The organism is Streptomyces sp. NPDC043861, from assembly GCF_056435905.1.
This window is the reverse complement of sequence record NZ_JBWKDP010000021.1, coordinates 1-56,751: the sequence shown is the minus strand read 5'-3', so window position 1 is coordinate 56,751 and position 56,751 is coordinate 1. Positions and strand designations below refer to the sequence as shown.

General features: G+C 70.5%; 52 protein-coding genes. 30 read left to right on the top strand and 22 right to left on the bottom strand.

The features are described from left to right. The first annotated feature begins 30 nt into the window (after window positions 1–30). Entirely contained in the window at window positions 31–1,134 is a 1,104-nt protein-coding gene (locus AC068D_RS34185) for a hypothetical protein (RefSeq protein ID WP_478827027.1), read from the top strand. Window positions 1,135–1,382: 248 nt separating this feature from the next. Here the strand turns inward: AC068D_RS34185 and AC068D_RS34180 are convergent, their stop codons facing one another. Further along, window positions 1,383–2,588, bottom strand: coding sequence for an FG-GAP-like repeat-containing protein (locus AC068D_RS34180; RefSeq protein WP_478827026.1), 1,206 nt, complete (start codon window positions 2,586–2,588; stop codon window positions 1,383–1,385). A 150-nt stretch (window positions 2,589–2,738) separates the two neighbouring features. Here AC068D_RS34180 and AC068D_RS34175 point away from each other — a divergent pair, with 150 nt between their 5' ends. The 6 genes from AC068D_RS34175 (at window position 2,739) to AC068D_RS34150 (ending at window position 7,774) form a co-directional block, all read left to right on the top strand. Beyond that, a complete protein-coding gene (locus AC068D_RS34175; RefSeq protein ID WP_478827025.1) occupies window positions 2,739–3,017 on the top strand; it encodes a hypothetical protein in 279 nt (92 codons plus the stop codon). Window positions 3,018–3,215: 198 nt separating this feature from the next. Then, on the top strand, window positions 3,216–4,298 hold the full coding sequence (locus AC068D_RS34170; protein WP_478827024.1) for a hypothetical protein: 1,083 nt from the start codon (window positions 3,216–3,218) through the stop codon (window positions 4,296–4,298). Between the two features lie 131 nt (window positions 4,299–4,429). Then, window positions 4,430–5,143 carry a peptide-methionine (S)-S-oxide reductase MsrA gene (gene msrA / locus AC068D_RS34165; protein WP_478827023.1) on the top strand — a complete coding sequence of 238 codons (714 nt, stop codon included), beginning with the start codon at window positions 4,430–4,432 and terminating at the stop codon, window positions 5,141–5,143. A 63-nt stretch (window positions 5,144–5,206) separates the two neighbouring features. Next, entirely contained in the window at window positions 5,207–6,310 is a 1,104-nt protein-coding gene (locus tag AC068D_RS34160) for a serine hydrolase domain-containing protein (protein ID WP_478827022.1), read from the top strand. A gap of 76 nt (window positions 6,311–6,386) precedes the next feature. Next, complete coding sequence (locus AC068D_RS34155; RefSeq protein ID WP_478827021.1) at window positions 6,387–6,983, top strand: DUF3885 domain-containing protein; 597 nt, start codon at window positions 6,387–6,389, stop codon at window positions 6,981–6,983. 197 nt (window positions 6,984–7,180) lie between these two features. After that, window positions 7,181–7,774: a DUF4291 domain-containing protein gene (locus AC068D_RS34150; protein ID WP_478827020.1), complete on the top strand. Its 594-nt coding sequence runs from the start codon at window positions 7,181–7,183 to the stop codon at window positions 7,772–7,774. A gap of 195 nt (window positions 7,775–7,969) precedes the next feature. Here the strand turns inward: AC068D_RS34150 and AC068D_RS34145 are convergent, their stop codons facing one another. Then, complete coding sequence (locus AC068D_RS34145; protein WP_478827019.1) at window positions 7,970–8,722, bottom strand: GbsR/MarR family transcriptional regulator; 753 nt, start codon at window positions 8,720–8,722, stop codon at window positions 7,970–7,972. Window positions 8,723–8,943: 221 nt separating this feature from the next. Between AC068D_RS34145 and AC068D_RS34140 the strand changes: the two genes are divergently transcribed. Genes AC068D_RS34140 through AC068D_RS34130 form a run of 3 tightly spaced genes read left to right on the top strand, consistent with a single transcriptional unit; the run spans window position 8,944 to window position 11,375 of the window. Next, window positions 8,944–9,615, top strand: coding sequence for a DUF4097 family beta strand repeat-containing protein (locus AC068D_RS34140; RefSeq protein ID WP_478827018.1), 672 nt, complete (start codon window positions 8,944–8,946; stop codon window positions 9,613–9,615). A gap of 12 nt (window positions 9,616–9,627) precedes the next feature. After that, entirely contained in the window at window positions 9,628–10,590 is a 963-nt protein-coding gene (locus tag AC068D_RS34135; protein WP_478827017.1) for an ATP-binding cassette domain-containing protein, read from the top strand. Then, on the top strand, window positions 10,587–11,375 hold the full coding sequence (locus AC068D_RS34130) for an ABC transporter permease (RefSeq protein WP_478827016.1): 789 nt from the start codon (window positions 10,587–10,589) through the stop codon (window positions 11,373–11,375). The genes AC068D_RS34135 and AC068D_RS34130 overlap by 4 nt, the downstream gene beginning before the upstream one ends. A gap of 366 nt (window positions 11,376–11,741) precedes the next feature. On the opposite strand, the gene AC068D_RS34125 is transcribed toward AC068D_RS34130, so the two are convergent. The 3 genes from AC068D_RS34125 to AC068D_RS34115 form a co-directional block, all read right to left on the bottom strand. Then, window positions 11,742–13,802, bottom strand: coding sequence for a restriction endonuclease (locus AC068D_RS34125; RefSeq protein WP_478827015.1), 2,061 nt, complete (start codon window positions 13,800–13,802; stop codon window positions 11,742–11,744). Between the two features lie 269 nt (window positions 13,803–14,071). Beyond that, window positions 14,072–15,574, bottom strand: coding sequence for a hypothetical protein (locus tag AC068D_RS34120; protein WP_478827014.1), 1,503 nt, complete (start codon window positions 15,572–15,574; stop codon window positions 14,072–14,074). A 408-nt stretch (window positions 15,575–15,982) separates the two neighbouring features. Next, a complete protein-coding gene (locus AC068D_RS34115) occupies window positions 15,983–16,816 on the bottom strand; it encodes a hypothetical protein (protein WP_478827013.1) in 834 nt (277 codons plus the stop codon). Between the two features lie 346 nt (window positions 16,817–17,162). Here AC068D_RS34115 and AC068D_RS34110 point away from each other — a divergent pair, with 346 nt between their 5' ends. Together AC068D_RS34110 and AC068D_RS34105 are read left to right on the top strand one after the other, a co-directional pair. Next, window positions 17,163–17,594, top strand: coding sequence for a DUF5959 family protein (locus AC068D_RS34110; protein ID WP_478827012.1), 432 nt, complete (start codon window positions 17,163–17,165; stop codon window positions 17,592–17,594). A 224-nt stretch (window positions 17,595–17,818) separates the two neighbouring features. Then, window positions 17,819–19,285: a membrane-associated oxidoreductase gene (locus tag AC068D_RS34105; RefSeq protein WP_478827011.1), complete on the top strand. Its 1,467-nt coding sequence runs from the start codon at window positions 17,819–17,821 to the stop codon at window positions 19,283–19,285. A gap of 130 nt (window positions 19,286–19,415) precedes the next feature. Here the strand turns inward: AC068D_RS34105 and AC068D_RS34100 are convergent, their stop codons facing one another. Both AC068D_RS34100 and AC068D_RS34095 read right to left on the bottom strand, forming a co-directional pair. Then, the gene (locus AC068D_RS34100) at window positions 19,416–19,739 is read right to left on the bottom strand and encodes a hypothetical protein (RefSeq protein WP_478827010.1); all 324 of its coding nucleotides are present in this window, start codon (window positions 19,737–19,739) and stop codon (window positions 19,416–19,418) included. Then, window positions 19,736–19,876, bottom strand: a complete 141-nt coding sequence (locus tag AC068D_RS34095; RefSeq protein WP_478827009.1) for a hypothetical protein — start codon at window positions 19,874–19,876, stop codon at window positions 19,736–19,738. The genes AC068D_RS34100 and AC068D_RS34095 overlap by 4 nt, the downstream gene beginning before the upstream one ends. Before the next feature lie 272 nt (window positions 19,877–20,148). Here AC068D_RS34095 and AC068D_RS34090 point away from each other — a divergent pair, with 272 nt between their 5' ends. After that, window positions 20,149–21,003 carry an MBL fold metallo-hydrolase gene (locus AC068D_RS34090; protein ID WP_478827008.1) on the top strand — a complete coding sequence of 285 codons (855 nt, stop codon included), beginning with the start codon at window positions 20,149–20,151 and terminating at the stop codon, window positions 21,001–21,003. A 139-nt stretch (window positions 21,004–21,142) separates the two neighbouring features. On the opposite strand, the gene AC068D_RS34085 is transcribed toward AC068D_RS34090, so the two are convergent. After that, the gene (locus AC068D_RS34085) at window positions 21,143–21,499 is read right to left on the bottom strand and encodes a DUF1330 domain-containing protein (RefSeq protein WP_478827007.1); all 357 of its coding nucleotides are present in this window, start codon (window positions 21,497–21,499) and stop codon (window positions 21,143–21,145) included. A gap of 44 nt (window positions 21,500–21,543) precedes the next feature. On the opposite strand from AC068D_RS34085, the gene AC068D_RS34080 reads away from it, so the two are divergent. Further along, window positions 21,544–21,759 (top strand): hypothetical protein, encoded by a 216-nt coding sequence (locus AC068D_RS34080; RefSeq protein ID WP_478827006.1) that lies wholly within the window; start codon window positions 21,544–21,546, stop codon window positions 21,757–21,759. Here AC068D_RS34080 and AC068D_RS34075 read toward each other — a convergent pair. Further along, on the bottom strand, window positions 21,726–22,778 hold the full coding sequence (locus tag AC068D_RS34075; protein ID WP_478827005.1) for an NAD(P)-dependent alcohol dehydrogenase: 1,053 nt from the start codon (window positions 22,776–22,778) through the stop codon (window positions 21,726–21,728). The two genes, AC068D_RS34080 and AC068D_RS34075, sit on opposite strands and share 34 nt — an antisense overlap. Before the next feature lie 127 nt (window positions 22,779–22,905). Here AC068D_RS34075 and AC068D_RS34070 point away from each other — a divergent pair, with 127 nt between their 5' ends. Continuing rightward, a complete protein-coding gene (locus AC068D_RS34070) occupies window positions 22,906–23,766 on the top strand; it encodes a helix-turn-helix domain-containing protein (RefSeq protein ID WP_478827004.1) in 861 nt (286 codons plus the stop codon). Window positions 23,767–23,965: 199 nt separating this feature from the next. On the opposite strand, the gene AC068D_RS34065 is transcribed toward AC068D_RS34070, so the two are convergent. Further along, the gene (locus AC068D_RS34065) at window positions 23,966–25,228 is read right to left on the bottom strand and encodes a L,D-transpeptidase (RefSeq protein ID WP_478827003.1); all 1,263 of its coding nucleotides are present in this window, start codon (window positions 25,226–25,228) and stop codon (window positions 23,966–23,968) included. Between the two features lie 301 nt (window positions 25,229–25,529). Next, window positions 25,530–25,883: a hypothetical protein gene (locus AC068D_RS34060; protein ID WP_478827002.1), complete on the bottom strand. Its 354-nt coding sequence runs from the start codon at window positions 25,881–25,883 to the stop codon at window positions 25,530–25,532. Window positions 25,884–26,002: 119 nt separating this feature from the next. On the opposite strand from AC068D_RS34060, the gene AC068D_RS34055 reads away from it, so the two are divergent. Then, entirely contained in the window at window positions 26,003–26,377 is a 375-nt protein-coding gene (locus tag AC068D_RS34055; RefSeq protein ID WP_478827001.1) for a hypothetical protein, read from the top strand. Between the two features lie 22 nt (window positions 26,378–26,399). Here AC068D_RS34055 and hutH read toward each other — a convergent pair whose 3' ends face one another. The 7 genes from hutH to AC068D_RS34020 all read right to left on the bottom strand — a co-directional run bounded on the left by hutH (window position 26,400) and on the right by AC068D_RS34020 (window position 37,245). After that, a complete protein-coding gene (gene hutH, locus AC068D_RS34050) occupies window positions 26,400–27,941 on the bottom strand; it encodes a histidine ammonia-lyase (protein ID WP_478827098.1) in 1,542 nt (513 codons plus the stop codon). A gap of 82 nt (window positions 27,942–28,023) precedes the next feature. Then, the gene (locus AC068D_RS34045; RefSeq protein WP_478827000.1) at window positions 28,024–29,436 is read right to left on the bottom strand and encodes an FAD-binding oxidoreductase; all 1,413 of its coding nucleotides are present in this window, start codon (window positions 29,434–29,436) and stop codon (window positions 28,024–28,026) included. Window positions 29,437–29,504: 68 nt separating this feature from the next. Beyond that, window positions 29,505–32,729 (bottom strand): ATP-binding protein, encoded by a 3,225-nt coding sequence (locus tag AC068D_RS34040; protein ID WP_478826999.1) that lies wholly within the window; start codon window positions 32,727–32,729, stop codon window positions 29,505–29,507. A 215-nt stretch (window positions 32,730–32,944) separates the two neighbouring features. Next, window positions 32,945–34,081 carry a GGDEF domain-containing protein gene (locus AC068D_RS34035; RefSeq protein ID WP_478826998.1) on the bottom strand — a complete coding sequence of 379 codons (1,137 nt, stop codon included), beginning with the start codon at window positions 34,079–34,081 and terminating at the stop codon, window positions 32,945–32,947. A gap of 27 nt (window positions 34,082–34,108) precedes the next feature. Then, window positions 34,109–34,939 (bottom strand): enoyl-CoA hydratase/isomerase family protein, encoded by an 831-nt coding sequence (locus AC068D_RS34030; protein ID WP_478826997.1) that lies wholly within the window; start codon window positions 34,937–34,939, stop codon window positions 34,109–34,111. Between the two features lie 42 nt (window positions 34,940–34,981). After that, window positions 34,982–36,253, bottom strand: a complete 1,272-nt coding sequence (locus tag AC068D_RS34025; protein ID WP_478826996.1) for an adenylate/guanylate cyclase domain-containing protein — start codon at window positions 36,251–36,253, stop codon at window positions 34,982–34,984. 140 nt (window positions 36,254–36,393) lie between these two features. Continuing rightward, a complete protein-coding gene (locus tag AC068D_RS34020) occupies window positions 36,394–37,245 on the bottom strand; it encodes a biotin--[acetyl-CoA-carboxylase] ligase (RefSeq protein ID WP_478826995.1) in 852 nt (283 codons plus the stop codon). A 306-nt stretch (window positions 37,246–37,551) separates the two neighbouring features. Here AC068D_RS34020 and AC068D_RS34015 point away from each other — a divergent pair, with 306 nt between their 5' ends. The 4 genes from AC068D_RS34015 (at window position 37,552) to AC068D_RS34000 (ending at window position 40,766) form a co-directional block, all read left to right on the top strand. Next, a complete protein-coding gene (locus tag AC068D_RS34015; RefSeq protein WP_478826994.1) occupies window positions 37,552–39,153 on the top strand; it encodes an acyl-CoA carboxylase subunit beta in 1,602 nt (533 codons plus the stop codon). 22 nt (window positions 39,154–39,175) lie between these two features. After that, window positions 39,176–39,382 carry an acyl-CoA carboxylase epsilon subunit gene (locus AC068D_RS34010; protein ID WP_384238309.1) on the top strand — a complete coding sequence of 69 codons (207 nt, stop codon included), beginning with the start codon at window positions 39,176–39,178 and terminating at the stop codon, window positions 39,380–39,382. A 567-nt stretch (window positions 39,383–39,949) separates the two neighbouring features. Next, window positions 39,950–40,078 (top strand): morphogenic membrane protein MmpB, encoded by a 129-nt coding sequence (mmpB, locus tag AC068D_RS34005; RefSeq protein WP_478826993.1) that lies wholly within the window; start codon window positions 39,950–39,952, stop codon window positions 40,076–40,078. A gap of 70 nt (window positions 40,079–40,148) precedes the next feature. Next, window positions 40,149–40,766: a Maf family protein gene (locus AC068D_RS34000; protein WP_478826992.1), complete on the top strand. Its 618-nt coding sequence runs from the start codon at window positions 40,149–40,151 to the stop codon at window positions 40,764–40,766. A gap of 150 nt (window positions 40,767–40,916) precedes the next feature. Here AC068D_RS34000 and AC068D_RS33995 read toward each other — a convergent pair whose 3' ends face one another. Further along, window positions 40,917–41,375, bottom strand: coding sequence for a hypothetical protein (locus AC068D_RS33995; RefSeq protein ID WP_478826991.1), 459 nt, complete (start codon window positions 41,373–41,375; stop codon window positions 40,917–40,919). 475 nt (window positions 41,376–41,850) lie between these two features. Here AC068D_RS33995 and AC068D_RS33990 point away from each other — a divergent pair, with 475 nt between their 5' ends. After that, window positions 41,851–43,611, top strand: a complete 1,761-nt coding sequence (locus AC068D_RS33990; protein WP_478826990.1) for an acetyl/propionyl/methylcrotonyl-CoA carboxylase subunit alpha — start codon at window positions 41,851–41,853, stop codon at window positions 43,609–43,611. Between the two features lie 123 nt (window positions 43,612–43,734). Next, window positions 43,735–44,262 (top strand): TetR/AcrR family transcriptional regulator, encoded by a 528-nt coding sequence (locus AC068D_RS33985; RefSeq protein WP_478827097.1) that lies wholly within the window; start codon window positions 43,735–43,737, stop codon window positions 44,260–44,262. Window positions 44,263–44,370: 108 nt separating this feature from the next. Here the strand turns inward: AC068D_RS33985 and AC068D_RS33980 are convergent, their stop codons facing one another. Further along, window positions 44,371–45,261, bottom strand: a complete 891-nt coding sequence (locus tag AC068D_RS33980; protein WP_478827096.1) for a DeoR/GlpR family DNA-binding transcription regulator — start codon at window positions 45,259–45,261, stop codon at window positions 44,371–44,373. A gap of 170 nt (window positions 45,262–45,431) precedes the next feature. Then, window positions 45,432–46,871 (bottom strand): NAD(P)H-quinone dehydrogenase, encoded by a 1,440-nt coding sequence (locus AC068D_RS33975; protein WP_478826989.1) that lies wholly within the window; start codon window positions 46,869–46,871, stop codon window positions 45,432–45,434. Between the two features lie 184 nt (window positions 46,872–47,055). Here AC068D_RS33975 and AC068D_RS33970 point away from each other — a divergent pair, with 184 nt between their 5' ends. The 4 genes from AC068D_RS33970 (at window position 47,056) to AC068D_RS33955 (ending at window position 51,965) form a co-directional block, all read left to right on the top strand. Further along, window positions 47,056–47,493: a gamma-glutamylcyclotransferase family protein gene (locus tag AC068D_RS33970; RefSeq protein ID WP_478826988.1), complete on the top strand. Its 438-nt coding sequence runs from the start codon at window positions 47,056–47,058 to the stop codon at window positions 47,491–47,493. Window positions 47,494–47,595: 102 nt separating this feature from the next. After that, the gene (locus AC068D_RS33965; RefSeq protein WP_478826987.1) at window positions 47,596–48,405 is read left to right on the top strand and encodes a purine-nucleoside phosphorylase; all 810 of its coding nucleotides are present in this window, start codon (window positions 47,596–47,598) and stop codon (window positions 48,403–48,405) included. A gap of 483 nt (window positions 48,406–48,888) precedes the next feature. Further along, window positions 48,889–50,553, top strand: a complete 1,665-nt coding sequence (locus AC068D_RS33960) for a phospho-sugar mutase (protein ID WP_478826986.1) — start codon at window positions 48,889–48,891, stop codon at window positions 50,551–50,553. 215 nt (window positions 50,554–50,768) lie between these two features. Continuing rightward, complete coding sequence (locus tag AC068D_RS33955) at window positions 50,769–51,965, top strand: mannosyltransferase family protein (RefSeq protein ID WP_478826985.1); 1,197 nt, start codon at window positions 50,769–50,771, stop codon at window positions 51,963–51,965. A gap of 18 nt (window positions 51,966–51,983) precedes the next feature. Here AC068D_RS33955 and AC068D_RS33950 read toward each other — a convergent pair whose 3' ends face one another. Further along, window positions 51,984–52,640, bottom strand: a complete 657-nt coding sequence (locus AC068D_RS33950) for a PH domain-containing protein (protein ID WP_478826984.1) — start codon at window positions 52,638–52,640, stop codon at window positions 51,984–51,986. 97 nt (window positions 52,641–52,737) lie between these two features. Between AC068D_RS33950 and AC068D_RS33945 the strand changes: the two genes are divergently transcribed. The 4 genes from AC068D_RS33945 (at window position 52,738) to AC068D_RS33930 (ending at window position 56,611) form a co-directional block, all read left to right on the top strand. Further along, a complete protein-coding gene (locus AC068D_RS33945) occupies window positions 52,738–52,944 on the top strand; it encodes a hypothetical protein (protein ID WP_478826983.1) in 207 nt (68 codons plus the stop codon). A 360-nt stretch (window positions 52,945–53,304) separates the two neighbouring features. Then, on the top strand, window positions 53,305–54,252 hold the full coding sequence (gene deoC / locus AC068D_RS33940) for a deoxyribose-phosphate aldolase (protein WP_478826982.1): 948 nt from the start codon (window positions 53,305–53,307) through the stop codon (window positions 54,250–54,252). Window positions 54,253–54,264: 12 nt separating this feature from the next. Beyond that, window positions 54,265–55,704, top strand: coding sequence for an aldehyde dehydrogenase family protein (locus AC068D_RS33935; RefSeq protein WP_478827095.1), 1,440 nt, complete (start codon window positions 54,265–54,267; stop codon window positions 55,702–55,704). After that, window positions 55,697–56,611, top strand: a complete 915-nt coding sequence (locus tag AC068D_RS33930; RefSeq protein ID WP_478826981.1) for an aldehyde dehydrogenase family protein — start codon at window positions 55,697–55,699, stop codon at window positions 56,609–56,611. Before AC068D_RS33935 ends, AC068D_RS33930 begins: the two co-directional genes overlap by 8 nt. Window positions 56,612–56,751: the final 140 nt, after the last annotated feature.

Genomic DNA, 56,751 nt, shown 5'->3' with positions numbered 1-56,751 from the left:
CTTCCCCACGCCGTCCGGGACAATGGCCGTATGGAGATTCTCTGGTTCCTGATCGCGATGACCATGCTGGTCGCGGTCTTCGCCCCGTACGTCATGCGCCGCCGGGGCGCCATCCGGCAGGTGGCCCCGGGATCGCCGGACGCCGCGGACCCCGCCGCGTACGGCTTTGTCCGCCAGGAGCTGCTCGATCTGCGGCTGCCGGGCCCCGACCAGGACCTCCTGGACGTGCTCGATGTCGTCCAGCGCACCCAGGACTGGCGTGCCGCCTCCCAGCTGCTCGCCGGCACGCCGAAGGAGGACGAGCAGCGCTGGCAGCGCGTCCAGGCGTTCGCGGGCGCGGCGTCCCTGGAGCTCCAGCAGCAGCCGGGCACGGGCGGCTCCTGGCTGCGCACCTGGCGTGCGGAGTCCCCGAAGGACGCGGGCGGTGCGGCCGTGCACGCCGAGTTCCTGGTGCAGCAGGCCTGGCGGTCGTCCTCGGCGGGTGCCGACGACTTCCGCATCATCCTGGAGGAGGCCCGAACGATCTGCGCCGAGGCAGCACTGCTGGCCCCCGGCGACCCCGTTCCGTACATCGTGGAACTGGCCGTGGCCCGTGGACTCGGCTACTCCCACGAGCAGTTCGACCAGGTGTGGGCGAAGGTCATCGACCGCGCCCCCGCGCACATGGGCGCTCATCTCGCCGCCCTGCACTACTGGTGCGAGAAGTGGCACGGCTCCCGCGAGGAGGCCGACCACTTCGCGACGACCGCCGCCGCCCGGGCGCCCGAGGGGTCACTGCTCGCCGCGCTGCCGCTGTTCGCGGTCTACGAGCATGTGCCCGAGGTCAATCTGGTGAGCGGCTTCTACGAGAGCGCCGTGGTCACCAAGGCCGTCGGGGGTGCGCTGCACGCGGCGCACACGGCACCTGCGGACGACCCGGTGCTTCCGCACGTACGGCATCTGCTCGTGCTGTTCCTCGTACGCATGGAGCGCTGGACCGAGGCGATGCACCAGCTGGTCCGTGTGGACGGCCATGTCGGGGCACTGCCCTGGACGCACGGGGGCGATGCGGCGGCGGAGTACACCGTCTACCGGGCCCTGGCGGTCGCGGGGTACGAGGCGAACGGCGGAAGCCCGGCGACGCTGCTGCACTGACGGCACCGGCTGCAAGGAACCGGCGGCCGTCACGGCCGGTGCAGGAACCGGCGGCCCGCACCGGCACGGTGCGGGCCGCCCCTCTGTCCTGACGCCCCTCAGACCCGCCCCTCTGTCCTGACGCCCGTCTGACCCGCCCGTCTGACCCGCCCGTCTGACCTGCCGGACGACGGGCCGGACGACGGGCCGACGGGTTGGTGGGCCGATGCGAGGACCGGTGCCGTGCCGAGGACTGCCGTGGGCAAGCGTCAGAACGCGGTCTCGCGGGCGTCCCAGTCGTAGTCCTCGGAGTAATTGCTGAGCTTGCCCGTGCCGTTGTTCGTGTAGAGCGTCAGCAGCGGCGCCCGCAGCGCGAACAGGTCGTTCGGTCCGTCGCTGTTCACGTCCCCGACGCCGATGATGCGGCTGAAGCCCTTCCAGCCCGTACCGATCAGTTTGCGGGTCCCGAGGGCCCCCGTGCCCCGGCCCGGGTAGAGCCACAGCTGCCCGGCGGAGTCCCTGGCGACGAGATCCGCCTTGCCGTCGCCGTTCATGTCCCCGGAGCCGACGAGCGCGGTCATCGTGTTCCAGCCCGATGTGCCGATCTGCTTGCGCGCGGACAGGGCGCCGTCCGCCTTGCCCGGATACAGCCAGAGCTTCCCGATGGTGTCGGCGGCGACCAGGTCGCCCTGGCGGCGGTCGCCGTTGAGGTCGCCCACTGCCGTGATGTTCCTGAGCGACTGCCAGCCGGTGCCGATCCGCTTGCGCGGACCCACGCCGCCGGCGCCGTTGCCCGGGTACATGTACAGCGCGCCGGCGGTGTCACGGGCGACGATGTCCTCCGTGCCGTTGCCGTCACGGTCGCCGTGGCGCTGCAACGCGGTCATGGCCCCCCAGCCGCTGCCGATCTTCCGGCCGCTGCCGTCGCCGGGAAGGAACCACAGGTTCCCGGCGGCCGAACGGAAGAGGAGATCGCTCTGTCCGTCCCGGTCGAGGTCACCGAACAGCCGCGGGGCCGTCGGATTGTCGAAGGGCCGGGCCCACGTCATGTACTCCACACCGCTGGTGCACTCGTGCGAGGTGCGGGCCAGCCGGAAGGAACTGACGTTGTTGGCGAGACGACTGTTCTCGTCCTCGTAGAACGTGAGGTCGAGCGCATGGTCCTCGCTCCCGGCCTGAAGAAACACGTCATGGACCGAGTCCGTGTAGGCGTAGTTCGGCCGGCTGTACACGCAGGCCTCCATGCCCGTGCGGTTACGCAGGCCCGATGCCTTGTTGTCCCAGGCCCCCAGTGTCGGCATGCTCCGGCTGTACGTGGCCATGGCGCCCGAGCCGTCCGCGTTGTCGAAGAGGCAGAGCCTCCCCTGCGGACAGCGGTCGTAGCCGGATGCCGCCTGCGCGGGCGCAACCGCCGTGGCCAGCAGGCCGAGCGTGGCGACGGCCGCGGTCGCGCACGCACGCAAGGTAAATCGCACCTGTGCCCCCCTATGGCAATGAGTGGCCGCCACAATATCCCCACCCGGCCCACTGAAGATCTTCCTTGCCACCGGCAACATCGCTGGGCGATACTCCCCTTCCCCCCACGACACTTCGTCATGTCCTTTTCCCGTGGGGGGAATCGCCCGATGGGCACCACTCTGCGCGCCATGCGTGCGGTCGTCCTGCTCGCAGGCTTCCATCTGCCCGGCTGCGCCCTGCTCACCGTGCTCGCCGGCATCGACGACACCCTCTCCCCGTGGGTGCCGGCCGAGGTCGCCGCCACGCCCTGCATCGTCTCCGTGCTGCTCATCGTCCCGGCGCTGCACGGCCGGTTCACGCCCCGCACCCCCAAGGCCGACGGCATGACAGGGCCGCATGCCATCGGGACCGACGTACCGCGGCTGAGGGCGACGGCCCTTACCTGAGACGCGGGGCACCCCGCCCGAGCCGCCGTGGCCACTCGCCGGGCGCCGGACGCGCACCGCCCCGCCCGCCCGTGTGCCGTCGCATCACCCGGCCGCCCCCTCGTCGGCCTGCCCCGCGTGAGCGGCGGGCCAAGACCCCTCATCCGCCTCCAGCCCATGCCTCGCCCGCCCACCGCCCCTTTCCCCGAGGACCGACACATGCCCAGACTGATCCCCCTCATCGTCATCGCGGTAGCCGTCTACTTCTGGCTGAAGCACCGCCGCGACGCGTCGAAGGACCCCTCGCCGCAGCGCGTCGCAGCGGCACGCGGCGCGATGGCCGACCGCGCCGTCCGGCTCGGCTTCGTTCCTCAGGACGAGATAGACACCGAGCACGCCGGCCCGCCGCCGGCCGAACTGACCGCGGCACTGGCCGCCGCCCGGGCCGGGGACTGGGAGCCCGCCGCCGCGCTCCTCACCGCGACCGGAAAGGACTGGGAGCGGAGTTCCCTGTACACCACGGCTCTGAGCGGCGTCGCCGTCCAGGACGACGTCTGGCTGCGCGCCTGGGAAGCGGCGCGCCCGGAAGACCCGGACGCCGCCCTCGTACGCGCAGAGAGCGCCATCGGCCTGGCCTGGGAGGCGCGCGGCGGCGCACGGGCCAAGAACACCACCCGGGAACAGTTCACCGGCTTCCACCAGCTGCTGGGAGAGGCCCGGCAGGCCGTGGAGCGTGCCGCCGAGCTGGCTCCCGACGACGACCCGAGGCCGGCGGCCGTCGGGATCTGGGTCGCGGTCGGCCTCGGCTACCCCCACGACGTCATGCGCAAGCAATTCGCCGAGGTCACCTCCCGTGCTCCGTACCACTACTCGGCGCACTTCGGCGCGCTCCAGTACTGGTGCCGGAAGTGGCACGGTTCGGTGGAACTGGGCACGTCATTCGCGGCGGACGCCGCCGCTTCCGCGCCGCTCGGCAGCCTGTTCCACGCGTTTCCCCTCATCTGCTGGTTCGAGCACGAGACCTTCGGCCACACCTCGCGGGGCTTCGCGACGCCGGAGGTGTCAGCCCTGGTCGACGCGCTCGCTGCCGATGTGACCGCCGCCGATCCCGACCACCCGCGGCTGCGGGACGTCCGACTGCTGCTGGCCTGGTACCTGGTGCGGCTGGACCGCCACGAGGAGGCACTGGAGCAGTTCCGTGCCGTGGACGGATACGTGGGAGCCTTCCCGTGGAACCGCTTCGCGGACCCGGCGGACAAGTACGCGGTGACCCGGGACCTGACCGTCTACAAGGCGGCCTGACCAGGACGGGGACTGCCCGACCTGCGGGCCCGGCCCGCGGGCGCGCGACCAGGGCGGTCCGGCCCTCCCAGGAATGCTGTGCGGGGTCCGTGCGTTCCTGTGTACGGACCCGAAAGACCGAGGAGCCCAGCATGTTCCTGTCCCGCCGCGTGCCCGAGCTGCCCACCCGCGAGCAGGCGCTCCGTGGCCGCGAAACCCCCGCCTTCGACGTCCCGGCCCGCCACACGGTCCTGGGCAATCCGCTCCTCGGCCCCTACCCGGCCGGCCTCGAGGTCGCGGACTTCGCCCTGGGCTGTTTCTGGGGGGCGGAGCGCAAGTTCTGGCAGACCCCGGGCGTCTGGACGACGCTGGTCGGCTACCAGGGCGGCTACACCGAGAACCCGACGTACGAGGAGGCGTGCTCCGGCCTGACGGGGCACACGGAGGCGGTGCGCGTCGTCTTCGACCCGTCGGTCGTCTCGTACGCACAGCTCCTGAAGCTCTTCTGGGAGTCCCACAACCCGACCCAGGGCTTCCGCCAGGGCAATGACGTCGGCACCCAGTACCGCTCGGCGATCTACACCCACTCCCCGGCCCAGGCGGCGGCCGCGGACTCGTCCCGCGACGCCTACCAGAAGGTCCTGACGGGCTCCGGTTACGGCACCATCACCACGGAGATCCTCCCGGCCGAGGGCCGGACGTTCTACGCCGCGGAGGGGTATCACCAGCAGTACCTCGACAAGAACCCGGCGGGGTACTGCGGGATCGGCGGGACGGGCGTCGAACTGAGTACCCCGTTCGAGACGAACTGGGGAGCGTCCTGCCCGACCGGCATCGCCCCTGCGCCGGAAGCCACTGAGGGGTAATCGCCCCTGGCGGGCCGGGAATTCAGTTGCCCCGCGTCACTCCGAGCTGGCTAGATTCTCCGCATGGCGGACATTCACGGCTCATACGATGATCTGTTCACTGCCGTGCCCGGCGCGCTGGCGGCATTGCTGGACGAGGGAGACGTCGGTGGCTCGGTGGCCGTCTTCGTGGACGGCCGGCCGGTGGTGGACGTCTGGGGCGGATTCACCGACGCCGACCGTACGATCCCGTGGCAGCGCGACACGATCGTCAACGTCTGGTCCGTCACCAAGACGATGACCGCCCTGTGCGCGCTGGTTCTCGCCGACCGTGGCGAACTCGATCTGGCCGCGCCGGTCGCCCGGTACTGGCCGGAGTTCGCCGCAGCGGGCAAAGAGAAGGTGCTGGTACGCCACCTGCTCGCGCACACAGCCGGCCTGCCCGACTGGGACGGGCCGGTGGCCGAGCTGTACGACTGGACGTCCGCCACGGCACGACTGGCAGCGCAGGCTCCGCAATGGGAGCCGGGCAGCGAGGCCGGATACCACTCGCTCACTCAGGGATTCCTCGTGGGCGAGGTCGTACGCCGCATCACCGGCCGGACCGTGGGCGCGTTCTTCGCCGACGAGGTTGCCGACCCGCTGGGCGCGGACTTCCACATCGGCCTGCCCGCCGAGCACGACCACCGGGTGGCGCTCACGATCCCGCCGCACTCCCGGGACGACAGCTACGCCGCGAGTGCCCCCGCCGCCGACTCGACCCCCGCCGGGACCCCGATACGGGTCCACGACGGGAACAGCGTGGCCTGGCGCCGTGCGCAAATCCCTGCGGCGAACGGGCTCGGCAACGCCCGCTCGGTCGCCCTCGTCCAGTCCGTGATGGCCTGCGGAGGATCGGTGAGGGGGGCGCGGCTGCTGTCGCAGGCGGGTTGTGACCGTGCCCGGGAGGAGCAGTTCCAGGGCGATGACCGCGTCCTGGGCATGCCGATGCGCTGGGGTCTGGGCTACGGACTCTTCGGCAACACCTACGGGTGGGGCGGTTGGGGCGGCTCACTGGTCATGATCGATCCTGACGCCCGTATGGCAGTTGCGTACGTGACACATCAGATGCGCGAACCGGCGGACGACAATCGGGGACTGCAGATCGTCACGGCCGCGTACGACGGGCTCACGGGTCTGCGTGCCTGATCCCACGGGTCACATGGCAGCACAGGCTCGCCGGGACGGGGGTTTCCTGCCCCGTGGGGGTCGCGAAGGCCGACGGGTGACCGCCGAGGCCGCACCTTCACCGCTTGCAGCGCTGTGGCGGGCCCGACGGCCGTCGGGCCCGCCCATCGCCCACACGTTCCGTACGACGTACGCGGACCGTTGGGTGCGCTTCCACAGCCTCCCCGGCTCGAAGCGCTACCCGGAATCCGCGGACGAGTACACGATCGTTCTGGACCGGTACCACACGATTCTCGACGGACTGTTCGCGGGCACGGACGTGTTCGTCGTGACGATGGACTGGTCGAGCACACCGACCGGGCCCGCTGGCTGGCCGTCACCACGACGAGAGCTGCACCCCGACGGCATGCACTGGTGGACCGAGTCGGAGACGGACGACGCTGACCCCGAGTTCCACACCCACACGCGTCTCTACGCCGACCGTCGACCATGGCAACACGGCTGCGTCGACGAGCTGTTGCGCGCCGTGGCGGACGAGGCGGTCGTCGAGGTGTTCATCACCGACACGGAACTCCGCCGCATCCACCATCCCTACGATGGCGGCGCAGACGTCATCCTCACCACGCCCGCCGAGCGGGACGAGCTGCGCGGCCGGCATGCCGACTGGCTCTCCAGCCACCCGGCCGGCCTCTGAGGGACCGTCCACCGGCGTTGCCTCACCCATCGAGGCCTGAACCCAGCAGTGCCCGCGCAAGAACCCGGCGGGGTACTGCGGGATCGGCGGGACGGGCGTCAGGCTGAGTACCCGGTTGCGGCAGGTGCTCTCCGTCACGCTGAACGGCAGGCGATAATCAGTGGCCGTCCGAACCGGCCGGCGCCACGCTGTACGCCATGGAAGAACCGCAACGCAGGATCCGTGCGGCCTACGCGGAGTCCACGATCACCGTCTACCAGGCGTACTCCCCGGAGATCGGCCGGCCCGCCGTCCGGGAGGGCCGTTTCCCCGCCGCGTGGAAGCGGGACAGGATGACATGGATCAAGCCGTCGTTCCTGTGGATGATGTACCGCTGCGGCTGGGGCGCGAAAGCGGGGCAGGAGACCGTCCTCGCCGTTGAGATCAGCCGTGACGGCTTCGAGTGGGCGCTGCGCCACGCGTGCCTGTCCAGCTACGTCCGTGGGGTGCACCACGACCGGGCCACCTGGCAGCGCGAGTTGAAGCGTGCGCCCGCTCGCGTGCAGTGGGACCCCGAGCGGGACCTGCACCTGCAGGCCCGGCCGTACCGGTCCCTGCAACTCGGCCTCTCCGGTGAGGCCGTACGACGCTACGCGGACGAATGGACAGTCTCCATCCGCGACGTGACCCCACTCGCCCACGAGATCCACGCCCTCGTCCGCGGTGGTGACCTGGACTCCGCTGCCCGACTGCTGCCCAAGGAACGCCCCTACCCCCTCGGGGACGAACTCCTCGCCCACCTACGGGGATGACGGGCCGCCTCGCTCAACAGCCGGCTGCGGCCGAGGGGTCACATGGCAGCGAACGCTCGGCGGGACGGGGCGGCTTCGTCCGTGCCCGTGACCATCGGGACGGGGCGGGACGAGGCGGGACGAGGCGGGACGAGGCGGGACGAGGCGGGACGGGGCGGCTTCGTCCGTGCCCGTGACCATCGGGACGGCTGCCCATCAGCGATCTGCAGCTTGCTCGTCAGTGCCGCCTGAGGTCGTTTCGGCTTTTGTGTAGAGAACGTCGCGGGCCTGCTCCGCGGCGCGGACGATGCTCTCGGTGACGAAGTCGAGGAAGCGGGCGATGTTCTCGAGGCGGGCGGCGGCCGGGGTGCCGGAGCCGAGGACACCGACGCCCTGCCGTGCGATGTCGACGACCCGGGCGGTGGACCGGGCGCTGGCCATCATCGACTGGTACCAGACGTCGTCGTCGACGATGTAGCGCTCGCGGCGGCGTTCGTCGCGTTCCCGGCGGACCAGGTCCTGGCTCTCGAGGAACGCGATCGCCTTGGAGATGGACGCCGGGCTGACCTGGAGGCGTTGGACGAGTTCGGACGCGGTGAGGCTGCCCGCGTCGCTGATGCAGAGGCAGGCCAGCACCCGGGCCATCATCTTGGGCACGCCCGATTGCATGAGCACGGTGGTGAACGTCTCCTCGTACTCGCGCACGGCCTCGGCGTCGCGCCCGTGGGGCTGCGCGGGTGTCTTTGAGTCCTGGGACGCGGTCTGCCTGCTGCGGTGGGCGCGGCGTTCGGTGGCGCGGTGGGCGAGGTCGGCCCGGTAGGCGGTGGGGCCGCCGTTGCGCATGACCTCGCGCGTGATGGTCGAGGTCGGGCGGTCGAGGCGTCTGGCGATCTCCGCGTAGGCGAGGCCGTCGGCCAGCCCCAGCGCGATCTGCTGGCGTTCCTGCTGGGTGAGCCTGCCTCCCGGCATAGCGGCCTCCTTCATGGTCCGTGGTGTCTCCAGTATAGCGTTCACTTCCAATCCATTGCAACGAACAGAGCCAGAACTGTTGCATTAAATTCCAAACTATTGCAACGATTTAATGGCCTTGACCTGCATTGATGCAGATCACGTGCAACGACTCCGTTGCCGAATCCTTGAACGCAACGTAGCGTTTGCGTCGTCGGAAACAACGACCCAAGGAGAGCACGATGCAGAAGTTCGCCACTCCCACCCCGGTCTCGGCCGTCCTCGACATCCCCGCGGGACGCATCCGGCTCATCGCCGCCGACCGGGCCGACACCACGGTCGAGATCCTGCCCGCGGACGCCTCGAGGAGCCGCGACGTGAAGGCGGCGGAGCAGACCACGGTCGAATACGGCGACGGAATCCTGCGGGTCGAGACCGCACCGGCGAAGAACCGGCTCGTCGGCAACACCGGATCCATCGAAGTGACGGTCCAGCTGCCCGCCGGCTCCCGCATCGAGGCGAAGGCGGCCAGCGCCGAGTTCCGGGGCGTCGGACGGCTCGGCGACGTCGCCTTCGAGGGCGCACAGGGCGCGGTCAAGCTCGACGAGACCGCGGGCGCCCGCCTCAGCCTCCTCGCCGGCGACGTCTCGGTCGGCCGCCTGGGCGGCCCCGCGGAGATCAGCACCCAGAAGGGCGACATCCACATCGCCGAGGCCGTGCGCGGCACGGTCACGCTGCGCACCGAGTCCGGCGACGTGTCGGTCGGCGCCGCCCGCGGAGTCTCCGCCTCCCTGGACGCCGGCACCGCCTACGGCCGGATCCACAACGCACTCAAGAACACCGACGGCAGCGCCGCCGGCCTGAACATCCACGCGACCACCGCCTACGGCGACGTCACCGCCCGCAGCCTCTGAAGGAGCACCCTCATGACCAACCTGGCCATCGCGGCGAACGGGCTGCGCAAGTCCTACGGCGACAAGACCGTCCTCGACGGCGTCGACCTGGCCGTCCCGGAAGGAACGATCTTCTCCCTGCTCGGCCCGAACGGCGCCGGAAAGACCACCGCCGTCAAGATCCTCTCCAGCCTCATCTCTCCCGACCCCGCCAGTGGCCAGATCCGCGTCGGCGGCCACGACCTCGCCACCGACCCGCAGGCCGTGCGCGCCGCGATCGGCGTCACCGGCCAGTTCTCCGCCGTCGACGGCCTGATCACCGGTGAGGAGAACATGCTCCTCATGGCGGACCTGCACCACCTCTCCAAGCGCGAGGGACGGCAGGTCGCCGCCGAGCTGCTCGAGCGCTTCGACCTCACCGACGCCGCGAAGAAGCCCGCCTCCACCTATTCCGGCGGCATGAAGCGCCGCCTCGACATTGCCATGACCCTGGTCGGCAACCCGCGGATCATCTTCCTCGACGAGCCGACCACCGGCCTCGACCCGCGCTCCCGGCACAACATGTGGCAGATCATCCGCGAGCTCGTCTCCGACGGCGTCACCGTCTTCCTCACCACCCAGTACCTGGAGGAGGCCGACGAGCTCGCCGACCGCATCGCCGTGCTCAACGACGGCAAGATCGCCGCCCAGGGCACCGCCGAGGAACTCAAGAAGCTCATCCCAGGCGGACACGTCCGGCTCCGCTTCACCGACCCGGCCGCCTACCGGTCCGCCGCCCTCGCGCTGCGCGAGGTGACCCGGGACGACGAGGCGCTGTCGCTGCAGATCCCCAGCGACGGCAGCCAGCGCGAACTGCGCTCCATCCTCGACTGGCTGGACTCGGCCGGCATCGAGGCCGACGAGCTGACCGTGCACACCCCCGACCTCGACGATGTCTTCTTCGCCCTGACCGGCGGCGCCGGCATCCCCAACCAGTCCAAGGAGGCCGTCCGATGAGCTCCCTCTCCCTCGCCGTGCGCGACTCGTCCACGATGCTGCGCCGCAACCTGCTCCACGCCCGGCGCTATCCGTCCCTCACCCTGAACCTGCTGCTGACGCCCGTCATGCTGCTGCTGCTCTTCGTATACATCTTCGGCGACGCGATGAGCGCGGGCCTCGGCCGCGGCGCCGACCGCTCCGACTACATCGCCTACATCGTCCCGGGCATCCTGCTGATGACCATCGGCGGAACCGTGGTCGGCACCGCGGTCTCCGTCTCCAACGACATGACCGAGGGCATCATCGCCCGCTTCCGCACCATGGCGATCCACCGCGGTTCGGTGCTCGTCGGGCACGTCGTCGGCAGTGTGCTGCAGTCGATCATGAGCGTGATCCTCGTGGGCGCCGTCGCCGTGGCCATCGGCTTCCGTTCCACGGATGCCACCGTCCTGGAGTGGCTGGCGGCGTTCGGGCTGCTCGTGCTCTTCGCCACGGCGGTCACCTGGATCGCGGTCGGCATGGGACTGATCAGCCCCAACGCCGAGGCCGCCAGTAACAACGCGCTGCCGATGATCCTCTTGCCACTCCTGTCCAGCGCCTTCGTCCCCCTGCACACCATGCCGGGCTGGTTCCAGCCGATCGCCGAGTACCAGCCCTTCACGCCCGCCATCGAGACCCTGCGCGGACTCCTCCTCGGCACAGAGATCGGCAACAACGGATGGCTCGCCATCGCCTGGTGCGTCGGCCTCGCGGTGCTCGGCTACTTCTGGTCGACCTCGAAGTTCAACCACGACCCGAAGTAGCCACCATGACAACGCGGGCCACCTCCCGCAACTCGTCCCACCCAGGGCGGCGTACACCGACACCCCGTCGGCTTACGCCGCCCGCTCGCGTGCACGACATCGTCCCGGCCGCTGATCCGCGCGGTGCTCGGCAGGCCGGAGACACCGTGGAGTCCGCACGGCTCCGGCGGTCACGTGGGCGACTTCCCACGCGCCGTGGCCGCCCACACTGCGACCCCGTCGTGCAGCGGCAGTTTGACGAGCAGCGCGATCAGCCAGGGCTCCAGTTGCGTGGGGCACCCTTGTTCCCTAGCGAGAAGACCCGACGGGCGTACGACCAGGTCTACACCCTCACAGGACTGGATGTGATGCCCGGACTCAGCCGATCTACTCCACCTCGATGCCGTAATCCTGGACTAGTTGCTCCAGGCCGCCCGTGTATCCCTTGCCGCCGAGGACGAAGTCCCAGTCCCCATTGGACCTTCGGCGGAATGAGCCGAGAACCAATGCCGTCTCGCGCGGCCGACCGTCGGAGACCTCAAGCCGCCCCTGCTCGGCCATGCCCGGATCGAGTAGCCGGATGCATGCGTCGGTGAAGCCCGAGAGATCGGCATCCGGGTTAACCTCCGGATCGACAGCGGCCACGAGTACGAACCGATCGGCATCCGCTGGCAGGCCTTCGAAGGAGACGCAGATCGCGGCCTTGTCCGGCGCAACGGCAGGAAGAGCACGTACTGAGCCGTCCGGTGTCTGAGGGTTGTTGAAGAAGACGAAGTGATCGTCGCTGAGGACGCGGCTGCCCCGGCAGACAAGAGCACACACGTCCAAGGCGACGCTTCCCGTCCAGGACATGCCCAGGACGTTGTAGTCGTCGGGCAGACGAGTGTCGGGCCCTGACGGTGTCGGCCGGGCAGCAGCCGGACGGTCGCCCTCGCCCAGTCGCCCACGTAGCCCATGGCGGTGCAGCAGGTCGACGAGCTCGGTGCCCGATATCAGTTCCAGCGGCTTGCCGTTGGCGAAGGTGTGTGAGCCTGGGCCGAACCCTGAGGTGGTCACGAGGACGCCCTTGTTGGCGCCGGTGTCCTGGACAGTCCCGTACAAGTCGCGCACGGCGGTGGGAGGCACTGTGTTGCGGTAGCGCTTTACTTGGACGACGATCTTGCCGCCTCGAATCGGTGTCGGGTCGAGGGCGTCGACGTCCACACCACCATCGTTCGAACGTTGAGTCGTCACCGCTTGCATTCCCATGGCTCGGAAGAGATCGGCGACGAGGCTCTCGAATGCGACCGGATCCATGACGTACAGATCTGGTTCCTGATCGCTGCCGTGGGCGACGACGCGGTTCCCGACATCTTCCGGCCGCCGGCTCGGCCGTACTGACGTGAGTTGGTCCGGCCTGGCTGAGAGCTGCCCTCGCAGGGCGTCAGCCAGGCAACTTTCGGCGTTCACCTGTGCTAGGTGCAGGTCACGGAACGAAGAGCGCGCGGCCATGACAGTGGCAAGAAACATTCGGTCGGGTCGGCCCGTCGTAGGATCGTGTCCATCGACGAAGCCGTTCAAGGCCACCGACTCAAGCGCACCCAGCTCATCTGCGGCATAGAGCTCGTGCAGTACAAGCAGCATGCACTGTGCGAGGACCTCCCTGTACAAGGCTCGACGCTGGCTTACAGGCCGGGGAGTCTCCTTGTCCTGATCGGCTCCGGACATGTATCGAACAGACTTGACCTCGGGCACAATGCTGTAGGCGGGCAGCTCCCAATCCAGCACCAACTGCCGGGCTGCCGGGTCGTAGGCCGCCGCAACCTGACGCGGGAAACCTTCAGGCCAAGCCGCTGAGGCGTAAAGGGCGGCGGAGAAGTATTCGACCACATAATCGGGGTCCTGGCGCCTCACGCCTTCGGTTACCGCATCGACGCCGGCGTTGTGCGCACGCACATCAGCCAACTGAGTGTCCGCCCACTGCTGGTACTCCCGCTGGTACGAAGCAAGTTGCTGCAGTCGATTCGCCTCGGCGGCCTGGGCCGCGTGCCAGTCCCGCTCGAAGCGTGCCCGTGCATCGGCCTGTGCCTGGGCCCGGCGACTCGCAGTCCAGCCGCTCTGCGTCTGGTACTGATTGAGATCCGGCATGGGCACGGGCTGTGCCAACGGTCCTGGGGTAAATGGGTGGACCTCCTCACGCCGCATGAGTGAGGACGCCCTGAAAGCCGGGGCCTGGCAACCTGAAGCGAGAAGACCTTGCAATGACGCAACTTGTGCATCCAGTTCCTGCGTGCGACGCAGCGCTTCTGCCTGCCTGTACTCGCGATGGCTCTGGGCGGCCCGCCGCTGGTAGGCCCGCGCTTGCTGAGCCTCTTGTCTCCGCTGTCTGGCCTCGGCCTCTAGCTGGCGCTGCTGCTGTCTTTGCACCTCAGCCCACACGCCGACATATCCAGTAGAGCGACGACTCATGTGCTGCAGGCCCTCCCCAGGACGTTGGCAGCCGAATGGACCTTTGGTTGCCCCCGCAACCAGTTGTAACGAGACGACTCTATCCAGCAATTGCCGTCTCGCATATCCACTCGTCAAAGGCGGTCAGTTCGGATCATTCCTGCAGGTCACCCTGACCGGAGGGTCGCCAATGCTGTACAGGGCGCCAGCGCCTGCCCGCACTCATCCGTACCGACCAACTCCCCCGCAAGGGCCGTCAAGTCCAGCTTCTGGTTCCTGATCCATCCGCGTCAGCGGGGGATGCCTGCCTCGTCCAGGTAGTGATGCATGGCCTCGACGGGAAGGCTCGGGTTGCTGAGGGCGTGGGGGGAGGTCCGCGGATTCGCGCAGCATTGCAGGATGAGATCGACGGGCAGAGCAGGGTGCTCGGCTGCCATGGCGCGTACGCGCTCGTCGGGATCGGCAAGCAACCGGACGACGGCGTCGACGGCCGCTTGCGGATCGAGCCCGACCAGCCATCGCTTCTCCGGATCCGGGTCGTCGGCGAAACGCCGCCCGTTGCCGGCACGTGGGAAGTTCGGGTGACGCAGCAGACCCCCCTTGGTGATGACCTGGCAGTCCAGATAGGTCTGCAACACCACCTCGCCGGCGACGGTCGGCTGGTTCTCGCACAGCAGGAGTCGTACGGCGTAGTCGTCATCCCCGGAGAGCAGTTCGATGGCGTCGGCAGGCAGGTGCCGGCTGCAGGCGGCACTGCGCCGTAGCAATGTGTTGGCCGATCCGGCGCATTGGCGCAGGACGTCAGGATCGGTGCAGCGGAGAACCCATTCGACGGGGTAGAGCCGGTCGGACGACCTGATGGTGACGTCGATGGCGGTACGTTCGGTCTCCGTCAGCTCGGGTCGTACCGACACCGCCAGCCGGACACTGTGCGCATCGTCCTCCGCCAACGTCCGGACGATGTCGATGGGAACATTGGGGTTGGAAGCCAGCTCCCGCCGGTCCTCCTCTTCGCTGCTGGCTGCGAGATGTTCGGCGGTCGCCTTGCTCATGGCCCCGTGTCGGATCACATGATGCCTGTCGTACGGGCCGATTCCTGCGTGGAGAAGAAGGTCGGTGCAGGCCGCGTCATCGCGGCAGGCCTCCATGAGGGCTGCCTGACCTACCTTTTCGTCGGCGTCGTGGAGCAGACGACTGCGGGTGTCCTCGGTCAGCAAGGCCCACTGGCGGCAGGCTGCCTGCCGAAGGTCGGCGTCCTGGTGGTCGGCGAGGCCGGCGACCAGGCTCGAGGCTGTGTGGCGGCAGAAGGCTGCACTTCGACGGACCGCAGATTCCGGATCAGCAAGCAGGCGCTGCTGAACGGCCAGGGGCAGTGGCTCGACGGAGATGCGGAACCCATCGGGTCCGCCGGCCAGATCACGGCGGACGTGCGGATCGGGATCGTCCACGAGCCGGGCGCGTTGTTCCGCCGTCACCGCGGGGTTCCTCGTGAACGCTGCCCGCAGCCTGTGGTCGCGATGCGTGACGATGGCGTCGACCACCTCGTCCGGCAGAGCGCGCCAGGCGATCGTGTCCCAGGCTGCGATGGCTTCCTTGCTCAGCAGCCTGGTCAGCACCTCCACCGGCGCCGCGGGATTCTGCGCGATTGCAGCCATGGTCTCGCGGTGGCCGCAATTTCCGCACATGGTGCCCCTCCCTGTTCGCCAGCGGGCGTCGCGGGCCAGCAGATTGTGTGCACGTCGCGTGTACAGGGTCAACGTCGGGTCAACGTCGGCGATCATGCCCTGCCTCATGACCGGAGAATGAAGCGATCGGCCTCCCGGGACGCCCGGGATCCAAGGCTTGCTGCAGCTTTCGACGGTGCTGCGCCACCGGCGATCGAAGCGGGGTGGAGCCATGCACAGCCGGAGGTGCCCACCGACGACGGGAAGGCGGCCCCGCCCGTTGGTGCCGTAGCAGGCAACGCCCTGCACGAAATGCGTCCGGCACGGACGGCCGGGGCCACTCGTATGACGGTCGCCTGCCTGGGTGCGCTGGGGCATCCCAAGGCGCGCGGGGCTGTACTACGGCGTCGGGTTACGGTGGTTCAGGCGGGACGTGCCGCTCATCAAAACCAAGACCAAGACCACGGGCTGAGGACTGGTCGTTCGGGAAGTCGCTGGTCAGCAACGTTGGCTCGGACGACGACCTGACATGGGCCATCAGTGGTTCGAGCCCCTGTTCTGATGGTGAGAGACCTGTTGCCGTGCCGTGCGCCACTGTGACCGGGTCTGCTCGACCACATTGTCCCACTGCCGGCGGACCTCACGGTCGGAAGGGCGACGGCCCTGACGGATCCGGCCGAGTTCGTCCCGAACTTCTCGTCCCAGTGCCGCCGATGCAACCAGGACGAGCATGGCTGCGAAGAGGGCGGAGACCATGGCGAAGATTGCGCCCACCACTCCGTAGCGTGCGGCGGAGGAGTTGAACAGACGCGGCATGTAGATGGTTGCGCCCACTGAATAGACCGCCGTCAGAACGGCGCCGGTGACGCCGAAGGGAAGCAGGTCCGGCCGGCTGATCCGCTTCGCCGACAGGATCCAGCCGCTCCAGACGAGGAATGCAGCGGTCACCGGTAGCTGACACGCCAAGGCAGCCAGACCCAGCACCTTCCCGCCAAGGAGCGCGGAGAGCAACGCGGTGACCACTGCGTAGCCACCGAGAGTGAGGATCCACCACAAGCCGTTCCGCGTGTTGCGCACACTGAGGGGCTTGAGTTCCCATGTCTGTTCGAAGAGTCGCTGCGCGGCTCGCGCGAAACTCAGCACCGAGATCGTCAGGAACACGACCCCGAAGATGCCCAGGCTCGCACTGGTCCCTTCGGCAGGAGAGAACAGCGAGCTGACTGCCGTGGCGCCCGCTCCGCTGAGGTTGTAGCGCCTGATGATCCGCTCTGCGGCGTCGTAGGGCGCGAAGACAGCGCCGATGAGGATGGAGAGCGGGACCAATGCCGTCAAGGCGCTGGAGGCCAGGGCCATCGAGCGGTCGAAACCCACGATCTTCTGAAACCGGTTGACGACCCGCAGCGCGAAGGCGGGCCGCAGCCAGAACGTCAGGGTTCTGACGAGGCGCTCTCGATTGATCCCCGTCCTCCTGCCCTCGGTGAAGATCTGGACCTCTGTGGGCGACGCGAGCCTAACGGACGGTCGCCGGACCGATGACGGACGACACGAGAAGCAGCACGCAGACCGCACCACTACCCGATGCCTCTTCATCCCGTGGTCCGCTGCACTGCGGGAGATCGGAACACGACGCCACGTGGACGACTGGGCGCTCTCTGGGCCTCGGGCGGTCCGGATCGGCGGCTATTGTTCGGCGACGTACGCGAGCCGGGAGGGCACGGTGACTGTGGGACCGATCGACCTGATCCACCTTGAGGGCGAGGGCAGCAGCGTCATCCTCCGAATCACCGGGACGGAACGTCGGCAGGGCCCGTCCGAGACCGAGGCACTGACTGGAGAAATTCTGGTCGCCACGCCCTTCGTGCGTGGAAGTCTCAGCACCTGGATCCTCCCGGACGAGCTGGGGCAGTGGCAGGAGGCCCTGGACGCACTCGATGCCGGGCAGGACATCGTGTGGCCCGGGAGCACACGCGGGCCCGAGATGTTCATCGAACGTGACGTCGACGAGGACCGGGTTCACGTCACGATCAAGGACGACTCGATGTCCCTGACGACAGTGACGGTGACCCTCCCGCTGGCCGATGCCTGGTTCGACGACGCGTACCGGCGCCTGGATCTGACCTGGAAGACCTGGCTCCCGGAGGGAGCCTGAGGCAGGGGCCGGCATGCCGTGCCGGGAACGGTATGTGCGGTGTGATCGTCTGCTGGTCCAGGTGTGCGCCGAGGGCGCAACGGCCGAACCCGGCGCGCTGTTCCAGGGCGGAGAGGCGCAGTTCGGCGAGGCCCGGGCGCAGGCCGGGGTGGAAGGATGTCGGACAGCACGGCGTGCTCCGTACGGCAGTTGACAGCCCGAATGCAGCACGCCAGAGTCCCGGCGTGAGCGAGACCAACGACCTGACGCCGGCCGAGGTACGTATATGGCGGGCCTTCCCGCGAGGCGAGTCCGTTGACTTCCGCGCCGCCGGGAACGAGGATCCGTCGCTCGGCAACACCTGGGGCGCGGAGCGGACCGTACGGGCGAGTGTGCTGCGGGCGCTGCTGCTCAAGGCTCCGCAGGAGGACGGGGAGATCGCCGCGCTCAGGATCACGGGGGCGCGGATCACCGGCGTACTGGACCTGAAGTACGCCACGGTCGACGCCGCCATCCGGCTGAGCCACTGCCATTTCGACGGCGTTCCCGACCTGTACGGCGCCCAGCTGCGCCAGCTCAATCTGAGCAAGTCCGTTCTGCCGGGCCTGGCCTCGGCGACCTTGCGGGTCGAGGGGGTGCTGCGGATGACGGACTGCCGTATGCAGGGGCCGGTGCGGCTCGGCGGGGCGCAGATCTCCGGGGCGCTGTTCATGGAGCGGGCGGAGTTCACGGCGCCGGACGACTCCGAGCCGGTGCTGCAGCTCAACCAGGCCGCGATCGGGGACGACTTGTGGGCGCCGGAGATGCGCGCGCACGGACAGGTACGGCTCACCGGCGCCTCCGTCGCCGGGCGGATCAACGTTCAGGACGCGGAATTCAGCAAGCCCGGTGGCACCGCGCTGGACGCGCAGAACCTCAGTGTGGGAGCGCATGTACGGGCGCGGTGTGTACGTGCGCAGGGCCGGGTCGAGCTCCGGGGCTCGCACATATCGGGCCGTCTCGACCTGCTTCACGCCCTCCTGTCGCATCCGGGCGACACGGCACTGCGGGCGAGCAGTTGTGTCATCGGTGAACTCTGGTTGCACGGGGGCGATCCCATCGAGGGCGCTCTGAATCTACGGCGTTCTCATATAGAGATCCTGACCCTCGAACCGGAGATGTTGCCGGACCAGGTGCATCTCAGCAATCTCACGTACACCGTGCTCACCCCGCACGAGCCCGCCGAGCGCCGCCTGCCGATGCTGGAGCGGGACGGCGACCGGTACGAGCCGCACGGCTACGAGCAGTTGATGGCGGCCTACCGCCACGTCGGTGACGACGACGCGGCCCGGCTCGTCCAACTCGCCAAGCAGCGCCGCCGACGCACCACGCTCACCTGGTACGGACGGCTGTGGGGGCTGGTCCAGGACGCCACCGTCGGCTATGGCTTCCGCCCGTTGCGCGCGGCTGTCTGGCTGCTGTCCCTCATGGCCGTCGGATCGATCGCGTACGGCCTGGACCACCCACGCCCCGTCAAGGCGGACGAGGCCCCTGACTTCAACCCCGTCTTCTACACCCTCGACCTGCTCCTGCCGATCATCAACTTCGGCCAGGAGTCGGCCTTCGCCCCTGACGGCTGGCACCAGTGGCTGTCGTACGCCCTGATCATCACCGGCTGGATCCTGGCGACAACGATCGCCGCGGGCGTGACCCGCACGGTCAGCCGGCAATGACCCCCTCTGTTCACGCACACCTCACGGAACCGCGTCTCGGATGGTCAACGGGCCGTGGTGGAGCGGTTCTTGCCGCTCGCGCGGGCGAGGAATGAAGCGTGGGCCGGGATCCGAGGGCGCGCGGGTGCCGTCAGAGCGTCGCCAAGCGCAGTGACGCGAGGAGTGTCAACGCCACCGGTGGCGCGAGCCACCAGGGCCCCATGGTCCGCCGCACGGACGGTACGAGCGTGACGGCCAGTGCGAGGCCGCTGCAGGCGAAGACGAAGAGGCAGACCGCGGTGATGCCCGCATAGGCCCCGTCGTCCCACTCACCGCCGGGCCGGGTGGCGAAGGCCGCCCAGACCAGACCGGACGAGAGGAGGTGGAGGATCACCAGAGGGACACCCAGGACCCAGCGCAGGCAGCCCTTGTCCTGGTCGGGGTGACAGGGCTGGTGGGGCCGGCCGGCGTTCACCTGATGGTGTCCCTTGCGCTGTTGAGGTCGGAGTCGAGGAGCCGACCGTACCTCTGCGGGTTCTCCGATTCCCGGGAGGGGCCGCCGCGGTGGCGGGAGGCGGTTCCCCGGTCATCGGTGACCTCGGTGACCGTCATCCGGTCCGCGGACACTCCGTGAACACGCTCTCGGCCTTCGACTCTGGGAGGTCGACGGGGCGTACATCCATGAAGATCAACCCCACCGGCTACAAGACCGTGACCATGGCGCACGGTACGAGCGAGGACCTCTGCCCCCGCGTCGACCGACGGCGCGGGTGCGCGGAGCGGGATTCGCGCGGTGCACCTGCGCACCCGCGCGTTTCGCCGGGTGCACCGCCGGACTGCGGTGCGCGGGTGCGTGGGCATGGCCCCGGGCAGACGATGGTTGTATGCGCATTCACAGGGTCCGGCCGGACATCGGCGTCCTCAGTGACAGCCTGGAGGTGCCGGGGATCGGGTATCTCTCGGTCAATTCCTTCGTGCTGCTCGCCGCGCAGCCCGTGGTCATCGACACCGGACTCGGGCTGCCCGGCCGGAATTTTCCCGAGGCGCTGGCTTCGGTGATGGATCCCGCCGACGTGCGGTGGATCTGGCTGACGCACCCGGACCGGGATCACACCGGCGGGATCTTCGACCTGCTTGCCGCGGCCCCGCAGGCCCGCGTCGTCTGTACGTTCGGGACGGCGGGGTTCATGGCGTGCGACCGCCCGATCCCGGTCGACCGGCTGTATCTGCTGAACCCCGGCCAGTCCCTGGACGTCGGCGACCGCACGCTCACCGGGTTCCGGCCGCCGCTGTACGACAACCCCACGACCGTCGCCTTCTTCGACGACCGGTCGGGGGCGTGCTTCAGCTCCGACTGCTTCGGCGGACCGACTCCCACTGCGGAACTCGCCGAGGCCGACGACGTGAGCGAGGTCGACCCCGAGGACCTGGAGGCCGCGCAGCTGTTGTGGGCGACCGTGGACAGTCCATGGGTCCAGAACATCGATGCCCGGAAGTACCTCGACACGTTCCGGCCGATACGGGACCGCGATCCCGAGCTCATCCTCTCCGCCCATCTGCCGCCCGCCCCCGGGATCACGGGCCGCCTGCTCGACACGCTGGGCGCGGCGGCGGGTGCCGCGCCCTGGGTGGGGCCCGACCAGGCCGCACTGGAGCTGATGCTCGCGGAGTTCGAGCCGGACAGAACCCGCCGGGCGGCACGGGACGGCGCGCATGCCAACCGTGCCGACAGGGGCTGATCCAGGCCTCTGCCGGTCAACGTCCCGGGTATCGCGTCGCCTTGAGCCCCCTCTGCCTTCGGCCGGGCGCGTACCCCGGCGGGACACCTCCCGTGCCGGATCCTGCCGGGCGGCCCGAAGGCCGTGACCGACGGTGCCGTTACGCGGTCCCCTGCTGCGCCTTCCTCAGCCCTGCCGCGGTCTCGGCGGCGTCGTACCCCGGCGGAACTCCGTCGATCAGCATGACGTCGCCCGTCATGTGCCGGGTGCGCAGGGGAAGGAGCTCCTGGTAGGCCTCGGAGTCGTACCAGCCACGGGCGGCGTCCAGCGAGGGGAAGCCGACGATGACGAGCGCACCCGGCCAGTCGCCCTCAACCACCTCGCGCTCCGGGGCACCGTGCACCAGGAAGCGGCCTTCGAAGGGGTCGAGGGTGGCCTGGATGCGCTCCATGTAGGCGAAGACCTCGTCGTCGAGACGGCTCGGGGGTCGCAGATTGGCGATCGCGTATGCGCTCATGCACCGATCATGCCCCGTGGTCGCGGCGGTCGATCGACTTCCAGGTGACCCGGGAGGTGATCGGTCCCCGGGCGGCCGGCGGGGGCGTCGGCAGGCACGGGGAGCCGGCCGGGGCGTCCGCCCCGGCCGGCTCTGCCGGCTCGATGGGCCCGGTGGACCCGATGGACCCGATGGACCCGATGGACCCGATGGACCCGATGGACCCGACGGACCCGATGGACCGGTCTCAGATCGTCGCGGTGTCGATCACGAAGCGGTAGCGGACATCGCTCGCCAGCACTCGCTCGTACGCCTCGTTGATCTGGTCCGCCCGGATCACCTCGATCTCGGCGCCCAGGCCGTGCTCGGCGCAGAAGTCGAGCATCTCCTGGGTCTCCGGGATCCCGCCGATTCCCGAGCCGGCCAGCGTCCTGCGGCCGCCGATCAGGGAGAAGACGTTCAGCGACACGGGCTCCTCGGGGGCGCCCACGTTCACCATCGCCCCGTCCGTCTTCAGCAGGCCCAGGAACTTGTCCAGCGGCAGCGGCGCCGAGACGGTGGAGACGATCAGGTCGAAGGTGCCCGCCAGGGCCTCGAAGGTCGCGTCGTCGCTGGTCGCGTGGTAGTGGTCCGCGCCCAGCCGCAGCCCGTCGTCCTTCTTGCGCAGCGACTGCGACAGCACGGTCACCTCGGCGCCGAGCGCGTGCGCGATCTTGACGCCCATGTGACCGAGCCCGCCCAGGCCGACGATCGCGACCTTCTTGCCGGGCCCGGCGTTCCAGTGCCGCAGCGGGGAGTAGGTCGTGATCCCGGCGCACAGCAGCGGAGCTGCCACGTCCAGGGAGAGACCGTCGGGGATCCGGACGGTGAAGGCCTCGTCCACGACGATGTGTGTGGAGTAGCCGCCGTAGGTCGGCTCGCCGTCCTTGTCGACGGCGTTGTACGTGAGCACGTTGCCGCGCAGGCAGTACTGCTCGAGTCCGGCCTTGCAGTTGTCGCACTCACGGCAGGAGTCGACCATGCAGCCGACGCCGACCCGGTCGCCCACGGCGAACTTGGTCACGGCGGGGCCGGCCGCCGTGACGACTCCGGCGATCTCGTGGCCGGGGACCATCGGGAAGATGCCCTCGCCCCAGCCGTTGCGGGCCTGGTGAATGTCGGAGTGACAGATACCGGCGTACTTGATCTCGATCAGCACGTCGTGCTCACCGACCGCCCGGCGCGGGATGGTGGTGCGCTCCAACGGGGCATCGGCGGCAGGTGCTGCGTATGCGGGAACAGTGGAAACGTTGCTGGTCATGCTTCGAGCATGCGGGGCATTCCGCAGGTCACCCAGCCCTCTGTCGTGCGTACGTCCGCTGTGCCTACCACTGGCAGGGTCAGGCTCGCCCTCGTGCGGCGGTCAGCGGACCGGGATACTTGTCGGTATGGACCAGCGTGCCGAGCTCAGCGAATTCCTGCGTTCCCGGCGGGGCCGGCTGAAGCCGCAGGACGTCGGTCTGCCCGATTTCGGCCGCCACCGCAGGGTGCCGGGGCTGCGTCGCGAGGAGCTGGCCCAGCTGGCCGGGGTGTCGGTGGCCTACTACACGCGGCTCGAGCAGGGCAACGGACAGAACGTGTCGAGCGAGGTGCTCGACTCGATCGCCCGGGCACTGCGCCTCTCCGAGACGGAACACGCGCATCTGACCCATCTCGCGAAGCCGACGCAGAAGAAGAAGCGGGCGGTGCGGGCCACGCAGCGGCTGCGGCCGCAGCTCCAGGCGCTGATCGACGCGATGGACGGCGTGCCCGCGTTCTTCCTGGGGCGCCGTATGGACATCCTCGGGTGGAACACCATGGCGCGCGCCCTTCTCGGCGACTTCGCGGCCATGCGTCCGGAGGAGCGGAACATGGCGCGGCTGGTCTTCCTGGATCCGTCCGCGCGCGGCCTCTACGTCGACTGGGAGTGCAAGGCGGTCGAGGTGGTGAGCGTGCTGCGGCTGTGCGCCGGCTGCTATCCGGACGATCCGCAGTTGTCGGCGCTGATCGGTGAGCTGTCGGTGAAGAGCGAGGAGTTCCGCACGCTGTGGGCGGCGCACACGGTGCAGGAGAAGGGCCACGGCACCAAGCGGATGCACCATCGGCTGGTGGGCGAACTGACCCTGTCGTACGAGACGCTGAGGCTTCCCGACGACCACGATCTGTCGCTGGTGACGTATCACGCGGAGCCGGGGTCTGCCTCCGCACAGTCGCTCGGCCTGCTGGCGCAGTGGGGGGTCGACGAGGTGAGTGCTGCGGCTGCGCGCTGAGTGCGGTGACCGCGAACGCCGCCGGGGCGGGACACCTGTCGGTGTCCCGCCCCGCGCGCATTGCCGTGCGGCCCTGCCCGGTGCCGTACCGCGACGACGGGTGCGTACGGCGACGGCGGCGGCTCCCGGAGTGCATCCGGGAGCCGCCGCCGTGGTGACCGTGGCAGGGCGTCGGGGCGCGGTGGGGCCCCGGAGGGGATCAGACCTCGGAGCCCGCCTTCCAGTCGGCCCAGCTCAGGTTCCAGCCGTTGAGCCCGTTGTCCGCCTGGATCGTCTTGTCCTTGGAGTTCTTCACCACGACGACGTCACCGACCATCGAGTTGTCGAAGAACCAGGCGGCGGGCTGGTTCGGGTCGCCCGCGCCCTTGACGTCGTTCAGACCGACACAGCCGTGGCTGGTGTTGACGTTCCCGAAGACGCTGTCGGCACCCCAGTAGTTGCCGTGGATGAACGTGCCCGACGAGGACAGCCGCATCGCGTGCGGGACGTCCTTGATGTCGTACTCGCCCTTGCCGTCGTCGTCCGTGAAGCCGACGGTCGCACCGTTCATCCGGGTCTCCTTGAACTTCTCGGAGATCACCATCTGACCGTTGTACGTCGGGTTCTCGGGGGAGCCGGCGGAGATCGGGATGGTCTTGATCGTCTTGCCGTCCTCGGTGACCGTCATGGTCTTGGCGCTGGCGTCGACGGTGGAGACCCGGTTGCGGCCGATCTTGAAGGTGACCGTCTTCTGCTGGACGCCGAAGACACCGTCGGCACCCTCGACCCCGTCGAGGTTCAGCTTCATCGTGACCGTCGAGCCGGCCTGCCAGTACTGCTCGGGGCGGAAGTCGAGGCGCTGGCCGTTGAACCAGTGGCCGACGACCTCCTGACCGCTGCTGGACGTGACCTTGATGCCGGACTGGACGGCCTTCTTGTCCGTGATCGCCTTGTTGAAGTTGATCGAGACCGGCATGCCGACGCCGACCGTGGTGCCGTCCTCGGGCGTGAAGTTCCCGATGAAGCTGTTGTCGGGCGAGACCGTGGTGAACGACGCGTTCTCGTGGGCCTCACGGCCCTGGGAGTCCTTGGCGGTCGCGGCGATCTTGTAGGTGGTCGCGCGCTCCAGCTGGCCGTCGGGCTGCCAGGTCTTGCCGTCGGCGGAGAGAGTGCCCTTGACGCTCGCACCTGCGGCCGTGGTCATGGTGACCTCGGTGAGCTTTCCGTCGCTGACGGTGACCTTGGCGTCCTTGTTGATGCTCGCGTTGGTCGCGCCGTTCTTGGGCGAGATGACTATTCGGGCGTCCGATGCGTCCTTGGCGGCTGCCGCGTCGACCTGGTCCTGTGACTTCTTCGAGCCATCGGCGGTGGCCTTGTCGGCGTTGCTGCTGCAGCCCGTGAGTACCAGCACACTGCCGAGCACCACGGACGCAGCCATCAGGCCCCTGCGCCGCTTGCTGTCCGTCATCACACGCTTCTCCATCGTCGCCGATTCCCTGCCAACTCATTCAAGAAGACCCAGAAAGGGCCGTCCGGTTCCACATCTGGGGAGAGATGTGGGCAACACCACTCATCGACGCGCGCCGGGCGCCGACGGTTGCAGCCACCGGAATCCGGATGCGCTCCAGGCTCTGTCCCCGGTGTCGGAACGGGGCCCGGAGCCGGGCTCCGGTCCCGGGCTCCCCTGCACTTCTAACCCGCCTCCGCAGGAGTACACGGAGATACACGGACGCCGACGGGCCCTGGTTCGCCTGCGGCGTCCCACGGCCCGTCGCCGACGACCACTACGGCCGCTCGGTCCCGCCGTCCCCGACGCCCCCGTCAGCGTCCTCGTCCTCTTCGATGTCCCACTCCTCGGCTTCGGGGTCGTAGTCGATCTCCTCGCAGCTCCAGGAGGCCTGTGCGAGATCGACTCCGGGGACCTCGCTGACGAGATCGAAGGGATCGACGAGATAGGCCAGTGCCTCGGCGGGGTCCTCGCGTACCGCAGAGCCGGAGTGGCCGCGTTCTTCCTCGGGCATGTACTCGTCCGCCGTGATGCGCTCGAGAGCGGCGCCGGTCAGGGCCTCCGGTTCGGCGACCTCGAGTACCAATTCGACATGGAGGCGTACATAGCGTGATGTCTCAGAGGTGGTCATACGACGGAGCGTAGGCCCCGTGGCGATCACGACTTTCCTGCGACCCGCTGCTTTCATTAGCATCGCGGCAGCACCACCGCACACGGCCAATTCGCCGCCGGTACAAGGGGAATCATTTCGTGTCCGTCGCTCGCCGCCCGCTGCTGACAGCCGCCGCAGCCGGCACCCTGCTCTGTGCGCTCTGGTTCGTCCCGTCGGCGAACGCTACGGCGGACGGGGAGACCGTGGAGGCGGCGCAGAGCGCCGGGCAGTCATCCGGAGATTCCGCTTCCGGGCCGGCGCAGTCCGGCCGGTCGGAGCAGTCGGGTCAGCAGGCGCAGGAGGCGCAGCGGACCGGCGCCGCCGAGGACGCACAGGGTGGCGCACCGGGGCCGCGGCTCGCCGACACGGGCACCGTGAACACGACTCCGTACGTCGTCGGCGGTACGACGTTCCTCGCCATCGGCGCGGGTTTCGTGACGTTCGCGGCGCGCCGGGGAGCGCGTACGTTCTGACTCCCCGGCGCCGTCCGCTGGGTCAGGCCAGCGGCCCGGTGACGGGTTCCACGGCCGCGACGAGCCCTCCGTCCCGCACGAACGCCTCGGCGGCGGCCAGGTCGGGGGCGAGGAACCGGTCGGGGCCGGGGCCCTCGACGCCCGCGGCGCGCAGCGCCTCGATGGCCGCCTGTGACGCGGGGGCCGGGCGCAGGCTGCGTCGCAGCTCGATCGCACGGGTCGCCGCGTACAGCTCCACGGCGATGATCCGTGCGAGGTTGTCGACGGTGGTGCGCAGCTTGCGGGCGGCCGACCAGCCCATCGAGACATGGTCCTCCTGCATCGCCGACGACGGGATGGAGTCGGCGGAGGCCGGGACGGCGAGCCGCTTCATCTCGCTGACGAGAGCGGCCTGGGTGTACTGGGCGATCATCAGGCCCGAGTCGACGCCCGCGTCGTCGGCGAGGAACGGCGGCAGGCCGTGCGAGCGGTTCTTGTCGAGGAGCCGGTCGGTGCGCCGCTCGGCAATGGAACCCAGATCGGCGGCGGCGATGGCGAGGAAGTCGAGCACGTACGCCACGGGGGCGCCGTGGAAGTTGCCGTTGGACTCGACCCTGCCGTCGGGCAGTACGACCGGGTTGTCGACGGCAGCGGCGAGTTCGCGCTCGGCGACGAGCAGGGCATGGGCCAGGGTGTCCCGTCCGGCGCCGGCGACCTGGGGGGCGCAGCGCACCGAGTAGGCGTCCTGGACGCGGGGGGCGTCTTCCTCCTGGAAGTGGCCGGTGAGCTCGGAGCCCTCCAGGACTGCCCTCATGTTGGCCGCGGCGGCTGCCTGGCCGGGGTGGGGGCGGATGGCGTGCAGTTCGGGCGCGAGGACCCTGTCCGTACCGAGCAGGGCTTCCAGGGACAGCGCCGCGGTGATGTCGGCCGACGTGTAGAGCCGCCGGAGGTCGGCGAGGGCCATGATCAGCATGCCGAGCATGCCGTCCGTGCCGTTGAGAAGGGCGAGACCCTCCTTCTCGTGCAGCTCGACGGGCTGGATGCCGTGGGCGGCGAGCAGTTCGCCCGCGGGGCGGACGATCCCGTCGGGACCTTCCGCGTCGCCCTCCCCCATCAGGGTCAGCGCACAGTGGGACAGCGGCGCGAGGTCCCCCGAGCAGCCGAGCGAACCGTACTCGTGTACGACCGGGGTGATACCCGCGTTGAGCACGTCCGCCATGGTCTGGGCGACCTCGGGGCGTACGCCGGTGCGCCCGGACGCCACGGTCTTCAGCCGCAGGAACATCAGCGCCCGTACGACCTCGCGCTCGACGCGCGGCCCCATGCCGGCGGCGTGCGACCGCACGATGTTCCGCTGCAGCTGGGTGCGGAGGTCGTGACCGATGTGCCGCGTCGCCAGTGCACCGAACCCGGTCGACACGCCGTACACCGGCTCGGGCTTCGCGGCCAGCGCCTCCACGATCTCCCGCGCGGCGGCGAGGGCCGCGACCGCGTCATCGGAGAGCTCGATACGTGCGTTGCCGCGGGCGACGGCGATGACATCCTCGACGGTGGCGCCCGACGTCCCCACCACGACAGTGTGCATATCCATATTCAGCACCCTACGGACTGAATCCCTCTCTGTCACCACCCGTTGCGCGGCGGAGGCCCTGCCCGGGCCGGAGGTCTCACCTCCGGGAGGACGGGCGGATGTTCTGGTTGAGCCGGAACAGATTGGTGGGGTCGTACGCGTTCTTCACCCGCACGAGCCGCTCGTGCGCGGCCGCCGGGTACGAGGCGCGCACCTTGTCCTCCTCCGCGTCACCGGTGAAGTTGACATACATCGCACCGTTGCCGTGGCGCGCGATCTCTTCCCGTGCCCCGCGCGCCCAGGCGGCGTGCCCTTCGAAGCCCGCCGGCTCGGGGGACCGCGCGATCACGTTGCACAGCACGCTCGCGTCACGCTGGCTGAAGGCCGTCGCGTCCGCGGAAACACGACCGTAGGCGCCGCCGAGCTGGTGCAGGTGCACTTCGCTGGAGGGGGTCGGTGTGGTGAGGTGCAGACGGGTCAGTGCGTCGACCGCCGCGTCGGACGGCTCGATGAACGCCGAGGTGAAGTAGTTGTGCGCACCCCGGGTCCACAGCGGGTCCAGGAGCGACTGCATGCCGAGGTAGGGCATCGGGCCCATCAGGTCGGCGATCGGCGTACCGAGCGTGCGCAGCGGCCGGACGGCCGTCTCCCCGGCGTCGACGGAACCCGCGTACATCCCGGCGACGACCACGATCCGGGTGCCGTGCACCTCTTCCGGCAGGAACGGCAACGGGGGCGCCGTCGTCAGGTTGACGAGCGTGGTCAGCTCGTCGGGCATCCCGGCGGTCAGATCACGCCATCCGGTGATCACCTGCCGTGCCTCGGCGGCGCCGTAGACGATCAGGCCCGCGAGGACCTGGGGGCCCACCGGGTGCAGCCGGTACTCGAAGGACGTGACGACACCGAAGTTGCCTCCGCCGCCGCGGAGCGCCCAGAAGAGCTCCGCGTTCTCGTCCTCATCGGCGTGCACCAGCCGTCCGTCCGCGGTGACCACGTCGGCCCCGATCAGATTGTCGGCGGCCAGACCATGGCGGCGGGTCAGCCAGCCCATTCCGCCGCCCAGCGTGAAGCCCGCGATACCGGTCGTCGAGACCAGACCACCGGGCACGGCGAGCCCGAACGCCTGCGTCTCGCGATCGAGGTCCGCCCACGTCAGTCCGGGCTGGGCGACGACCCGCCGGCGTACGGGGTCGACCCGCGCCCCCTTCATGGCGGACAGGTCGATGACGATGCCACCGTCGCAGGTGGAGAACCCGGCGATGCTGTGGGCACCGCCGCGCACCGCGACGAGCAGATCCTGGCTGTGCGCGAACTCGACCGCCCGCATCACGTCGGCGGTCCCGGCGCACCGCACCACCAGAGCCGGCTTCCTGTCGTGCGCGGCGTTCCAGACCGCCCTGGCCTCGTCGTACGACGCGTCGCCCGGGCGCACCACCGTGCCGCGCAGTTCCGCTTCCAGCTCACCGATCGTGGCGTCCCCGAGGACACCCTTCGCCGTCTCGGTCGACATGGTCGGCCTCCTCGATGTGGCAAACGTTCCGACACCCACGAAGGTAGGGATCGCCGCTTTGCATCCGATCAGCGACGGCTTTGCGGCCGCGTCGCGGCCCGGCGCAGATGCTCGAGACCCCCTGTTTCGCCCAGCCGTGTGAAGAGGCCCAGGGCCCGGGCCGTGGCCGCGTCGGCGCCGGCACTGTCGTGGGCATCCTCCGCCAGGCGGGACAGCATGACCGCGACCCAGCCGGTGGCGCATGTCGACCCGGCCACGTGCTCGAGGTCGAGGGCGCGGGTGAGCAGTTCCCGGGCCGCGCCGGAGTCGCCCGCGGCACGGGCGACGAGCCCGAGGTGGAGCAGGCAGTTCACGGCGCCGGGGATGTCGTCGGTCTCCTCGAAACCGGTGCGGGCCCGGCCGATCGCCGCCCGTGCGCCGTCGGTGTCACCCGTGGCCAGGGCGACCAGGCCGATGTTGCCGAGCGTCATCCCGACCTCGCGGCGGTCACCGATCCGGCGTCTGACCAGCAGGGCGGCCTCGAGGTACGCCCGCGCGCGCTCATGGTCACCACAGGTGCGGGAGATGTTTCCGCTGGTGTTCAGGGCCAGTGACTCCCCGTGCGGGTCCCCGAGCGCACGGAAGCGGTCGACGCTCCGTTCGGCCGCTGCCGCCGCCCCGGCCGGATCCCCGTCCAGCCGGGCGGCCCAGGCGAGATTGGCGAGCGTGTACCCGCCGGCCTGCGCCGTGCCGACCAGGCGCCCGACAAGCACGGTCTCCTCGAAGAACAGCGACGGCCTGCCCTCGGCGTCCTCCTCGACCGCGTACCCGGGTGTCATGACCGGGAAGAACGGCCGCGCCCCGGCTTCCAGGTCCCCGAGCAGCCGCAGACAGGCTCCGAAGGCGTCCCTGGCCGCCCTCGCCTCACCCCGGCAGACGTCCCAGACCCCGCGCAGCTGAGCGGCGGCCGCGAGAACCCGCGGATCGCCGTCCGCGAGGGCGCATGCCTCGTCGAGCGCCGTCCGGGCCTCGTCCCAGGTGCCGCGCATCCACAGCAGGATCGCCTGCTGGCAGCAGGCGTAGGCCAGTGCCGCACGGTCTCCGCCCGCCCGGTGGATCGCCACGATCTCCGCGCCGATGGACTCCAGCCGGGAGCCGTCCCCGAGCCGTATCGCGAGCACGCCCTGTCCGAGGAGTGCCCGGGCCCGTAGCGGGGTCGGTGCCGGGGCCGCGGCAAGCGCGTCGTCCAGTCGGCGCCGCCCCTCGGCCAGGTGCCCCCGCTCCACCCAGAACCGCCGCAGCGCGACCGCCAGTCGCAGCGCGCTGTCCGGGTCGCTCGCCAGGGCCGAGGCCAGCGCGGCGCGAAGGTTGTCATGGTCGGCCTCGAGCTCGAGCGACGTCCCGCGCCCACCGTGGCCGGGGGCGCCCGCCTCCGGGTCGTAGGACTCGGCGAGCGCGCGGTAGAAGCGGAGGTGCATGCTCTCGGTCTGCACCGACTCACCGGCTTCCCGGAGCCGTTCCCGGGCGTACTGCCGGATGGTTTCCAGCAGTCGGTAGCGGGTCCCGTCACCGTGGCGCTCCACGAGTACGAGCGATTTGTCGACCAGTCGGCCGAGCAGGTCAAGCACCGCCGCGGGGTCGGTGTCCTGTGTGCACACCTGCTCCACCGCCGTCAGGGAGAAGCCGCCCGCGAAGACGGCGAGCCTGCGGAAGAGCAGGCGCTCGGCCGGGTCGAGCAGCTGGTGACTCCACTGCAGGGTCGCGAGCAGAGTCTGCTGTCTGGTCACCGTGTGCCTGCCGCCCCGCCGGCCGAGGAGGGCGAGTGCGTCGTCGAGCCGCTCGGCGATCTCTCGCGGAGTCAGCATCCGTACCCGTGCGGCCGCGAGCTCCAGCGCCAGGGGCATCCCGTCGAGCCGGAAGCAGATCTGGGCGACGGCGGCCGCGTTCTCCGGGTCCAGACGGAACCGGGGGACGACGTCCGCGGCCCGCTCCACGAACAGCCGCACGGCTGCGATTCGCCCGAGGTCGGCGGGTGGCGGCAACCGCAGCACGTCGGGCAGACCGAGTGACGGCACCCGCCAGGTGCGTTCACCGTAGGCGTGCAGCGTCTCCCTGCTGGTGGCCAGCACGACGACTCCGGGGCAACGGGCCAGGACCTCCGCGGCCAGGTCGGCGCACGCCTCGACCAGATGCTCGCAGTTGTCGAGCACGAGCAGCGCCTCCCGCCCGGCGAGCTGCGCGGCCAGCGCCGCCCGTGTGCTGCCGCCGGGCGGGAGCTGGATGCCGAGCGCCTCGGCAACCGCATCGGGTACAAACCTGGGGTCCGTGAGCGCGGCGAGGCCCACGAACCACACGCCGTCGCGGAAAGCACCGGTCCGCCGCGAGGCGACGGCCAGCGCGAGCCGTGTCTTGCCGCAGCCGCCGGGACCGGTCAGGGTCAGCAGCCGGCTGCGTGCGAGAAGGTCCTCCACCTCGGCGATTTCTCGGTCCCGGCCGATGAAGGTCGTCAGCTGCGCCGGCAGATTGTGCGGCCGCGGGAGACCGGGAGCCGCTCCGGCGGGTTCCTCGACCGAGCCCGCCAGCAGCGCGCGATAGAGCTCACGGGTCGCCGGGTCCGGGTCCGACCCGGTGTCCTTCCCGAGCGCCTCGCGCAGCCGCTCGTACACCGCCAGCGCCTCGCGTCGCCGGCCGGCTGCGGCCAGGACGCGCATGAGGGCCCGGTGACCCTGCTCATGCAGGGCGTCCTCGGCGATCAGGGACTGCAGCACCTCGACCGCCTCGGCGCCCTCGCCGTCCCGTTCGAGCGCTTCGGCAAGGCCCAGCCTCAGCCGCCCGCGCCGCAGAGCGACGGCATCACGCGCCTCTTGCGCCCAGGGCTCGAATACGTCCTCGGGCAGCAGTTCCCGTTCGGCCAGGACGAGCGCGGTGCGGTACTCGGACGGCCCGTCTTCGGCCGTCGCCCGCCGCGCGGCCGAGTCCAGCTCGTCGAGATCGATCCGTACTCCGCCGTCGGGGCCGAGTACGACCATGCCGTCCCGGAGGACGACGACATCGCCGGACGCCCCTGCCGTCGCCAGTGCGCGGCGTACGGCGTGCAGTACCTGGTGCAGATTGTTGGAGGCGGCCAACGGGTCGAGATCCGGCCAGAGCAGCTCGCAGGCCCGTTCCCGGTGGAGTGCGTGCCGCGGGGTCAGGGCCAGCAGCTTCAGCAGGGTCCTGGCCTTGCGCAGGCGCCACGCCCCGGCAGCGATGTCGCGGTCCCCGACCGCGACATGGAAGCCACCGAGCAGATCGATGCGTACCTCGTCGGCCATGTCCGCCCCAACGGGGCCCTCGGAAGGATCGACCGGCCGGACCGCCGGTGACACAGGCCTTGCATGCCGGACTTGTGCCGATCATTTTACCGGCCCGGCCCCTCGTCCCGCCCGGCGACGAGAAGCGCGGAGCGTCGTCCGAGGCGGCGGACGCTCGGGGAGCGGCGCCGCGCGCGGGGTCACGGGCACGGGTCCTTGTTTCCTCCACGCGAGGCTCACGGACGGGCGTCGCGGAAGCGGCGGCGGTCCTGCGGGGCGGAGGGCGGGGTGTCCGCCAGGGGGAGGACGCTTCCGTCGCGGCCGGCAACGACCGGACCCCGGGAGCGGGCCGCCTTGGCCCGGTACTGGGCCGCATCCGCGAGGCGGAAGAGGCGGCGGGCCGAGCGGACCGGGCCGATCGGGTCCCCCGTCGACGCGATGCCGCAGGCCACCCCCTCCCCCAGCTTCAACTCGCCCGCGCGCTCGCAGAGTTCGTCCGCCACCTTGACCACGTCGTCCGCCGCGGGCCCCACCGTCAGCAGGCAGAACTCGTCGCCGCCCAGCCGCGCGGCGAGCGCGCCCGGCAGCATCGCCCCGCACAGCGAGAGCACCGAGCCGAAGCGCTCCAGCAGACGGTCGCCCGTCGCATGACCGAGCGTGTCGTTGACCCGCTTGAGCCCGTTCAGGTCGCAGACCACGAGCGAGACCACCGACCGGTCCGCCCGGTGCCGCTCGATGGCCTCGTCGAGCCGGACGTCGACCGCCCGCCGGTTGGCGAGCCCGGTCAGCGGATCGGTGAAGGCGAGACGGCGCACCTCCTCCAGCCGCTCCTGCTGGGCGATCCCGGCAGCCACCACGGAAACGAGCACGGTCGCGAAGTCCGCGTCGTCCCGGTCGAACACCGGCTGTCCCGCCGCCCTGGCCACGTACATCTCGCCCCAGGCCCGTCCGTGCAGCACGATCGGGGCGACGACGCAGCAGCCACGCCCGCGCTGCCGCAGCGCATCGACCCGGTGGTGGCTGTAGCCGTGCTCGTCCGTGGCCGGCCCCTCTGCCGTCTCGACCCACGCACGCGGCGCGCCGCCCCCCGCCCACTGCTCGTGCAGAAACTCCGTGATCTCGGGGAAGCGGTGCACCGGGTACGTCTCGCCGTCCGGGAACTCCTCTTCGTCCGCGGCCCGGTCCCCGGCGTTGACGAGCACCTTCAGCCGGCCCTGGTCCCGCTCCCAGACCGACAGCGCGGCAAAGCTCCCGGCCAGCGCCTCGCACGCGCCCACCGCCGCGGCCCGCCAGGACTCCCGCGGAGTGTGCGCAGCGGCCATCGACTGTGCGAGCGCCACCACAGCTCGCAGCCGCACATCCTCACCCATCACCCCAGCTTAGGGACATTAAGGGAGATTTCACTCCCCGGGCCACTCCGGCTTGCGCTTCTCGTTGAAGGCCGCGACACCCTCCGCCCGGTCCCCGGAGAACGCCACCGACCGCCAGGCCGCGTCCTCGACCTCCAGACCGGCCCGCAGGTCGAGTCCCTGCCCCAGCCGGAGCGCCCGCTTGGCCGCCCGCAGCCCGACCGGCGAATTCCCCGCGATGCGCGCCGCGAGTTCCAACGCCGCCGGGCGGGCGTCCTCGGCCAGCACGTCCACCAGCCCCAACTCCCGCGCCTCGGCCGCCTCCACGCGCCGGGCCGTGAAGACCAGCTCCGCCGCACGTGCCGCTCCCACCCGGCGCGGCAGCAGCTGTGTACCGCCACCGCCCGGGATCACGCCCACCGACACCTCGGGCAGCCCGACGACCGCCGTACCGTCGGCCACGATCACATCGCAGCTGAGCGCCAGCTCGAACCCGCCGCCCAGCGCGAACCCGTGCACCGCCGCGACCGTCGGCATCGGCAGCTCCAGAACGCCCGTGTACGCCGCCCGGGCAGTGGGTCGCTGACGGACCAACTCCGCGTCCGTGAAGGAGTTCCGCTCCTTGAGGTCCGCCCCCACGCAGAAGGCCCGCTCGTTCGAGGACGTCACCACGGTCACCCGTACCGAGGGGTCCGCCCCCAGTGCCTCGCAGGCCACGCCGATCGACCGCGCCATGTCCGTCGAGACCGCATTCATCGCCTTGGGCCGGTCGAGGACCAGCTCGGCGACATGGCCGTCCTCATGGCGGCGTACGACGACGAATTCGCCGAAGCGCTGCTCGGACGTGGACTCGGACATGCTGCCGGACACGCTCTCGGACATGATCGAAGACCTCCCGGTTAACGATGGTTCACCGGGAGGATCCTAGGTGGACCGCCTCGTCAGCAGCCAGGGCTCCACGACACCCAGTCCACGCACCGGCCGCTGCCACATCGGCTGCATCGCAAAGCGGTACTTCGGCACGGCGGCCGGCTCCTCGCCCTCCTTCTCGGCCACGGCCGCCTCCTCCGCCGCCTGCGCCTCCGACACCGGGGCGTCGCCCGTACGCGCCAGCTCCTCCGCGAACGCCCCGTCCACGAGGACCGCGTCCTTCGGCGCTATCGAGGTGAGCCGGCTGGCCAGGTTCACGGTCGTACCGAACACGTCGCCCATCCGGGTCGTGACCGTCCCGAACGCGATCCCGACCCGCAGCGCCGGCATCGACTCGTCGTGCGTCAACGTCTCGATGAGCCGCAGCGCGATCTCCGCGGCCGTGCCCGCGTCGTCCGCCGCGAACAGGACCTCGTCGCCGAGGGTCTTGATCAGCCTGCCGCCGTGCGCGGCGACCAGGTCCGCGCAGGTCGTCTCGAAGGACTCGACCAGCTCGCCGAGCTCCTCCTCCTCGAGGCGGCGGGTGAGGCGGGTGAAGCCGACGAGGTCCGCAAAACCGACCGCAAGCCGCCTGTCGACCATCTCCTCGTCGTCACCGGCCTGGACGACCCGGCCGGTCGCTGCCGCGAGCTGGCGGCGCCAGACGTAGACGAGGAATTCCTCGAGTTCCGGCAGCAGCAGCTCGACCAGGGGATAGGTGACCTCGGTACGGGTCATCCCCGGCTCCGGGGGCTCGGTGAGGCCCTCCAGGAAGGAGTCGATCTGCCACTCCGCGAGCCGCGCCGTGGTCTGCCCCGTCGACCGTGCCACCTGCACGGCCATGGGTTCGCTCAGCAGGCCGGCCTCGACCAGACCGGCGAGGCGCCGCAGGGCGAGGACGTCGGCCTCGGTGAGGGCCTTGGCCTGGCCGATGTCGGCGAAGCCCATGGCGCGCCAGAAGCGGGAGGCCAGATCCATCGACACCCCGGCGGTCCTGGCGGCCTGGAACGGGGTGTACCGGCGGTCGGCGCCGAGGATCAGCTGCTCCAGGCGGATGGCGAGCGGGTCCTTGGTCGGCTCCACGGTGTGGTCGACCTCGTGGTGCGGGGTCGGGTGGGAGTCCGACGAATGCTGCCTGCGACTGCCCGAGCCGCCGCCCGTCGCACCGGTGCCACCGGACGCACCAGAGCCGCCGGTAGCGCCCGAGCCGCCCGCCGATGCCCCCGAACCGCCGGGAGACCCGGTAGCGCCCGCGCCGGAACCGGAAGTCGTGTCGTCGACGGTCACCGGCCGCCTCCTGCCCGTTCCCTGCGCACTGCCCTGCCGATCTGTCATGCCGTGGTGGTCCGCGCAGACCGCGAACCCCCGGCGCGGCCTCAACGATACGGCAGGTGTGCCGTAGCTCACGTCCCGGTGCCCCGCACGGTTCAGCCGCCCGGGCGCAGGTGCACGATGTCGCCCGCCCCGATGGGGTGATCCTTGCCGTCCGGGGTGGTCACCACGAGGCGTCCGTCGCCGTCGATCGCCACGGCCTCCCCGATGAGGGAGCGGTCGCCGGGCAGCTCGGCACGGACGGTGAGGCCGAGAGTCGAGCAGCCGGCCGCGTAGGTCTCCTGGAGCCGCGAGACATGTGCGTCGCCGTTGGCCGCGCGCCATGTGCCGTACCAGTCCTCGATCGACCGCAGCAGTGCCCTCAGCAGGGGGTCGCGGTCGGTCGAGACGGCGTCGGCTAGCGCCAAGGAGCCCGCCCCGGGAACCGGGAGCTCGTTCTCACGCAACGTGACATTGATGCCGATGCCGATGACGACACCGTCACTGCCCACACGCTCGGCGAGAATGCCGCCCGTCTTGCGTTCCTCCCCCCGGACCTTCACCAGCAGGTCGTTCGGCCACTTGAGGGAGAAGTCGGCGCCCGCCGCCCTGGCCAGGCCGGTGGCGGCCGCGACACCGGTGAGCAAGGGCAGCCAACCCCAGCGCTCGACCGGCACCGCCGGCCTGAGCAGTACGGACAGGAAGAGCCCGGAACGCGGGGGTGCCGTCCAGCTGCGGTCGAGGCGGCCGCGGCCGGCGGTCTGCTCCTCGGCGACGAGCACGGCGCCTTCGGGGAGCCCGGCGGCCCGTGCCACAAGATCGGAGTTGGTGGAACCGGTCGACTCGACGACGTCCAGGGACGTCCACAGGCCGCCGGGGCGCAACAGCGCCCGGCGCAGTGCGGGAGCGTTCAGCGGGGGTCGGTCGAGATCGGACCAGCGGCCTTCGGGTGCGGCGGGAGGCGTCATGCCGCCCAGCTTGGCCTCTTCCGTCCCCGCGAGGCGAACCGCGGCCCCACGGCGCGGCGCCGTTGCGCACCGTCGTGACGCACAGCAGCCGCCCGGCGACAGCGCGATGACGCGACCCGTTGCTGCCCGACGACCGACCCGTTGCACCCGACGGCGGCACCACCCACCGCACCGCGCAGACCTCATGGCGTCATGTCCGCAAGCACACGGGGGTGTGGCAAACGCCGCACTGCCGAACCGTATCCGCGCCGATACGCTACGAGTCAGTAGCCAACACCCCGTGACCAGGCAGGGAGCCGCATCGCGATGTCCGAGCCGGCAGAGCCTCAAGAGATCGACATCCACACCACCGCTGGCAAGATCGCAGATTTCCAGCGCCGCATTCACGAGGCGACGCACGCGGGCTCCGCGCGCGCTGTCGAGAAGCAGCACGCGAAGGGCAAACTGACGGCCCGTGAGCGGATCGAGCTCCTCCTTGACGAAGGGTCTTTCGTCGAGCTGGACGAGTTCGCACGGCACCGCTCGACCAATTTCGGCCTGGACAGGACGCGTCCGTACGGAGACGGTGTCGTCACCGGCTACGGCACGGTCGACGGCCGCCCGGTGGCCGTGTTCTCGCAGGACTTCACCGTCTTCGGCGGGGCGCTCGGCGAGGTGTTCGGTCAGAAGATCGTCAAGGTGATGGACTTCGCGCTGAAGACCGGGTGCCCGGTGATCGGCATCAACGACTCCGGCGGCGCCCGCATCCAGGAGGGCGTCATGGCCCTCGGTATGTACGGCGAGATCTTCCGCCGCAACACCCACGCATCCGGCGTGATCCCACAGATCTCGCTGGTCGTCGGCCCCTGCGCGGGCGGCGCCGTCTACTCCCCCGCCATCACCGACTTCACGGTGATGGTGGACCAGACGTCGCACATGTTCATCACCGGGCCCGACGTCATCAAGACGGTCACCGGTGAGGACGTCGGCTTCGAGGAGCTGGGCGGCGCCCGCACGCACAACACCACCTCCGGTGTCGCGCACCACATGGCGGGCGACGAAAAGGACGCGATCGAGTACGTCAAGTCCCTGCTGTCGTATCTGCCGTCGAACAACCTGTCCGAGCCGCCGGCCTTCCCGGAGGAGGCCGTCCTCGACATCACCGACGAGGACCGCGAGCTGGACACGCTGATCCCGGACAGCGCCAACCAGCCGTACGACATGCACACGGTGCTCGAGCACGTGCTGGACGACGGCGAATTCCTTGAGACCCAGGCGATGTTCGCGCCGAACATCGTCACGGGCTTCGGCCGGGTCGAGGGCTTCCCGGTCGGCATCGTCGCCAACCAGCCCATGCAGTTCGCCGGCTGCCTCGACATCAACGCCAGTGAGAAGGCCGCCCGGTTCGTGCGCACCTGCGACGCGTTCAACATCCCGGTGCTGACCTTCGTGGACGTGCCGGGCTTCCTGCCGGGTGTGGACCAGGAGTACAGCGGCATCATCCGGCGCGGCGCCAAGCTGATCTACGCATACGCGGAGGCGACCGTTCCGCTGATCACCGTGATCACGCGGAAGGCCTTCGGCGGCGCGTACGACGTCATGGGCTCCAAGCACCTGGGCGCGGACCTGAACCTCGCCTGGCCGACCGCGCAGATCGCCGTCATGGGCGCGCAGGGTGCGGTCAACATCCTGCACCGCCGCACCATCGCCGCCGCCGGTGAAGCGGAGGAGCAGGAGAAGGTGCGCGCCGCGCTGATCGCGGACTACGAGGAAGCGCTCCTCAACCCTTACGTCGCTGCCGAGCGTGGCTACATCGACGCGGTGATCATGCCGTCCGACACCCGTGCGCAGATCGTCAAGGGCCTGCGCCAGCTGCGGACCAAGCGGGAGAACCTTCCCCCGAAGAAGCACGGCAACATCCCCCTGTAGGCACTGCCGGAAAGGAGCCGCTGTGATCAAGGTCGTACGGGGCAACCCGACCCCCGAGGAGCTGGCCGCCGCACTGGCGGTGGTCCAGGCGCGCGCCGCGGCGACGGCTTCTGCCGCGTCCGGCGCGCCGCAGGTGCCCGAGGAATGGTCGGATCCGGCGCGGATCGCCCGGGCGCGGGCGCTGCGGCCCGGTCCGCGGGCGTGGACGCGCACGTTCTGGCCCGGCTAGGGGCTTGCGTTTGGATCGGGCTGGATCGGTGAGCGGGGTCCGGTGCGTGCGATCGCAAGGCGGAGGAAGCCCACGCGGAGTGTGGGCGACCGACGACAACGCGGCGAGCGTGCGTGCCGGGGCACGCGAGCCCGGCAAGATCCAGGCGAAAGGTGCTGTGACCGGGGACGCACAGTGGGCTTCGCCCGACCGCAGCGCGTAGGCCCCCGCGTCCGGCTCGTGCCGGCGCAGAACAAGGTCGCCGCGGCGTGGTGCGCCCTCGTACCGCACGCACTCGGGCGGCGCCCGACCACGGAGCGAAGGGGCGCGCCGGGCATCGCGGGCCGACGGGACCCGGCGGAACCCGCCCGGTGCCGGACCGGCTCCGACGGGAGCAGGAAGCGGGCCGGACCCCGGGCGGGGTCCGGCCCCGCCCATTCCGGGCAGGAGCACGACACCGGACGGGTCAGGAGGCCGCCCGCACCTCCATGGCCCCGCCGCGGGGCCATGGATCTAGTCCTCCGGCACCGGTACGCCTGAGTACGGATACTCAGGCGTACCGGACACCACAGCAGCACGATCGAAGACATGCTGTGGTCAGACCCCGAGAACGAACCTCCGCAGGAGATGCGGGACATGCAGGCGATGATGCGCCGCGCCGGCATCCTGCTGGCACTGACGATGATCGTCGCCATGGTGGCCGTGGGCCTGCGCTGACCGGCCGATGTCCCGGCCCGGGCCCGGCTGTTGACCCGGTCCCCGGACTCCGGCGCCACCGGCGCCTACCATGGCCCGCATGACCGATCAGTCGCGCCGCCGTGTCGTCCTCGCCTCCGCGTCCCCCGCACGCCTCGGGCTGCTCCGCCAGGCGGGGCTCGCTCCCGAGGTGATCGTCAGCGGTGTCGACGAGGACGCCCTGACCGCCCCCAGCCCCGCCGAGCTGGCCCTGGTGCTCGCCGAGGCGAAGGCCGCGGCCGTGACCGGCCGGGACGGGACCGCCGGGGCGCTGGTCATCGGCTGCGACTCCGTACTGGAGCTGGACGGCGAGGCCCTGGGCAAGCCGGCCGACGCGGAGGAGGCAACGGCCCGCTGGAAGTCCATGCGCGGCCGTGCGGGCGTTCTGCGGACAGGCCACTGCGTGATCGACACCGTGAGCGGCAGCCGGGCCTCGGCGACCGCGTCCACCACGGTCAACTTCGGCGACCCGACGGACGCCGAGATCGCCGCGTACGTCGCGAGCGGCGAACCGTTGCACGTGGCGGGTGCGTTCACACTCGACGGGCGTTCTGCGCCGTTCGTCGACTCGATCGAGGGCGACCACGGCAACGTCATCGGACTGTCGCTGCCGCTGCTGCGGCGGCTGCTCGGCGAGCTGGGGATCCGGATCACGGACCTCTGGGCCTGACCGCCTGGTGCGAACCCGGGTTCGCCCGGTCCGAACCGCCCGGGCCCGGACCGTGGGCCCGCCGCACCGGCCGTGGTCAACGGGGCAAAGCCGGGACGGCTCATGCGGACAAGCGCCGGGCGGCTCATGCGGACGAGCCCCGGGACGGCCCTATGCGGGCGAAGCGCCGTTCGTCTCCGCCGGGGGCGCGTCGGCCGGCTCCGCGGCGGCGGGCTCCGTCCTCCCGCCGTACGCCAGCAGGGTCAGCACGATCAGGCCCAGCACCGTCATCATGAACGCGAAGGCGGCCCAGCCGACCAGGCCGACGGTCAGCGCGCCCAGCACGCCGTGCACAACCGCGCAGATGATCAGCAGGACACGTCCGAAGCGGCCCGGCGCACGGTCGCGCAGACCCGCGAGGAGCAGCACCAGTCCGCAGGCGGCGAGATAGAGGCCGAAGAAGCCGCCCATCGCCCAGGTGCCGGTCGACATGACATCGGGGTCCAGGCCGTCGAGGGACATGCTCTGGTTGTCCACGACGGTGGCGAGAACCCCATTGACCGCCACGAAGCCGACGGCCTCCAGGAAGAGCACGAGCGCGGCCACCACGGCCACCGGTCTGCGCGCCACAGCGCCCACCCCCTCAGTTCTCAGCGTCTGTTACCTGCAGTACAAACGGCACCGCGAACGCTACTCATGGGTAAACCTTTGGACAAGGGTCCGGACACAGGCAAAGAATCATTCGGCCATTCGTAGGGACTCCACAAAGAATCGTGTCGCGCCGCTGACCGGCCGCGCAGAGACCTTGACCACATCCGAGGGCTACGCTGCACAGCAGGAACGCGGCGTACCGTGGTGCGACAAGGGGATTCGCGATGCGGGAACACCCCGGATCACCCTCCGTGTGGGCAAGCTCACGAGTGGGAACGGGTCGAAAGGCCGTGTCGGTAGTCCCTAAACTCAGCGTGTTTGAGCGAAGTCTTCGGCGCGGTGACCCGCCGAGTGCTCCGACCGGGGTGAGCGAGCCGGCCGGGGGCCGGCCCGCGGCGTAGCCGCAGACCGGGGGTGGCATCCCCCCGGACAACACAGCAAGGAGGGAGCCATCGTGCGCAAGGTGCTCATCGCCAACCGAGGCGAGATCGCTGTCCGCGTTGCCCGTGCATGCCGGGACGCCGGGATCGCGAGCGTAGCCGTCTACGCCGATCCGGACCGTGACGCACTGCACGTCCGCGCGGCCGACGAGGCGTTCGCCCTGGGCGGTGACACTCCGGCGGCCAGTTATCTGGACGTGGGCAAGGTCCTCCAGGCCGCAGCCGATTCGGGCGCTGACGCGATCCACCCCGGTTACGGCTTCCTCTCCGAGAACGCGGACTTCGCGCAGGCCGTCATCGACGCGGGCCTCACCTGGATCGGCCCGCCGCCGGCCGCGATCCGCGACCTGGGCGACAAGGTGGCTGCCCGCCACATCGCCCAGCGCGCCGGGGCCCCGCTCGTCGCCGGTACGCCCGACCCGGTCTCGGGGGCCGACGAGGTCGTCACGTTCGCCAAGGAGCACGGGCTTCCGATCGCGATCAAGGCCGCCTTCGGAGGCGGCGGGCGCGGTCTGAAGGTCGCCCGCACCCTGGAGGAGGTCCCCGAGCTGTACGACTCCGCGGTCCGTGAGGCCGTGGCCGCGTTCGGACGCGGCGAGTGCTTCGTCGAGCGCTACCTGGACAAGCCGCGCCATGTCGAGACCCAGTGCCTGGCCGACCAGCACGGCAACGTGGTGGTCGTGTCCACCCGTGACTGCTCGCTCCAGCGCCGCCACCAGAAGCTCGTCGAGGAGGCGCCCGCGCCCTTCCTCAGCGCCGAGCAGAACGCGGAGCTCTACCGGGCGTCCAAGGCCATCCTCAAGGAGGCCGGTTACGTCGGCGCCGGCACCGTCGAGTTCCTGGTCGGTACGGACGGCACGATCTCCTTCCTCGAGGTCAACACCCGTCTCCAGGTGGAGCACCCGGTCACCGAAGAGGTCACCGGCATCGACCTGGTCCGCGAGATGTTCCGCATCGCCGACGGCGAGGAGCTCGGCTACGACGACCCGGCGCTGCGCGGTCACTCCTTCGAGTTCCGCATCAACGGCGAGGACCCGGGCCGCAACTTCCTCCCGGCTCCCGGCACCGTGACCTCGTTCGTGCCGCCGACCGGCCCGGGTGTCCGGCTGGACGCCGGCGTCGAGTCCGGCTCGGTCATCGGTCCCGCCTGGGACTCACTGCTCGCCAAGCTGATCGTCACCGGCGCGACCCGTGAGCAGGCGCTGCAGCGCGCGGCGCGTGCGCTCGCGGAGTTCCAGGTGGAGGGCATGGCCACGGCCATCCCGTTCCACCGCGCTGCCGTCACCGACCCGGCATTCGCTCCGGCGGAGGGTCCGTTCAAGGTCCACACCCGCTGGATCGAGACCGAGTTCGTCAACGAGATCAAGCCCTTCGCCGCCCCCGCCGACCTCGAGGTGGAGGACGAGCCGGGCCGCGAGACGGTCGTCGTCGAGGTCGGCGGCAAGCGTCTCGAGGTCTCGCTGCCGTCGTCGCTGGGCATGACACTCGCGCGTACCGCCGCTGCAGGTGGTGCCAAGCCGAAGCGCCGCGTGGCCAAGAAGTCCGGCCCGGCGGCATCCGGCGACACCCTCGCCTCCCCGATGCAGGGCACGATCGTCAAGGTCGCGGTCGAGGAGGGCCAGCAGGTCAACGAGGGCGACCTGGTCGTCGTGCTCGAGGCGATGAAGATGGAGCAGCCGCTCAACGCCCACCGCTCGGGCACGGTCAAGGGCCTGTCCGCCGAGGTCGGCGCTTCGGTCACGTCCGGTGCGGCGATCTGCGAGATCAAGGACTGACGTTCGGTTCGCCGTCCGTGTGGGCCTGCCGGGACTCCCGGCGGGCCCACCTGTGCGTACGGCATTCTGGAGGGCATGACCACGGGCACGGACACCGACACGGAGGCCGCAACGGCACGCCCGATGCGGGCCGACGCGCGACGCAATTACGAGCGGCTGCTCGTCGAGGCGCGTGCCGCGTTTGCGGAGCACGGTACGGATGCGTCGCTCGAGGACATCGCACGCCGTGCGGGTGTGGGAATCGGGACGCTGTACCGGCACTTCCCCAACCGGCACGCACTGATGGACGCGGTCTTCCAGGAAGCGCTGGCGTCGCTGCTCGAACGGTCGAGGGAACTGGCCTCGGCGGAGCAGCCGTGCGGCGCGCTCGTGGAGTGGCTGCGCGCCATCGTCACCCATGCGGGTGAATACCGGGGTGTGGCACGGGCGCTGATGTCGGAGTCCCTGTCCCAGTGCAGTATTCCGCTGCGGGAGGCGGGGGCGCTGCTGCTCGCTCGGGCTCAGGAGGCGGGCGCAGTACGGGCAGACGTCTCGATCGGCGACCTGATGCAGCTCACCAAGGCCATCGCCCTTGCGGCGGAGCAGGACCCGGAAGATCCCGAACTGGCGGACCGCCTGCTGACGCTGACCCTGCGCGGCCTGAAGGCGTAGCGCCTCCGGTCGTTCGGGGTGCGTGTGCGGTTGTCGGGCCTGGACCGACAACCACACCGGCACCTGTGACCCCGGGCCGCACACGCTCCCCGAACCACCGGGAGAGCCTCAGCGGCGGCGGAGGTCCGCCACACGCGCGCGCTCCGGCTGGTCCGTGGCCAGGGCCGCCGCCGCGGCCCGGAGCCCCGGCCCCGGGTGGGTACGGCGCTGGCCGGGAAGCGGGACCTCATGGCGAGGGCGGGCGCTCTCTCCACCGCCGCCCGCGACCGCGACCTGGACACCCTGGTCGGCGAGGGCCTGCAGCTCGGTCGCCGCACGGTCGTCGTGCGGGGGCGGCTCGTCCGTCACCAGGCGTGTGATGACATCGGTCGGCACCGTCTGGAACATCGTGTCGGTGCCCAGCTTCGTGTGATCGGCCAGGACCACCACCTCCGCCGCGGCCTGGACCAGTGCCCGGTCCACGCTGGCCGACAGCATGTTGGACGTGGACAGGCCACGCTCTGCTGTGAGGCCACTGCCCGAGAGGAACGCCCGCGAGACGCGGAGCCCCTGCAGCGACTGCTCGGCCCCGCTGCCGACGAGCGCATAGTTCGAGCCACGCAGCGTGCCTCCGGTCATGACGACCTCGACACGATTCGCATGGGCCAGCGCCTGTGCGACCAGCAGCGAGTTGGTCACCACGGTCAGACCCGGGACCCGCGCGAGCCGGCGTGCCAGCTCCTGCGTGGTCGTTCCCGCGCCGACCACGATGGCCTCGCCTTCTTCGACCAGGGCCGCGGCGGCATCGGCGATGGCCGTCTTCTCCGCGGTCGCGAGATGGGATTTCTGCGGGAAGCCGGACTCTCGCGTAAAACCGCCCGGCAGTACCGCACCGCCGTGCCGGCGGTCGAGGAGTCCTTCTGCCTCCAGTGCCCGCACGTCACGCCGTACGGTCACTTCGGAGGTCTGGACAACGCGGGCGAGCTCACGGAGCGAGACGGCTCCATTGGCGCGCACCATTTCGAGGATCAACTGACGACGTTCTGCAGCGAACACGAAACTGACAGTAACCCCGACGCCCGATACTTTTCAGCACTTTGCGCCGAATTGGCGAAGTTGCTCATAGGCCGAGTCGAAACGTGGTAAGGCGATCGCGGAAGTACGTCCCGCTTGGCGGCGATTGACCCCTGTTACGCCTCGCCGGACGCCTTTCGCGTGTGGAGCTGCCGTGCGACCTCCGCGATCGAGCCCGACAGCGAGGGGTACACGGTGAAAGCGTTTGCGATCTGTTCCACCGTCAGATTGTTGTCGACCGCGATCGAGATGGGGTGGATCAGTTCCGATGCGCGGGGCGACACGACCACGCCACCGACGACGATGCCTGTGCCCGGACGGCAGAAGATCTTGACGAAGCCGTCCCGGATGCCCTGCATCTTCGCGCGTGGGTTGCGCAGCAGCGGGAGCTTGACGACGCGGGCGTCGATGACGCCGCCGTCGACGTCCGCCTGCGTGAAGCCGACGGTCGCGATCTCGGGGTCGGTGAAGACGTTCGAGGAGACGGCCTTGAGGTTCAGCGGGGCCACCGCGTCGCCCAGGAAGTGGTACATCGCGATCCGGCCCTGCATGGCCGCGACCGAGGCCAGGGCGAAGATGCCGGTCACGTCTCCGGCCGCGTACACACCGGGTGCGGAGGTGCGCGAGACCTTGTCGGTCCAGATGTGACCGGACTCGGTGAGCCGGACCCCGGCCTCCTCCAGACCCATCCCGGCCGAGTTGGGGATCGCACCGACGGCCATGAGGCAGTGGGTGCCGGAGATGACCCTGCCGTCGGCCAGGGTCACCTCGACCCGGTCGCCGACCCGCTTGGCGGACTGGGCACGGGACCGGGCCAGGACGTTCATGCCGCGGCGGCGGAACACGTCCTCCAGGACGGCGGCGGCATCCGGGTCCTCGCCCGGGAGCACGCGGTCACGGGAGGAGACGAGGGTGACCCGGGAGCCCAGCGCCTGATAGGCGCCCGCGAATTCGGCGCCGGTGACACCGGAACCGACCACGATCAGCTCATCGGGAAGTTCGTCCAGGTCGTACACCTGGGTCCAGTTCAGGATCCGCTCACCGTCGGGGAGCGCATCGGGGATCTCGCGCGGGTGGCCGCCGGTCGCGATCAGCACGGCGTCGGCGGTGAGGGACTCCTCGCTGCCGTCGGCCACGGTGACGATCACCTGACGCGAGCCGTCCATGGCCTGGCGCCCGTCGAGCCGCCCACGTCCGCGCATGACACGGGCTCCGGCCCGGGTGACGGATGCGGTGATGTCGTGGGACTGGGCGAGCGCGAGCCGCTTCACCCGTCGGTTGACCTTGCCCAGGTCCACGCCGACGATCCGGGCGGCCTGCTCGATGTGCGGGGTGTCGTCCGCGACGATGATGCCCAGCTCCTCGTGCGAGGAGTCGAAGTTGGTCATCACCTCGGCGGTGGCGATCAGCGTCTTCGAGGGTACGCAGTCGGTGAGCACGGAGGCTCCGCCGAGGCCGTCGCAGTCGACGACGGTCACCTCCGCGCCGAGCTGGGCCGCCACGAGGGCCGCCTCGTATCCGCCGGGTCCGCCACCGATGATCACGATCCGGGTCACTGGGGTACGCCTCGCGCTCTCGCTCTGCCGGGTGGTCCGTCGCCCCCTATTGTCCCGCACGCCTCAAGGTGCTTCGCGCCGGGGCCCGGGTGGGGGACGGCGGCAGCCGTGCAGTGATCGGGGCGACGCCCGTGCGGTCGTCGGGACGGGCGGTCACGGGTCCCCCTCCCGTACCCTCGATCCCATGTCGCTCTACGCCGCGTACGCCGGCAACCTCGACGCGCGGCTGATGACCCGCCGCGCCCCGCACTCCCCGCTGCGCGGCACGGGCTGGCTCAACGGCTGGCGTCTGACGTTCGGTGGCGAGCAGATGGGTTGGGAGGGGGCGCTGGCCACCATCGTGGAAGCGCCGCGTTCCCAGGTCTTCGTCGCGCTCTACGACGTCGCGCCGCTGGACGAGGACTCCATGGACCGCTGGGAGGGTGTCGGGCTGGACATATACCGGCGCATGCGGGTCAGGGTGCACACCCTGGACGGCGAGGAGGCTGCCTGGGTGTACGTCCTGAACGGGTACGAGGGCGGGCTGCCGTCGGCCCGCTACCTGGGCGAACTCGCGGACGCCGCCGAGTCGGCGGGTGCGCCGCACGACTATGTGATGGAGCTGCGCAAGCGCCCTTGCTGACAGCCCCGGGGCCTGTCCTTGTGCAATACGACGAGGAATGGGCTCCAGACTAGTGAGCATCGTCATCTACGCGCGTAGGGTTTCACGGGCTAGGCTTTCCTCGTGAACGTTTCTGTTACCCCGGATCCCCACGCCGCCGCCTCCGACGCCGCTGCACGCCTGCGCGAGCTCACGGGCGCCGAGACCCACGACGTCGCCCTGGTGATGGGCTCCGGCTGGGCGCCGGCCGTCGACGCCCTCGGCGCACCCGAGACCGAGTTCCCGGTCACCGAGCTGCCCGGATTCCCGCCGCCCGCCGTCGAAGGACACGGGGGCAAGGTGCGCTCGTACAAGATCGGCGACAAGCGCGCGCTGGTCTTCCTCGGCCGTACCCACTACTACGAGGGCCGTGGCGTCGCCGCCGTCGCCCACGGTGTGCGCACTGCTGTCGCCGCCGGCTGCAAGACCGTCGTCCTCACCAACGGGTGCGGCGGTCTGCGCGAGGGCATGCGCCCCGGGCAGCCCGTGCTGATCAGCGACCACATCAATCTGACGGCCGCCTCCCCGATCGTCGGCGCGAACTTCGTGGACCTGACCGATCTGTACTCGCCGCGCCTGCGCGCACTGTGCAAGGAGATCGACGCGACGCTCGAGGAGGGCGTGTACGTCCAGTTCCCCGGCCCGCACTACGAGACTCCCGCCGAGATCAACATGGTCCGCGTGATGGGCGGCGACCTCGTCGGCATGTCGACGGTCCTCGAGGCGATCGCGGCGCGCGAGGCCGGCGCGGAGGTTCTGGGCATCTCCCTCGTGACCAACCTGGCGGCGGGCCTCTCGGGCGAGCCGCTCAACCACGAAGAGGTCCTCCAGGCGGGGCGCGACTCCGCGGCTCGCATGGGCGAGCTGCTCACGCAGGTTCTGGCGCGTATCTGATCCCCGTGCCCACGGGGTGCCGGCGGGGTTGGGGTTGCCGGTGCCCCGTGCGGCCCCGGGGTGTCCGTCCCCGCGCTCCGGACGGACGTGGCGGTCGGGGCGTTCCGGGGTCGGGACGGTTGCCGCTGCGCGGCTCGGGCCCGGGAGGCGGCACGGCGTACGGCGCGACCCCGCCTGCGGATGGCACCGCCGTGAGGTGCCGCGCAGCACGCTCCGGTGTCCCTGAGAAGGACAACCCTGCGCCTCCCCCTCCCGCCGGCTGACGCCGTCCGTCGGGGCTCCTGCCTGGCCGCGGGAGGCAGCGCACCGGGGCGAGCCGTACGGGTCCCGCCGACCGATCGGGCTCCCACCCGGGCAGGGCCGACGAATTTCCCGGCTGGGCCGACACCACGGCCGGTGCACCGCACACGCCCCCGGAACGGGTAGGCGTAGACGCAGACCCAGACCCAGATCCTCACAACGACAGCAGAGAGGCACATCACCGTGGCGCAGGACCTGTTCGCGCGGGCTCGGGCTTGGCTGGCCGAGGACCCCGATGCGGAGACCCGGGACGAGCTGGGCAAGCTCATCGAGGCTCAGGACACGGCGGAACTGGAGGCCCGGTTCGCCGGAACGCTGCAGTTCGGGACGGCCGGGCTGCGCGGGGAGCTCGGGGCCGGGCCGATGCGGATGAACCGCGCGGTGGTCATTCGCGCCGCGGCCGGCCTCGCCGCGTACCTCAAGGCCCAGGGCCACACCGGCGGTCTCGTCGTCATCGGCTACGACGCCCGCTACAAGTCCGCGGACTTCGCCCGTGACACCGCGGCCGTCATGACCGGCGCGGGACTGCGCGCAGCCCTGCTGCCGCGGCCGCTTCCGACGCCCGTACTCGCGTACGCGATAAGGCATCTGGGCGCCGTGGCAGGTGTCGAGGTGACCGCGAGCCACAACCCGCCGCGCGACAACGGCTACAAGGTCTACCTGGGCGACGGTTCCCAGATCGTTCCCCCTGCCGACGGCGAGATCGCCGCCGGGATCGACGCGGTGGGCGCTCTGCGCGACGTTCCGCGCCCGGAGACGGGCTGGGAGACCCTCGGGAACGAGGTCCTGGACGCGTATCTGGAGCGCACGGACGCGGTCCTGACCGAGGGCTCCGCCCGTACCGCGCGCGTCGTCTACACGGCCATGCACGGCGTCGGCAAGGACGTGGTGCTGGCGGCATGGGAACGGGCCGGATTCCCCGCGCCGGTGCTGGTGGCGGAGCAGGCGGAGCCGGACCCCGCCTTCCCGACCGTCGCCTTCCCCAACCCGGAGGAACCCGGCGCGATGGACCTCGCCTTCGCGAAGGCGCGTGAGGCCCGGCCGGACATCGTCATCGCCAACGACCCGGACGCCGACCGGTGCGCCGTCGCCGTTCCCGACGACGGTGTGGACGGCGGCTGGCGGATGCTGCGCGGGGACGAGGTCGGCGCCCTGCTCGCCGCGCACCTCGTCCACAAGGGGGTGTCCCCGAAGGACGCGAACAGCACGTTCGCGGAGTCGATCGTGTCGTCGTCGCTGCTCGGACGGATCGCGGCGGCAGCGGGGATCGGCTACGAGGAGACCCTGACCGGCTTCAAGTGGATCGCCCGCGTCGAGGGGCTGCGGTACGGCTACGAAGAGGCGCTGGGCTACTGCGTCGACCCCGACGGGGTCCGCGACAAGGACGGCATCACCGCGGCGTTGCTCGTCGCCGAACTTGCTTCGGAGCTGAAGCAGCACGACCGTACGCTCTCGGACCTGCTCGACGACCTTGCGGTCGAGCACGGCCTGCATGCCACGGACCAGCTGTCGGTGCGCGTCGAGGACCTCGGCATCATCGCGGACGCGATGCGCCGGCTGCGGGAGCAGCCGCCCGTGCTGCTGGCCGGGCTCCAGGTCGTCTCGGCCGAGGACCTGACGAAGGGCAGCGAGCTGCTTCCGCCGACGGACGGTCTGCGCTACTACCTCGAGGGTGAGTTCAAGGCGCGCGTCATCGTCCGCCCGAGCGGCACCGAGCCGAAGCTCAAGTGCTATCTGGAGGTCGTGGTCCCGGTCGGGTCCGCGAGCGAGCTGGCGGGGGCGCGGGCGCGGGCCGCGGACGTCCTCGCGGCGATCAAGCGAGACCTGGCGGAGGCCGCCGGCATCTGAGTCCGGTCCGGCACACGGCCCGGAGGCCGGCCACGGCGGGCGGGGCACCGCCACCCGCACGGCCACCGGTGTGGCACGGGCGCACGGGCAAAGGCAGCCCTGGCCCTCGTACGGGTGAATCGCCTACGGCAGCTGACGCAGCGACCCGTGCCCGCCCGTGGCTCCCGGGCGAAGGTGACCCCGGTACCTCCCGCCGAGTCACCGGAGCAGCCGCCGTGCCCCCGACCGCGACAGAGCACCGCACCGTCCCCGCCTCCCGTCGGCCGCCGGCCACGGGGGGCGGTGGCGTGCGGGGCAGGGAGAACCGGCTGTTCCGGGCCCTGCGGAGAGCCTCACCCGCCCTGTTCGGCTATCTGACGATGCGACTGCTGGGGCTGCTGGTACTGGCGCGATGGGCGCATGTCCAGGGCCGCGGCATCCGGCCGACGCTCGCCACGACCTGGGACTCGCGCTGGTACGTCGGCATCGCCGAGCACGGCTACCAGCAGGAGCTCGGCACCGCACTGGACTCGAACAACCTGGCGTTCTTCCCGCTCTACCCGCTGCTGGTCAGGGCCGTGGCGGCCGTGACACCCGGCACCCTTGCCTCCGTGGCGCTCGTGATCGCCGTGGTCTCTTCGCTGATCGCCGCCTGGGGGATCTTCGCGGTCGGCGACCGGCTGCACGGGAGGCGTGCCGGCACCGTGCTGGCCGTGCTGTGGGGGGCTTCACCGGTCGCGGTCGTCCAGTGGATGGGCTACACCGAGTCGCTGTTCACCGCATGCACGGCCTGGGCCCTGTACGCAGCGCTCAGGGGCCGCTGGCTGTGGGCGGGTTCGCTCGCGGCACTGGCCGGGCTGACCCGGCCGACGGGCATCGCCGTCGCCGCGGCCGTGACGGTGGCCGGGCTGCTGGCAGCCGCCAGGGCCCGGGACCGGCGGGCGCTTGCGGGGGCACTGCTCGCGCCGCTGGGGTGGTGCGCGTTCGTCGCCTGGGTGGGGCAGCGGGTCGGGCGCTGGGACGGCTACTTCGCCGTCCAGAAGCTGTGGCGCAACCAGTGGGACGGCGGCCGGAGAACGTTGTGGGAGCTGCGCCGGCATCTCGCCTACGACGCGAGCCCTGCGCTGTTCCTGGTGCTGGTGTCGGTCGTTCTGGTGGTGTCCGCCGCGCTCTACCTGCTCTGTGTGGTGGACCGCCAGCCGCTCGTGCTGCTCGTCTTCACCGGTGTGCTGCTGCTCGTGGTCCTCGGCAGCGGTGGCGTGTTCTTCCCGCGCGCCCGCTTCCTCATGCCCGCCTTCCCGTTGCTGCTGCCGGTCGCGGTGGCGGTGGCGCGGACGCGACGGGCGGTCGCCGTGCTGGTGCTGGGCGGGGCCGCGCTGTCATCGGCTTGGACGGGGGCCTATCTCCTGCTGGTGTGGACAGGGCCCCCGTGACGGCGCGACGGCCAGGGCTCAGCCGACGGCCAGCAGCACTGCCAGAAGGATCGCGCCCGCGACGGCGGGGCCTGCGATCTCGTACGCCCAGCGCTCCTCCGGCTCGCCCTGGGCACCTGGCCGGGAGGCGGAGCGCTCGGCCAGCTCCCGCAGATCGGTGACGGTCTTGTCCGCGGGCGCCAGCCGGGAGGCGGAGTCGGTGACATCGGCACTGACGGACGTACGGCCGTGGGGGTCGTCCTGGGAAGCCGTCATCTGACGGCGCGCGGCGCTCTTGCGCTTCCGCAGCGACACCGGCACGGCCCACAGCTGGTACTTCGTGCCCTTCCGGGTGAAGACCTCGCTGGAGTAGCCGGCCCGCACGTCGGCGACCGCGCCCCACGGGAGCGTGATCGTGCGGAAGGGGTTCCGGATCCGGAGCCGGTCGTCGTTGGCGAACACGGCGGGGCGCAGGGTGAAGGCGACGATCAGAGGCACCACGAACAACAGCCCCGCGAGTGCCAGCCATGGTGTGCGGCCCTCGCCGCGCACGAGCGCGTCCCCGCCGATCCAGGCCACCACGGCCAGCATGAGCGCACCGGCCACGATGCCGGGAGTCGACCGGAAGACACGGTCGGCGTACGTCGGCTCCGCGGGCGGCTGCTCGGGGCCCTGGCCTGGGCTGGGGGTCGTCATGCTCCCGATTCTGCCTCACCCGTCTCAAGGGGCGGGATCCGCGTACGGGATGACGTTGTCGGGCCTGTGGCCCTCGGTGAGTCCCCCGCCGCAGGTGATGAGACGCAGCTCCGGGCGGGCGGTGTCGCCGTGGACCTTCCTCGTCGGGAACGCCTTCGCCGACCTGCTCCGGCTCGCGTACGCGGAAGGCGGCGATGGTGCCGTCGGCGCGCGAGGCGCTGCTCTCGTCGCCCACCCGGACCTCGGACACGTCCTTCGGGACGGCCGGGGTCCGGTCCCACCGGGTGTGACGCCCTCGTCGTAGCGGCCGATGCGGTCCGCTTCGGCGGCGGACGGAACCTCATGGCGGTGGCGATGGCGGTGCGACGGGCGGTACGCACAGCGACTCCTGTGATTCAGGTGGTGGTTGGGGGAGAGCCGCATGCCCGCCTGCGAGGGGACACCTCCCACTGCGAAGCCAGTGGGGAAGGGTGGCCGGTGAGCCCCGGCGGGGCTGAACCGATGAATTCGATGCTCTTGTGGGGGGAGGCATCCACTCCCCGTCACAGACGTGAACAGACGTGTGACCGGCCATACACGCATGCCCTCACCTGCATATTCCGCTCTCGATCCGAAGCGGGACTGTACAGGTCGCTACGCGCGTAGATATGCTCCCCTGGTGACCATGCCCACCATTGCACCTGCATTCGCTGACGTGACCACGTCCGACAGCGCACTGCGCCGCTTCCTGCACGGGCTGCCCGGTGTCGACTCCGTCGGCCTGGAAGCGCGCGCCGCGTCTCTCGGCACCCGTTCGATCAAGACGACGGCCAAGGCGTACGCCATCGACCTCGCCATCTCGATGATCGACCTGACGACGCTGGAAGGCGCGGACACCCCGGGCAAGGTCCGGGCGCTCGCCGCCAAGGCCGCCAACCCCGATCCGACCGACCGTACGACCCCGAGGACGGCCGCCGTCTGCGTCTATCCCGACATGGTGGCCACCGCCAAGGCCGCCCTGCAGGGCACGGACGTCAAGGTCGCCTCCGTCGCCACCGCCTTCCCGGCAGGCCGCGCCGCACTCGACGTGAAGCTCGCGGACACCCGTGACGCCGTCGCCGCCGGAGCCGACGAGATCGACATGGTGATCGACCGCGGCGCCTTCCTCTCGGGCAGGTACATGAAGGTCTTCGAGGAGATCCTGGCCGTCAAGGAGGCCTCGGGCGCCGCACGTCTGAAGGTCATCTTCGAGACCGGTGAGCTCTCGACGTACGACAACATCCGTCGCGCCTCCTGGCTCGGCATGATGGCCGGCGCCGACTTCATCAAGACGTCGACCGGAAAGGTCGCGGTCAACGCGACCCCGGCGAACACCCTGCTCATGCTCGAGGCCGTCCGTGACTTCCGGGCGCAGACCGGGGTACAGGTGGGCGTGAAGCCCGCAGGCGGCATTCGCACCAGCAAGGACGCGATCAAGTTCCTGGTGCTGGTCAACGAGACCGCCGGCGCGGACTGGCTGGACAACCACTGGTTCCGCTTCGGCGCCTCCAGCCTGCTGAACGACCTGCTGATGCAGCGCCAGAAGCTGGCGACCGGCCGTTACTCCGGCCCCGACTACGTGACGGTGGACTGAGACCCCATGGCAATGAACAAGCAGCCCTTCGAATACGCGCCCGCTCCCGAGTCGCGGTCGGTCGTCGACATCGCACCGTCGTACGGGCTCTTCATCGACGGCGAATTCACCGACGCCGCCGACGGGAAGGTCTTCAAGACGGTCTCCCCGTCCACCGAGGAGGTCCTCTCCGAGGTCGCCCAGGCCGGCGCCGAGGACGTGGACCGCGCGGTGAAGGCCGCACGGAAGGCGTTCGAGAAGTGGTCGGCGCTGCCGGGCGCCGAGCGCGCCAAGTACCTCTTCCGTATCGCCCGGATCATCCAGGAGCGCTCGCGCGAGCTGGCCGTCCTGGAGACCCTCGACAACGGCAAGCCGATCAAGGAGACCCGCGACGCGGACCTCCCGCTGGTCGCGGCGCACTTCTTCTACTACGCGGGCTGGGCCGACAAGCTGGACCACGCGGGCCACGGCCCGCACCCGCGCCCCCTCGGCGTGGCCGGCCAGGTCATCCCCTGGAACTTCCCGCTGCTGATGCTGGCCTGGAAGATCGCCCCCGCGCTCGCCACCGGCAACACGGTGGTGCTGAAGCCCGCCGAGACCACTCCGCTGTCGGCCCTGTTCTTCGCGGACATCTGCCGCCAGGCCGGGCTGCCGAAGGGTGTCGTCAACATCCTTCCGGGCTACGGGGACGCCGGCGCCGCACTCGTCGAGCACCCGGACGTGAACAAGGTCGCCTTCACCGGCTCCACCGCGGTCGGCAAGGCCATCGCCCGCCAGGTCGCCGGTACGGACAAGAAGGTGACGCTGGAGCTGGGCGGCAAGGGCGCCAACATCGTCTTCGACGACGCCCCCATCGACCAGGCCGTCGAGGGCATCGTCGGCGGCATCTTCTTCAACCAGGGACAGGTCTGCTGCGCGGGCTCGCGGCTGCTGGTCCAGGAGTCCGTCCAGGAGGAGCTGCTGGACTCGCTGAAGCGCCGGCTGTCCACGCTGCGCCTGGGCGACCCGCTGGACAAGAACACGGACATCGGCGCCATCAACTCGGCCGAGCAGCTGGCCCGTATCACCGCGCTGGTGGAGACCGGTGAGGCCGAGGGCGCCGAGCGCTGGTCCGCCCCGTGCGAACTGCCGTCCGCCGGCTACTGGTTCGCCCCGACGCTGTTCACGAACGTCTCCCAGGCACACACCATCGCGCGGGACGAGGTCTTCGGCCCCGTGCTGTCGGTGCTGACGTTCCGCACCCCGGACGAGGCCGTCGCCAAGGCCAACAACAGCCAGTACGGCCTGTCGGCGGGCATCTGGACGGAGAAGGGCTCCCGCATCCTCGCGGTGGCGAACAAGCTCCGTGCGGGTGTCGTGTGGGCCAACACCTTCAACAAGTTCGACCCGACCTCGCCCTTCGGCGGCTACAAGGAATCGGGCTTCGGCCGCGAGGGCGGCCGTCACGGTCTGGAGGCCTACCTCGATGTCTGATGCGACGCGTCTCAGTGTCTTCAAGACCTACAAGCTGTTCGTCGGGGGCAAGTTCCCCCGCAGCGAGAGCGGGCGGGTGTACGAGGTGACCGCTGCAACATCAGCCGCCGGTGCGGCGGGCAAGGGCAAGTGGCTGGCCAACGCCCCGCTCTCGTCGCGCAAGGACGCCCGTGACGCGGTCGTCGCGGCGCGCAAGGCGTTCGGTGCCTGGTCGGGCGCGACCGCGTACAACCGCGGCCAGATCCTCTACCGCATCGCGGAGATGCTCGAGGGCCGCAGGGACCAGTTCGTCCGCGAGGTGGCCGACGCCGAGGGCCTGTCGAAGTCCAAGGCGGGCGCGGTCGTGGACGCCGCGATCGACCGCTGGGTCTGGTACGCGGGCTGGACCGACAAGATCGGCCAGGTCGTGGGCGGGGCCAACCCGGTCGCGGGCCCGTACTTCAATCTGTCCGCCCCCGAGCCGACCGGTGTGGTCGCGGTGCTCGCCCCGCAGGCGTCGCCCTTCCTGGGCCTGGTCTCGGTGGTCGCCCCCGCGATCGCCACCGGCAACACGGTCGTGGTGATCGCCTCCGAGAACGCCCCGCTGCCGGCCCTGTCGCTGGGCGAGGTGCTGGCCACGTCCGACCTGCCCGGCGGTGTCGTCAACATCCTGTCCGGCCGCACGGCCGAGATCGCGGCCCCGCTGGCGGCCCACCAGGACGTCAACGCGATCGATCTGACGGGAGCGGGCGAGGAGCTCGCCAAGGAGCTGGAGACCGCCGCCGCGGACAACCTCAAGCGGGTGCTGCGCCCCCGCGCCGAGGACTGGTCGGCGGACCCGGGCACCCACCGGATGACGGCCTTCCTGGAGACCAAGACGGTCTGGCACCCGACGGGTTCGCTGGGCGCTTCCGGCTCGGCCTACTGATTCCACACGGCGGCGGGGGGGGGGGGGGGGGGTGGGGGGGGGGGTGGGGGGGGGGGGGAGGGGGGGGGGGGGGTGTTGGGGGGGGGGGGGGGGGGTGTTTTGGAGGAGGTTTGCCCCGGAAGGCCGAGATCCCCCCCCCG

Coding starts and splice junctions, on each gene's coding strand:
- msrA (WP_478827023.1), top strand. CDS start 4,430: ATGTTCCTGTCCCGCCGCGTGCCCGAGCTGCCCACCCGCGAGCAGGCG.
- AC068D_RS34060 (WP_478827002.1), bottom strand. CDS start 25,883: ATGACCACCTCTGAGACATCACGCTATGTACGCCTCCATGTCGAATTG.
- AC068D_RS34175 (WP_478827025.1), top strand. CDS start 2,739: ATGGGCACCACTCTGCGCGCCATGCGTGCGGTCGTCCTGCTCGCAGGC.
- AC068D_RS34185 (WP_478827027.1), top strand. CDS start 31: ATGGAGATTCTCTGGTTCCTGATCGCGATGACCATGCTGGTCGCGGTC.
- deoC (WP_478826982.1), top strand. CDS start 53,305: ATGCCCACCATTGCACCTGCATTCGCTGACGTGACCACGTCCGACAGC.
- AC068D_RS34000 (WP_478826992.1), top strand. CDS start 40,149: ATGGCCCGCATGACCGATCAGTCGCGCCGCCGTGTCGTCCTCGCCTCC.
- AC068D_RS33980 (WP_478827096.1), bottom strand. CDS start 45,261: ATGGTGCGCGCCAATGGAGCCGTCTCGCTCCGTGAGCTCGCCCGCGTT.
- AC068D_RS34045 (WP_478827000.1), bottom strand. CDS start 29,436: ATGTCGACCGAGACGGCGAAGGGTGTCCTCGGGGACGCCACGATCGGT.
- AC068D_RS34030 (WP_478826997.1), bottom strand. CDS start 34,939: ATGTCCGAGAGCGTGTCCGGCAGCATGTCCGAGTCCACGTCCGAGCAG.
- mmpB (WP_478826993.1), top strand. CDS start 39,950: ATGCTGTGGTCAGACCCCGAGAACGAACCTCCGCAGGAGATGCGGGAC.
- AC068D_RS34095 (WP_478827009.1), bottom strand. CDS start 19,876: ATGACGGTCACCGAGGTCACCGATGACCGGGGAACCGCCTCCCGCCAC.
- AC068D_RS33945 (WP_478826983.1), top strand. CDS start 52,738: ATGAGACGCAGCTCCGGGCGGGCGGTGTCGCCGTGGACCTTCCTCGTC.
- AC068D_RS33935 (WP_478827095.1), top strand. CDS start 54,265: ATGAACAAGCAGCCCTTCGAATACGCGCCCGCTCCCGAGTCGCGGTCG.
- AC068D_RS33985 (WP_478827097.1), top strand. CDS start 43,735: ATGCGGGCCGACGCGCGACGCAATTACGAGCGGCTGCTCGTCGAGGCG.
- AC068D_RS34130 (WP_478827016.1), top strand. CDS start 10,587: ATGAGCTCCCTCTCCCTCGCCGTGCGCGACTCGTCCACGATGCTGCGC.
- AC068D_RS34085 (WP_478827007.1), bottom strand. CDS start 21,499: ATGAGCGCATACGCGATCGCCAATCTGCGACCCCCGAGCCGTCTCGAC.
- AC068D_RS33930 (WP_478826981.1), top strand. CDS start 55,697: ATGTCTGATGCGACGCGTCTCAGTGTCTTCAAGACCTACAAGCTGTTC.
- AC068D_RS34120 (WP_478827014.1), bottom strand. CDS start 15,574: ATGAGGCAGGGCATGATCGCCGACGTTGACCCGACGTTGACCCTGTAC.
- AC068D_RS34160 (WP_478827022.1), top strand. CDS start 5,207: ATGGCGGACATTCACGGCTCATACGATGATCTGTTCACTGCCGTGCCC.
- AC068D_RS34065 (WP_478827003.1), bottom strand. CDS start 25,228: ATGGAGAAGCGTGTGATGACGGACAGCAAGCGGCGCAGGGGCCTGATG.
- AC068D_RS33950 (WP_478826984.1), bottom strand. CDS start 52,640: ATGACGACCCCCAGCCCAGGCCAGGGCCCCGAGCAGCCGCCCGCGGAG.
- AC068D_RS34125 (WP_478827015.1), bottom strand. CDS start 13,802: ATGAGTCGTCGCTCTACTGGATATGTCGGCGTGTGGGCTGAGGTGCAA.
- AC068D_RS34145 (WP_478827019.1), bottom strand. CDS start 8,722: ATGCCGGGAGGCAGGCTCACCCAGCAGGAACGCCAGCAGATCGCGCTG.
- AC068D_RS34015 (WP_478826994.1), top strand. CDS start 37,552: ATGTCCGAGCCGGCAGAGCCTCAAGAGATCGACATCCACACCACCGCT.
- AC068D_RS34070 (WP_478827004.1), top strand. CDS start 22,906: ATGGACCAGCGTGCCGAGCTCAGCGAATTCCTGCGTTCCCGGCGGGGC.
- AC068D_RS34020 (WP_478826995.1), bottom strand. CDS start 37,245: ATGACGCCTCCCGCCGCACCCGAAGGCCGCTGGTCCGATCTCGACCGA.
- AC068D_RS34090 (WP_478827008.1), top strand. CDS start 20,149: ATGCGCATTCACAGGGTCCGGCCGGACATCGGCGTCCTCAGTGACAGC.
- AC068D_RS33970 (WP_478826988.1), top strand. CDS start 47,056: ATGTCGCTCTACGCCGCGTACGCCGGCAACCTCGACGCGCGGCTGATG.
- AC068D_RS34135 (WP_478827017.1), top strand. CDS start 9,628: ATGACCAACCTGGCCATCGCGGCGAACGGGCTGCGCAAGTCCTACGGC.
- AC068D_RS34140 (WP_478827018.1), top strand. CDS start 8,944: ATGCAGAAGTTCGCCACTCCCACCCCGGTCTCGGCCGTCCTCGACATC.
- AC068D_RS34170 (WP_478827024.1), top strand. CDS start 3,216: ATGCCCAGACTGATCCCCCTCATCGTCATCGCGGTAGCCGTCTACTTC.
- hutH (WP_478827098.1), bottom strand. CDS start 27,941: ATGCACACTGTCGTGGTGGGGACGTCGGGCGCCACCGTCGAGGATGTC.
- AC068D_RS34150 (WP_478827020.1), top strand. CDS start 7,181: ATGGAAGAACCGCAACGCAGGATCCGTGCGGCCTACGCGGAGTCCACG.
- AC068D_RS34040 (WP_478826999.1), bottom strand. CDS start 32,729: ATGGCCGACGAGGTACGCATCGATCTGCTCGGTGGCTTCCATGTCGCG.
- AC068D_RS34075 (WP_478827005.1), bottom strand. CDS start 22,778: ATGACCAGCAACGTTTCCACTGTTCCCGCATACGCAGCACCTGCCGCC.